The organism is Bacteroides sp. 519, assembly GCF_010500955.1.
Taxonomy (GTDB): Bacteria; Bacteroidota; Bacteroidia; order Bacteroidales; family Bacteroidaceae; genus Bacteroides.
Map to the genome: position 1 here is coordinate 346029 of NZ_QVMJ01000001.1, position 57671 is coordinate 403699.

General features: G+C 38.6%; 56 protein-coding genes and 5 pseudogenes (2 of these 61 cut by a window edge). 16 read left to right on the top strand and 45 right to left on the bottom strand.

Going from position 1 to position 57671, the window contains the following annotated elements:
• Positions 1 to 428, bottom strand: the 5' portion of a protein-coding gene (locus tag D0T85_RS01560) for a ParA family protein (protein ID WP_163209510.1). Its footprint begins 328 nt before the window's first position; only the first 428 of its 756 coding nucleotides appear in the window; it begins with the start codon at positions 426 to 428; its stop codon lies off the left edge, out of view.
• A 785-nt stretch (positions 429 to 1213) separates the two neighbouring features.
• Here D0T85_RS01560 and mobA (D0T85_RS01565) point away from each other — a divergent pair.
• Genes mobA (D0T85_RS01565) through mobC (D0T85_RS01575) form a run of 3 tightly spaced genes read left to right on the top strand, consistent with a single transcriptional unit; the run spans position 1214 to position 4964 of the window.
• Positions 1214 to 1645 carry a conjugal transfer protein MobA gene (gene mobA / locus D0T85_RS01565; RefSeq protein ID WP_163209512.1) on the top strand — a complete coding sequence of 144 codons (432 nt, stop codon included), beginning with the start codon at positions 1214 to 1216 and terminating at the stop codon, positions 1643 to 1645.
• 3 nt (positions 1646 to 1648) lie between these two features.
• On the top strand, positions 1649 to 2917 hold the full coding sequence (gene mobB, locus D0T85_RS01570) for a conjugal transfer protein MobB (protein WP_163209514.1): 1269 nt from the start codon (positions 1649 to 1651) through the stop codon (positions 2915 to 2917).
• Positions 2918 to 2951: 34 nt separating this feature from the next.
• A complete protein-coding gene (mobC, locus tag D0T85_RS01575) occupies positions 2952 to 4964 on the top strand; it encodes a conjugal transfer protein MobC (protein ID WP_163209516.1) in 2013 nt (670 codons plus the stop codon).
• 44 nt (positions 4965 to 5008) lie between these two features.
• On the opposite strand, the gene D0T85_RS01580 is transcribed toward mobC (D0T85_RS01575), so the two are convergent.
• Both D0T85_RS01580 and D0T85_RS01585 read right to left on the bottom strand, forming a co-directional pair.
• Positions 5009 to 6082, bottom strand: coding sequence for a helix-turn-helix domain-containing protein (locus D0T85_RS01580; protein ID WP_163209518.1), 1074 nt, complete (start codon positions 6080 to 6082; stop codon positions 5009 to 5011).
• Positions 6083 to 9244, bottom strand: a complete 3162-nt coding sequence (locus D0T85_RS01585; RefSeq protein ID WP_163209520.1) for a sacsin N-terminal ATP-binding-like domain-containing protein — start codon at positions 9242 to 9244, stop codon at positions 6083 to 6085. It abuts the gene before it with no gap.
• A gap of 318 nt (positions 9245 to 9562) precedes the next feature.
• Between D0T85_RS01585 and D0T85_RS01590 the strand changes: the two genes are divergently transcribed.
• Entirely contained in the window at positions 9563 to 11128 is a 1566-nt protein-coding gene (locus tag D0T85_RS01590) for a DUF3945 domain-containing protein (protein ID WP_163209522.1), read from the top strand.
• 35 nt (positions 11129 to 11163) lie between these two features.
• Complete coding sequence (locus tag D0T85_RS01595; RefSeq protein ID WP_163209524.1) at positions 11164 to 13272, top strand: type IA DNA topoisomerase; 2109 nt, start codon at positions 11164 to 11166, stop codon at positions 13270 to 13272.
• A 149-nt stretch (positions 13273 to 13421) separates the two neighbouring features.
• Here the strand turns inward: D0T85_RS01595 and D0T85_RS01600 are convergent, their stop codons facing one another.
• Both D0T85_RS01600 and D0T85_RS01605 read right to left on the bottom strand, forming a co-directional pair.
• Positions 13422 to 13808 (bottom strand): nuclear transport factor 2 family protein, encoded by a 387-nt coding sequence (locus D0T85_RS01600; protein WP_203558395.1) that lies wholly within the window; start codon positions 13806 to 13808, stop codon positions 13422 to 13424.
• A gap of 141 nt (positions 13809 to 13949) precedes the next feature.
• Complete coding sequence (locus D0T85_RS01605; RefSeq protein WP_163209528.1) at positions 13950 to 14129, bottom strand: hypothetical protein; 180 nt, start codon at positions 14127 to 14129, stop codon at positions 13950 to 13952.
• A 182-nt stretch (positions 14130 to 14311) separates the two neighbouring features.
• Here D0T85_RS01605 and D0T85_RS01610 point away from each other — a divergent pair, with 182 nt between their 5' ends.
• Positions 14312 to 14839 (top strand): antirestriction protein ArdA, encoded by a 528-nt coding sequence (locus D0T85_RS01610; RefSeq protein ID WP_163209530.1) that lies wholly within the window; start codon positions 14312 to 14314, stop codon positions 14837 to 14839.
• A gap of 119 nt (positions 14840 to 14958) precedes the next feature.
• Here D0T85_RS01610 and D0T85_RS01615 read toward each other — a convergent pair whose 3' ends face one another.
• The 13 genes from D0T85_RS01615 to D0T85_RS01675 form a co-directional block, all read right to left on the bottom strand.
• Positions 14959 to 15297, bottom strand: a complete 339-nt coding sequence (locus tag D0T85_RS01615) for a helix-turn-helix domain-containing protein (RefSeq protein WP_163209532.1) — start codon at positions 15295 to 15297, stop codon at positions 14959 to 14961.
• Entirely contained in the window at positions 15294 to 15608 is a 315-nt protein-coding gene (locus D0T85_RS01620; RefSeq protein WP_163209534.1) for a helix-turn-helix domain-containing protein, read from the bottom strand. The genes D0T85_RS01615 and D0T85_RS01620 overlap by 4 nt, the downstream gene beginning before the upstream one ends.
• Positions 15609 to 15966: 358 nt before the next feature.
• Positions 15967 to 16377 carry a hypothetical protein gene (locus tag D0T85_RS01625; RefSeq protein WP_163209536.1) on the bottom strand — a complete coding sequence of 137 codons (411 nt, stop codon included), beginning with the start codon at positions 16375 to 16377 and terminating at the stop codon, positions 15967 to 15969.
• Positions 16378 to 16424: 47 nt separating this feature from the next.
• Positions 16425 to 16913, bottom strand: coding sequence for a cysteine hydrolase family protein (locus D0T85_RS01630; RefSeq protein WP_163209538.1), 489 nt, complete (start codon positions 16911 to 16913; stop codon positions 16425 to 16427).
• A 164-nt stretch (positions 16914 to 17077) separates the two neighbouring features.
• Complete coding sequence (locus D0T85_RS01635) at positions 17078 to 17518, bottom strand: NUDIX domain-containing protein (RefSeq protein ID WP_163209540.1); 441 nt, start codon at positions 17516 to 17518, stop codon at positions 17078 to 17080.
• Between the two features lie 23 nt (positions 17519 to 17541).
• Entirely contained in the window at positions 17542 to 18015 is a 474-nt protein-coding gene (locus D0T85_RS01640) for an N-acetyltransferase (RefSeq protein ID WP_163209542.1), read from the bottom strand.
• Between the two features lie 37 nt (positions 18016 to 18052).
• On the bottom strand, positions 18053 to 18580 hold the full coding sequence (locus tag D0T85_RS01645; RefSeq protein WP_163209544.1) for a dihydrofolate reductase family protein: 528 nt from the start codon (positions 18578 to 18580) through the stop codon (positions 18053 to 18055).
• 271 nt (positions 18581 to 18851) lie between these two features.
• Positions 18852 to 19697: an RteC domain-containing protein gene (locus D0T85_RS01650; RefSeq protein ID WP_163209546.1), complete on the bottom strand. Its 846-nt coding sequence runs from the start codon at positions 19695 to 19697 to the stop codon at positions 18852 to 18854.
• Positions 19698 to 19731: 34 nt separating this feature from the next.
• Entirely contained in the window at positions 19732 to 20262 is a 531-nt protein-coding gene (locus D0T85_RS01655; RefSeq protein ID WP_163209548.1) for a hypothetical protein, read from the bottom strand.
• 1 nt (position 20263) lies between these two features.
• Positions 20264 to 20989, bottom strand: coding sequence for a hypothetical protein (locus D0T85_RS01660; protein ID WP_163209550.1), 726 nt, complete (start codon positions 20987 to 20989; stop codon positions 20264 to 20266).
• 60 nt (positions 20990 to 21049) lie between these two features.
• The gene (locus D0T85_RS01665) at positions 21050 to 22051 is read right to left on the bottom strand and encodes an FAD:protein FMN transferase (protein WP_163209552.1); all 1002 of its coding nucleotides are present in this window, start codon (positions 22049 to 22051) and stop codon (positions 21050 to 21052) included.
• A complete protein-coding gene (locus tag D0T85_RS01670) occupies positions 22038 to 22766 on the bottom strand; it encodes a hypothetical protein (RefSeq protein WP_370459907.1) in 729 nt (242 codons plus the stop codon). Before D0T85_RS01670 ends, D0T85_RS01665 begins: the two co-directional genes overlap by 14 nt.
• 6 nt (positions 22767 to 22772) lie before the next feature.
• Positions 22773 to 23366, bottom strand: a complete 594-nt coding sequence (locus D0T85_RS01675; RefSeq protein ID WP_163209554.1) for a TetR/AcrR family transcriptional regulator — start codon at positions 23364 to 23366, stop codon at positions 22773 to 22775.
• A 149-nt stretch (positions 23367 to 23515) separates the two neighbouring features.
• Between D0T85_RS01675 and D0T85_RS01680 the strand changes: the two are divergent.
• Positions 23516 to 23723 (top strand): annotated as a pseudogene (locus D0T85_RS01680) (ATP-binding domain-containing protein); the annotation flags it as partial.
• A 146-nt stretch (positions 23724 to 23869) separates the two neighbouring features.
• On the opposite strand, the gene D0T85_RS01685 reads toward D0T85_RS01680, so the two are convergent.
• From D0T85_RS01685 to D0T85_RS01705, 5 genes are all read right to left on the bottom strand, one after another.
• Positions 23870 to 24967, bottom strand: coding sequence for a site-specific integrase (locus D0T85_RS01685; protein ID WP_239060612.1), 1098 nt, complete (start codon positions 24965 to 24967; stop codon positions 23870 to 23872).
• A 181-nt stretch (positions 24968 to 25148) separates the two neighbouring features.
• A complete protein-coding gene (locus D0T85_RS23140) occupies positions 25149 to 25766 on the bottom strand; it encodes a group II intron reverse transcriptase/maturase (protein ID WP_163209558.1) in 618 nt (205 codons plus the stop codon).
• A complete protein-coding gene (locus tag D0T85_RS01695; protein ID WP_163209560.1) occupies positions 25657 to 26010 on the bottom strand; it encodes a hypothetical protein in 354 nt (117 codons plus the stop codon). The genes D0T85_RS23140 and D0T85_RS01695 overlap by 110 nt, the downstream gene beginning before the upstream one ends.
• A gap of 18 nt (positions 26011 to 26028) precedes the next feature.
• Entirely contained in the window at positions 26029 to 26493 is a 465-nt protein-coding gene (locus D0T85_RS01700; RefSeq protein ID WP_163209562.1) for a DUF3408 domain-containing protein, read from the bottom strand.
• Between the two features lie 7 nt (positions 26494 to 26500).
• Entirely contained in the window at positions 26501 to 27253 is a 753-nt protein-coding gene (locus tag D0T85_RS01705) for a ParA family protein (protein WP_163178338.1), read from the bottom strand.
• 713 nt (positions 27254 to 27966) lie between these two features.
• Between D0T85_RS01705 and mobA (D0T85_RS22450) the strand changes: the two genes are divergently transcribed.
• A complete protein-coding gene (mobA, locus tag D0T85_RS22450) occupies positions 27967 to 28404 on the top strand; it encodes a conjugal transfer protein MobA (RefSeq protein WP_203558396.1) in 438 nt (145 codons plus the stop codon).
• On the top strand, positions 28389 to 29639 hold the full coding sequence (gene mobB, locus D0T85_RS01715; RefSeq protein ID WP_163209564.1) for a conjugal transfer protein MobB: 1251 nt from the start codon (positions 28389 to 28391) through the stop codon (positions 29637 to 29639). The genes mobA (D0T85_RS22450) and mobB (D0T85_RS01715) overlap by 16 nt, the downstream gene beginning before the upstream one ends.
• An 11-nt stretch (positions 29640 to 29650) precedes the next feature.
• Here the strand turns inward: mobB (D0T85_RS01715) and D0T85_RS01720 are convergent, their stop codons facing one another.
• The 3 genes from D0T85_RS01720 to D0T85_RS01730 all read right to left on the bottom strand — a co-directional run bounded on the left by D0T85_RS01720 (position 29651) and on the right by D0T85_RS01730 (position 31900).
• Positions 29651 to 30229, bottom strand: a complete 579-nt coding sequence (locus D0T85_RS01720; protein WP_163209566.1) for a DUF2971 domain-containing protein — start codon at positions 30227 to 30229, stop codon at positions 29651 to 29653.
• Positions 30230 to 30235: 6 nt separating this feature from the next.
• Positions 30236 to 31360: an HNH endonuclease family protein gene (locus D0T85_RS01725; RefSeq protein WP_163209568.1), complete on the bottom strand. Its 1125-nt coding sequence runs from the start codon at positions 31358 to 31360 to the stop codon at positions 30236 to 30238.
• A 63-nt stretch (positions 31361 to 31423) separates the two neighbouring features.
• Entirely contained in the window at positions 31424 to 31900 is a 477-nt protein-coding gene (locus D0T85_RS01730; RefSeq protein WP_163209901.1) for a DUF262 domain-containing protein, read from the bottom strand.
• A gap of 321 nt (positions 31901 to 32221) precedes the next feature.
• On the opposite strand from D0T85_RS01730, the pseudogene mobC (D0T85_RS01735) reads away from it, so the two are divergent.
• A pseudogene (gene mobC / locus D0T85_RS01735) lies at positions 32222 to 34230 on the top strand (conjugal transfer protein MobC).
• A 286-nt stretch (positions 34231 to 34516) separates the two neighbouring features.
• On the opposite strand, the gene D0T85_RS01740 reads toward mobC (D0T85_RS01735), so the two are convergent.
• The 5 genes from D0T85_RS01740 to D0T85_RS01760 form a co-directional block, all read right to left on the bottom strand.
• Entirely contained in the window at positions 34517 to 34936 is a 420-nt protein-coding gene (locus D0T85_RS01740; RefSeq protein WP_163209570.1) for a DUF6527 family protein, read from the bottom strand.
• A complete protein-coding gene (locus tag D0T85_RS01745) occupies positions 34920 to 36092 on the bottom strand; it encodes a ThiF family adenylyltransferase (RefSeq protein ID WP_163209572.1) in 1173 nt (390 codons plus the stop codon). The genes D0T85_RS01740 and D0T85_RS01745 overlap by 17 nt, the downstream gene beginning before the upstream one ends.
• A complete protein-coding gene (locus D0T85_RS01750) occupies positions 36067 to 36762 on the bottom strand; it encodes a multiubiquitin domain-containing protein (protein ID WP_163209574.1) in 696 nt (231 codons plus the stop codon). The genes D0T85_RS01745 and D0T85_RS01750 overlap by 26 nt, the downstream gene beginning before the upstream one ends.
• 304 nt (positions 36763 to 37066) lie before the next feature.
• Positions 37067 to 39409, bottom strand: coding sequence for a S8 family peptidase (locus tag D0T85_RS01755; RefSeq protein ID WP_163209576.1), 2343 nt, complete (start codon positions 39407 to 39409; stop codon positions 37067 to 37069).
• A 4-nt stretch (positions 39410 to 39413) separates the two neighbouring features.
• A complete protein-coding gene (locus tag D0T85_RS01760; RefSeq protein ID WP_163209578.1) occupies positions 39414 to 40502 on the bottom strand; it encodes an AAA family ATPase in 1089 nt (362 codons plus the stop codon).
• A 322-nt stretch (positions 40503 to 40824) separates the two neighbouring features.
• Here D0T85_RS01760 and D0T85_RS01765 point away from each other — a divergent pair, with 322 nt between their 5' ends.
• Both D0T85_RS01765 and D0T85_RS01770 read left to right on the top strand, forming a co-directional pair.
• Positions 40825 to 42318: a DUF3945 domain-containing protein gene (locus D0T85_RS01765; protein WP_163209580.1), complete on the top strand. Its 1494-nt coding sequence runs from the start codon at positions 40825 to 40827 to the stop codon at positions 42316 to 42318.
• A 29-nt stretch (positions 42319 to 42347) separates the two neighbouring features.
• A pseudogene (locus D0T85_RS01770) lies at positions 42348 to 43193 on the top strand (DNA topoisomerase); the annotation flags it as partial.
• 92 nt (positions 43194 to 43285) lie between these two features.
• Here D0T85_RS01770 and D0T85_RS01775 read toward each other — a convergent pair.
• Positions 43286 to 44092: a hypothetical protein gene (locus D0T85_RS01775; RefSeq protein WP_163209582.1), complete on the bottom strand. Its 807-nt coding sequence runs from the start codon at positions 44090 to 44092 to the stop codon at positions 43286 to 43288.
• 254 nt (positions 44093 to 44346) lie between these two features.
• Positions 44347 to 45177 (bottom strand): hypothetical protein, encoded by an 831-nt coding sequence (locus D0T85_RS01780; RefSeq protein WP_163209584.1) that lies wholly within the window; start codon positions 45175 to 45177, stop codon positions 44347 to 44349.
• 1090 nt (positions 45178 to 46267) lie between these two features.
• Here D0T85_RS01780 and D0T85_RS01785 point away from each other — a divergent pair.
• From D0T85_RS01785 to D0T85_RS01795, 3 genes and pseudogenes are all read left to right on the top strand, one after another.
• The gene (locus D0T85_RS01785) at positions 46268 to 47185 is read left to right on the top strand and encodes a hypothetical protein (protein WP_163209586.1); all 918 of its coding nucleotides are present in this window, start codon (positions 46268 to 46270) and stop codon (positions 47183 to 47185) included.
• A gap of 241 nt (positions 47186 to 47426) precedes the next feature.
• Positions 47427 to 48443, top strand: coding sequence for a DUF3871 family protein (locus D0T85_RS01790; protein ID WP_163209588.1), 1017 nt, complete (start codon positions 47427 to 47429; stop codon positions 48441 to 48443).
• A 304-nt stretch (positions 48444 to 48747) separates the two neighbouring features.
• Positions 48748 to 49095: pseudogene (locus tag D0T85_RS01795) on the top strand (tyrosine-type recombinase/integrase); the annotation flags it as partial.
• Here D0T85_RS01795 and D0T85_RS01800 read toward each other — a convergent pair.
• Positions 49041 to 49445, bottom strand: a pseudogene (locus D0T85_RS01800) (zinc ribbon domain-containing protein); the annotation flags it as partial. The pseudogenes D0T85_RS01795 and D0T85_RS01800 sit on opposite strands and share 55 nt — an antisense overlap.
• Before the next feature lie 252 nt (positions 49446 to 49697).
• On the opposite strand from D0T85_RS01800, the gene D0T85_RS01805 reads away from it, so the two are divergent.
• A complete protein-coding gene (locus D0T85_RS01805; RefSeq protein WP_163209590.1) occupies positions 49698 to 50324 on the top strand; it encodes a CatB-related O-acetyltransferase in 627 nt (208 codons plus the stop codon).
• Between the two features lie 60 nt (positions 50325 to 50384).
• On the opposite strand, the gene D0T85_RS01810 is transcribed toward D0T85_RS01805, so the two are convergent.
• The 11 genes from D0T85_RS01810 to D0T85_RS01865 all read right to left on the bottom strand — a co-directional run.
• Positions 50385 to 51332 (bottom strand): GyrI-like domain-containing protein, encoded by a 948-nt coding sequence (locus tag D0T85_RS01810; RefSeq protein ID WP_163209592.1) that lies wholly within the window; start codon positions 51330 to 51332, stop codon positions 50385 to 50387.
• 48 nt (positions 51333 to 51380) lie between these two features.
• Positions 51381 to 52130: an N-acetyltransferase gene (locus tag D0T85_RS01815; RefSeq protein WP_163209595.1), complete on the bottom strand. Its 750-nt coding sequence runs from the start codon at positions 52128 to 52130 to the stop codon at positions 51381 to 51383.
• 26 nt (positions 52131 to 52156) lie between these two features.
• Positions 52157 to 52543 carry a DUF4440 domain-containing protein gene (locus D0T85_RS01820; protein WP_163209597.1) on the bottom strand — a complete coding sequence of 129 codons (387 nt, stop codon included), beginning with the start codon at positions 52541 to 52543 and terminating at the stop codon, positions 52157 to 52159.
• Between the two features lie 117 nt (positions 52544 to 52660).
• The gene (locus D0T85_RS01825; protein WP_163209599.1) at positions 52661 to 53275 is read right to left on the bottom strand and encodes a hypothetical protein; all 615 of its coding nucleotides are present in this window, start codon (positions 53273 to 53275) and stop codon (positions 52661 to 52663) included.
• Positions 53272 to 53973 (bottom strand): zinc ribbon domain-containing protein, encoded by a 702-nt coding sequence (locus tag D0T85_RS23145; RefSeq protein ID WP_370459908.1) that lies wholly within the window; start codon positions 53971 to 53973, stop codon positions 53272 to 53274. The genes D0T85_RS01825 and D0T85_RS23145 overlap by 4 nt, the downstream gene beginning before the upstream one ends.
• Positions 53970 to 54374 carry a VOC family protein gene (locus tag D0T85_RS01840; RefSeq protein WP_163209601.1) on the bottom strand — a complete coding sequence of 135 codons (405 nt, stop codon included), beginning with the start codon at positions 54372 to 54374 and terminating at the stop codon, positions 53970 to 53972. The genes D0T85_RS23145 and D0T85_RS01840 overlap by 4 nt, the downstream gene beginning before the upstream one ends.
• Before the next feature lie 39 nt (positions 54375 to 54413).
• On the bottom strand, positions 54414 to 55013 hold the full coding sequence (locus tag D0T85_RS01845; RefSeq protein ID WP_163209603.1) for a type 1 glutamine amidotransferase family protein: 600 nt from the start codon (positions 55011 to 55013) through the stop codon (positions 54414 to 54416).
• Positions 55014 to 55020: 7 nt separating this feature from the next.
• Positions 55021 to 55728 (bottom strand): carboxylesterase, encoded by a 708-nt coding sequence (locus D0T85_RS01850; protein ID WP_163209605.1) that lies wholly within the window; start codon positions 55726 to 55728, stop codon positions 55021 to 55023.
• 10 nt (positions 55729 to 55738) lie between these two features.
• Entirely contained in the window at positions 55739 to 56551 is an 813-nt protein-coding gene (locus tag D0T85_RS01855; RefSeq protein ID WP_239060616.1) for a bifunctional 2-polyprenyl-6-hydroxyphenol methylase/3-demethylubiquinol 3-O-methyltransferase UbiG, read from the bottom strand.
• Entirely contained in the window at positions 56539 to 57249 is a 711-nt protein-coding gene (locus D0T85_RS01860) for an epoxyqueuosine reductase (RefSeq protein WP_163209607.1), read from the bottom strand. Before D0T85_RS01860 ends, D0T85_RS01855 begins: the two co-directional genes overlap by 13 nt.
• Positions 57250 to 57280: 31 nt before the next feature.
• On the bottom strand, positions 57281 to 57671 hold the final stretch of the coding sequence (locus D0T85_RS01865) for a GyrI-like domain-containing protein (RefSeq protein ID WP_163209609.1). 470 nt of this gene lie beyond the right edge of the window; the window shows 391 of its 861 coding nt (coding positions 471-861); the start codon falls outside the window, past its right edge; the stop codon is at positions 57281 to 57283.

Below are 57671 nucleotides of genomic sequence, written 5' to 3' on the forward strand. Positions count from 1 at the left end.
ACAACCCGGTCGGCGGCAATCGGAGCAATGATATAATCCATATTGGCAAGGGCTATGATTAAGTCCTTGTTATTGAGTGTTCCGGGCAAATCGAAGAAGATATAATCGAAATCCTCTTTTTCGCATAGTTCGTCCGCATCGTTCAAAGCCTCCTGTGGGTTGCTTTCCACGATGGGATAGAATTTCTTGCCCTCTAACCGGGTAATTTGCTCATACGCCATACCCTTATAAAATTCATCCTCATCCACCATCTTAAAATCACGCTCGCGCATTTCAAAAATGGAGTGCTGCGGGTAGTCGCAGTCGATTACCGCTACATTCTTTCCTTTCACATAGTGCAGATAGGAAGCTATCAGCACAGTAAGGGTTGTTTTTCCGGCTCCGCCCTTCTGGGTCGAGAATGCCACATAAATCGGTTCTTTTTTCATGTTCTTAATTTTTTAATTATACAATCAGTTGATTTTATGTTATTGCAAATGCGCTTATGCTTGCGTAGCTGTTTGCACATTCTGTTATTTATTTGCTCACACTCTCAATCAATTATTTATTCAGTTTTACATGATTGAGCATTTATGTGTTTAAGCGTTTAAGCACTCATGCATTTATGCGTTTGAGCATTTATATGCTTGCATTCATAATCATTTATGCAGGACTGAATTTTGTTGTTTAAGAATATGTATGACCTGTCATTCGTGCGTTCATTTCTATTCTTATTCATGTGTCTGTTTTTATACATCTCCATGACTAAACACGACACTGAAAAATCAAAGTTTCAACTACTCAATTATTCAAATCCGAGGGCAAATAAACGCCTTCTTTTTCATACTTGAACTATATTTTCGAGGGGTGGTAGCTTCTGTCCGGGGTTGTCTACACCTATTGATATACAGCGTGTTATTTAATCACCGTAACTTTGCAGCATGAAACGTTACGGGGTATTCATGCCGATTTTTAAGACAGGCTCGGCACTCAAAAATTGCCCGGCGAAGGGCAATCTTACATCCCGAAAAGTTCGGGACGAAAAGATGCCCCTTGCGGGCAAAACGTATTTGCATTTTGGCAAATAGCAAGATGTGTTGATTGCAGCAAACTTCGTTTTTTGCAGCACCAACCTCTTGCTCTTCCAGAGGGGATTTTCCTCTCCGAAGTCGGGAAAAATTAAGCCGGCATGAGCCGTCCGTAGCGTTCATATAACCACTAAAAGATTAATGTTATGAACGAAGAAAGAAGAGAACCCCGCAAACGGGGAAAGGGGGGCAGACCCCCGAAGAACGACCCGGCAAAACATCGGCTGACGGTAAACCTGACGGACACCCAGCATGCCGGATTTCTTGCCATGTTCGAGCAGTCAGGCGTAAACTCACTGTCTGCTTTTATCTCCGCCCGCATCTTTGGCGATGAGTTCCGGATAGTAAAAACGGACGCATCGGCTGTCGAATTTACCGCAAAGCTGACCGCATTGCACAGCCAGTTTCGGAGCGTGGGCGTGAATTACAACCAAATTGTGAAGGAACTCCACAGCAATTTCGGAGAGAAAAAAGCGTTGGCGTTGCTCTATAAATTGGAGAAAGCGACCGTAGAACTGGCGGGAATCGGGCGCGAAGTAATGCTGCTATGCGAGCAGTTTAAGGCGAAATACCTCTAAAAAATGGTGGCGAAAATCTCTCACGGGAGCAATTTGTACGGCGCACTTTCCTACAATCAGGAGAAAGTGGACGAGGGTTTGGGTAAGGTTTTAAGTACAAATTTAATACTGGAACCTGCCGACGGAGTGTTCAGTATCGGAGCAAGTATGACTGATTTTGAACGTATGATGCCCGCACACATCACTACCAAAAATCCCGCAATCCATATTTCACTGAATCCACATCCTGACGATAAGCTGACCGATCAGCAACTATCGGACATCGGGCATGAATACATGGAACGCCTCGGTTACGGCAATCAGCCTTATATAATTTTTAAGCATGAGGACATCGACCGACAGCATATTCACATTGTCGGCTCACGGGTGCAGCCTAACGGCAGACCCGTTTCTGACAAAATGGAGAAACGGCGCAGTGCGGCTATTGTAGAAGATTTGGAACGGAAATACAATCTGATTCCCGCCAAAGGTCAGAAGCAAGGCGAGGCTTGGCAGCTTGCTCCGGTAAACGTTAGCCAGGGAAACTTAAAAAAACAGGTGGCAAACGTTATCAAGCCGCTTTCCGAAATGTACCGCTTCCAAACGCTCGGCGAGTATCGCGCCCTGCTCTCATTATATAATATAGGCGTGGAGGAAATCAAAGGGGAGAATAAGGGCAATCCTTACCGGGGATTGGTTTACTCGGCATTGGATAGCGAGGGCAACCGTGTCGGTAAGCCTTTGAAATCTTCCCTGTTCGGCACGGCTTTGGGCTTTGATGGCTTGGAAACGAAGTTTGGCACATCGAAAGAAACAATCAAGGCGGACGGTGTTACAGCCCGCACCCGCGCGGTGGTTTCCGAAGCCTTGAATAGTACCCGCACCGAAAGTGAGTTCCGGGCGGCATTACAGAAGAAAGGTATCGACTTGGTATTTCGTCGCAATGATGAAGGGCGCATATTCGGGGCTACATTTATCGATCATAACGAGCGGGCGGTATTGAACGGTTCGCGTCTGGGTAAGGAGTTTTCGGCAAATGTCCTTAACGAACGGTTCGCAGATGATTCGCCCCGCGAGGATCTGCAAACCCAACAGCCGAAGCAGTCCGATAATCTACGTCAGACTGATAAACTCGCCACAGACAAGCAACCGCAAGCCGGACATTTTACGGTCGATGATGCAGCGGGCAGCCTGTTATCTGTCCTTACCCCCGAAACACAGGGGCAGGACAACAACCAGCCGACTATCAAGCGTAAGAAAAAGAAGAAGCGCAGATACGGCAGGCAGCTATAAAATTTGAAGTAATAACAATTTAATTTTTACAATTATGCAAAATGAAGATGATTTGAGGGGCTTGGCTAAAGTGATGGACTTTATGCGTGCGCTCTCTATTTTATTTGTAGTGATAAATGTGTATTGGTTCTGTTACGAGGCAATGCACGAGTGGGGAATCAATATCGGGGTAGTTGATAAAATTCTGATGAATTTTAACCGTACCGCCGGATTGTTTACCTCAATCCTGTGGACGAAAATCTTTGCCGTAGTGTTTCTTGCTTTGTCCTGTCTGGGAACAAAGGGCGTGAAAGAGGAAAAAATTACATGGACGAAAATCTATGTGTGCCTCGGTATCGGTTTCGTCCTGTTCTTTTTGAACTGGTGGCTATTGGCATTACCGTTACCCAAAGTAGCCAATGCCGGATTTTATATCTTTACCATTTCGGTAGGCTACATATTGCTCCTTATGGCGGGTACATGGATAAGCCGCCTGCTCAAAAACAATATGTTTGACGATGTTTTCAACACGGAAAACGAATCGTTCATGCAGGAAACGCGCCTTATGACTAATGAATTTTCGGTCAATCTGCCTACGAAGTTTTGGTATAAAAAGAAAATGTGGAACGGATGGGCGAATGTACTTCTCCCGCAACGTGCCTGCATTTGTTTAGGAAGTCCGGGGTCAGGAAAATCATACGCAGTCATTAATCAATTTATAAAACAACAAATCGAAAAGGGGTTTGCAATGTATGTGTATGACTTCAAGTTTCCTGACCTCTCCACCATTGCTTATAACCACCTGTTAAACAACCGCGAAGGTTACGAGAAAGTACCGACTTTCTATGTGATTAACTTCGATGATCCTTCCCGTTCGCACCGTTGTAATCCGATTAACCCTTCATTCATGAATGATATTTCGGATGCCTACGAATCGGCGTACACGATAATGCTCAACTTGAACCGGACGTGGGTACAGAAGCAGGGCGACTTCTTCGTGGAATCGCCGATTATTCTTTTCGCTGCTATTATATGGTACTTGCGGATTTACGAGGATGGAAAGTATTGTACTTTTCCCCATGCCATCGAGTTTCTGAATAAAAGTTACGAAGATATTTTCCCGATTCTGACCTCTTATCCCGACCTTGAAAACTACCTTTCTCCCTTTATGGATGCGTGGAAATCTGGTGCTGCCGACCAGCTTCAGGGACAGATTGCGAGTGCGAAAATACCGCTCTCCCGAATGATTTCTCCACAGCTTTATTGGGTAATGTCGGGCGATGAATTTACGCTGGATATTAATAACCCGGACGACCCTAAAATGTTGGTGGTGGGTAATAATCCTGACCGCCAGAATATCTACGGGGCGGCATTGGGATTGTATAATTCCCGTATCGTGAAGCTGATTAATAAAAAAGGGCAACTTAAAAGTTCGGTTATCATTGACGAGTTGCCGACTATTTACTTTAAGGGATTAGATAACCTGATTGCTACCGCCCGGAGCAATAAGGTATGTGTGATGCTCGGTTTTCAGGACTTTTCGCAGCTAAAGCGTGACTACGGCGATAAGGAAGCCGCCGTAGTGATGAATACCGTAGGTAATATCTTTTCCGGTCAGGTGGTCGGTGATACGGCAAAACTACTGTCCGACCGCTTCGGGAAAGTGTTACAGAAACGCCAGTCCATGACGATAAACCGCAACGATAAATCAACCTCCATTTCTACGCAAATGGATAGCCTTATACCAGCGTCTAAAATCTCCAATCTTACGCAGGGTATGTTTGTCGGGTCGGTAGCTGATAGCTACGACCAACAGATAAAACAAAAGATTTTTCATGCCGAAATAGTAGTAGATAACGAACGGGTTGCCGCTGAAACAAAGGCTTACAAGAAAATTCCTGTTATCACCAATTTTGTAGATGAAAACGGCGTGGATCGCATGAAGGAAATGATTAAGGAGAATTACGACCGCATCAAAGCCGAAGCCAAACAGATTGTGGCTGATGAGTTGGAGCGCATTCGTAATGATGAGAATCTGCGGCATTTGTTACCGAAAGAGGAAGAATAAAAGCAGTTAGAGCCACCCATTATCCAATAGGGTGGCTTTTACTATTAAATTATTGTGGATAAACTATATTTAGCAACTGCTGCTTTATCAATTTCATCAATAATCTGTGTTAGATATTCAATTTTATCTAAAATCTCATCAATAGAAATTTGGTGTTCCGAACCCGAAGAGAATGTTGGAAAGTACTTCAAAAATTTATCATCAACTATCCCATTTCGGTGAGAATATAAATGTCTTATTTGTAAAATCCGTTCTATCTCGTCTTGCTTCGTGTTATCAATAACCTTTAAGTCTTTAATTTGCTTATTTTCTGCTATGAAGCCTTTCACACTTCCTTTTTGTAGTTTTCCTATTTTTTGCTTAGCCCAATACATGATGAAGTCTTGTAAATCTGAACAATTGAGTACCTCTTCAACTTTTACTGTTTGTTCAGATTTCAAGGTTTCGGGTTTTGCTAAGTATATTTCAAGCAAAATGTCTGACAAATAAGTCTCAAAATTATCGACAATAGAAGAATATAAAATACGAGATAAAACTTTCCCTTCTTTACTATTTGTTGGCTTATTGGGATTTTCCGGATACAATAGAGGTTTCAAATCGTCAATAATTTTCAATACACTTTGATAATGTTCTAACAATTTGGTTTTAGAATCTGTACTCGAAGTTTTAAGTGTATTAAAAGTTGTATCTATTGTCGAAATTCTGTTATAACCACCCGGTTGAAATATATTTGTAGTGGGGTTAGATAAAACGATATTCGTATTTACCCTTTTAAATATTTTTCCTTCAACCGATACTGTAACATCTGATTTCTCAACCCTAATAGCAAAGAGATTTTTTCCGTTATGTTCTACATAGCTATAATCTACAATTGGTTTAGGTGATAATAGATCAATTGCTTTATGCGTTATGGGTGTCGCTTTAAAATCCCCACTCAGACCTGATACTTTTATTCCTCCAATTTCGGAAACACCTAAAACAAGCATCCCCCCTTCGGCATTTGCAAAAGAACAGAGAATTTGTGCAATTGACTTAGAAGGCGGTAATACAGCTTTATATTCTAATGTCAAACTTTTAGGTTGACCTATAATTTTTGATACTTCTTCTTGTAGTGTCATTTAGTCAAATTTTATAGGAATTCGGTTTATCCCTGTCGATTTTAATATTCTACCCAATGTAAGTATATGAGGGGCAGTTATTCCATTATCTACCCATAATTCGGAATCATCATTGTCTAAAGTGTCTTTCTCGGATGAATAATAAAATATAACTTCTGAATTATCCGAAGGACGAGCAACTATTTGTATGGGTATATTTTTTTTCTTTATACCAACTATTATAGTTCCTGTATCTGTCGTATCATCTTCCAAATCTTCACAGTCATAATCGTCGTGCTGTTGCAAATGGGCTATAATATTTGTCTTCGCTCTTTGAATTAATCCTTGAACATAGTCATACATTTCAATAGATGGAGTTGATGTATGGAAAAATCTGGAAGAAATGGCAGGATCTTTAAATGCCTCATCAAATTCTTCTTGAGAGCTAATACCGAGACTTGCTAATATTTCTTTTGTAATAAAAACCTTTTCAGATTCGGAATCTCTATCGTCTTCGGTAGGGGTGTCTGCTTGAAGTTTAGATAAATGAGTTCTAAGCTCATCCATATTTTCAATATTATACTCTTTCATTATTTTATCTAACTCTGTCGCTTTCTTTATATTAGATGAAATGTCCTCGTCTTCTAAAAACAGAAATTTTGTTTCATATAAATCCGAAAAATACGTTGATGCCTTAATTTTATTTTCATCCATCCACAAATAGAATTTTCTGAGAGTATCTTTAAATTCTTTTCGTTTGTCTACATTTCGAATAATTGGTTTAATTAAAGATGATATTTCTTTTGCAACAGATTCTATGTTATAAACACGATTTTCGGGAAGCACTAAATATATAGAAGCATCTAACAGTTCTTCTCGAAAATCATAACCAAGTTCATCTGAAATATCTTTTAGTTCTTCATCAATATCTCCTGCATCCAAAAACAAATCGTCCTTGACGCAAAAAGAACCATTTTGATTCGGTAAAATTGGATTCTTTTCTCGACTTAAATTATTAGCAAAATTTTCTTTTATTAAAAATGAAACGAACTCATTTAGCCATGCCATAAAAGATTGCTGCCCTTCAAAACCTAACCCATTATAGGCAGTTTCGACATTCTTGTAGTCAGCAATCGTCGAAACGATATAAAATATTGATTTTTTGTCTGATTCCTCCCAAATTTTATCATCATAATTTGTTATCAATCTTTTTTCTGAAAAATCGTCAGGATATACCTTTTGAGAAAAATCAAAGATGGATAGGCGTTTTTGAGAAATATTTTTCGCGGGGAATAATGATGCTAAGTAATCACATACTTGTATTATATTCGTATGTTCTCCATCCTTGATAATATCATTAATCCTGTTAATTATATCTATCTGATTTTTTACGTAGTATTTTAACTTTGTTTCGATAGTATCATATTGGCTGTTTGTATGAGCCTGTTTATTAAGCAGATATTCTCTTGGGTCTGTATCAATTAGAGCACAGGCATTTTTTAATTCCTCATCAACTTCCCGATCAATATACAATTCCGATCTCTTTTTAAATTCTCCAAACTGATTAGGAATAACACTGTAATCGTCTGAATAAACCTCTGCGATGTGATTTTTCTCTAAATTTAAAAGGTCATAGTAGTCATTCATATAATGAATAGCGCCATCCTCACCCGTATTAATATGACTTGCAAGATTTGTCAAACTCCCATTTTTCTCTATTTCTTTTGATAGTTCAGATATAGTAAATTTGTAACAGGATTTCCATATGATAGCGCTCCATTCATTAAAATGTTCCTTTATAGGAATATATTGAGGATATAAGGTTTTTGATAAGTCCCAAATTTTCTGGCGAACATCGTCTTTATCCGCAAAAGGAAAGAATACCTGATGTTCGTCAAATTCATCTAAGATAGAAATTCTACTACCGTCAACAACATCAACGATAGGAGTATAAAGCAATTTCGAACGAATCGGTGAAACAACATTTTCTTTAAACCAGTCCTCATCAATCCAGTTATGTTTTTTGGGTAGTTTAATTCTTGCAAGGTTATAAAGGTTGTTCCAATTTGCAGCACTTCCAACATACGATAGAAATAGCTGGTATAACTCAACGGCACGGAGCAATATGTCGCAATTAATTTTAGAAGTTTCATTGTCATCACCCATCAAGCTAACTCCATCTCTTGGTTCTGTGGGTTCAAATAATGGGCTATTTACAACAAATGGCAAATTCAACTCCTCTGTTCCTATCATGGGAAAGTCTAAATGTAGGCGAGGAATATCTTTTTCCAATGGCATCGCATAATATTTGCCATTTTGATGAGAAACAGGTATTATTATACGAAGATCGGCTTCTTGGATAGTGATAAAATAAAACTTAGTACTTCGCTCGTTTTTTATTAGGTTATACACAGCAAAGCTATTCTCGTCATAATTTAGATGTTCAAAGGTGTTTATTTTATAAATGTCAATTCCTATAATGTCTTGGTCTATGCTTACACTATTAATTTCTGGTACATTAATCAGAGTGTAAGCTATTCCTATTTCGACTTCGTTTAGGGCAGTTTCTGCTAAAGATTTCTTTCGTTCTGTCAAAGGGTAGATAAAGGATGTTTTGAAATCTTCACTTAGGGATAAATCTTGTGAGCGTCCAATGCTTTCCTCGGCTTCATCAAAAGCATTATTTATCCCTTGTATAATCTCTTTTTCATTTTTCCCACTTCGGTCTAAGCCAAAATCAAACTGATTAAAAGTTCCCCTCTCATTTTTATAAAAACTACTTACTTTCACTTTTTCAGAAAGTAGATGAGTGGTCATAAATCCAGTACCAAATCGTCCGGTTGTTTTGTAGATGTTCCCTTTTTCTTCTGTGTCCCTGTCCTTATCACTGGATGAATACTTTCTTATTAATCCTCGTATATGCTCATTTGTGAAATAACCTTTGTTGTGAGAAAATACAAATTGATCTTCTTCAAGAAGAATAGAGACATCTACTTTTTCATCATTATTATTACAGAGATTCGCATTATCCTTAGCGTTTTGCATCAATTCCCAAATCAATCTACGCGCTGTAAATTCCACATTTATGCTTTGTCGAATATTCATAAGTTTCTCCAAAATCGACTTTGCAGTGATCTTGTTTAATTCATCTCTTTCAAATTTAGAAAAAATACCATCAGCCATATATATTATTTGAATTATTGATTTTGAATTGATTCCAAGCTGCGTCAACATTTGTTTTCCAAATGGTTAGGCAGTGCAAAATTACTGCTTTTTGTTTGATGTGTAAAATTTATCTAATAGAAATTCAGTTCGGCAAGGTATAAGTCTGGTTAGATGAAATTTTCTTGATAACGGTAACTTCAATACCCCGATTTTCAAAAACACATTAGACAACCCCGGACACAAGCATCCACCGCCTTAAAACCTTGCAGTCAATCCATTACTTAGGCTTACTTTCGTTCTGCATTACTATTAATGCAGAATAAAAACATATTTATTATGGACGAAAGTAAAGTAAAAAATGAAGAGCCTAAAGTCTTTCTGACACAGGGCGAAGATGGCAAACTCAAAGTCATCGCAGGAGAACAGGACGGCAAGTTGAAAACGGTCGATCCCAAGAAAGAGAGCGCCGACCAGTTTATGAAGATTGATACCAACGGTAATGCGTTGGAGAATTTCTTCAAGAAGTTTTCAGCACAGTTCAGTCACCCATCGCATACGGGTGTGTATGCTGTTACCGCATCGGCAGTAGATAAAGTCGCTGCTTTTTTCGACAAACTTATTCGTATCGATCACAAAGACAAGGCACTCGACCCGTACCGCGTCAAATTTGACGGTAAGATACGCATAGAGGTAGAGTTTACAGGCAAGTACCAACCTTTAGACCTGAATAAGCTCAACTGGAAAGAAGTCGAAAAGTTAGGCGTTTCCGGTGAGAATTTACAAGATGCTCTCAAAGCAATGGTTTACGGGCATAAATCGCCCGGTCTGGTCGATATTAAGCCTGCCGTTAACGGACAGGAGTTTCCCATGCAAGCCCGCTTATCGCTGGAACAGCAGCCGGACGGCAGCATCAAAATCGCTACCCATCCCAAGCAGGAGCAGCCCGATTTTGAAAAGCCGTTCATGGGAGTTGTCTTTACCGATCAAGATAAAGAACAGTTCCAAAAAACAGGGCATGGCGGACGGGTGTTTGACCTCGAACCCGTAGCCGGAGGCGAGAAAGTTCCTTCGCTCGTTTCCCTTGACAAACTTACCAACCGCTTTGAGGCTATGGCGTTGAAGGATATTTATATTCCGCAGACCTTAAAAAACGCCCCGCTTTCCGATGAACAACAGCAAGGGCTGAAAGAAGGTAAAGCCGTTTGGATTGAGGGTATGGATAAGAAAACGAAGCAAGGCGAACAGCCCTCAAAGATTGACCGCTTCGTTCAGTATAACGCCGCAAGCAAGAACTTCGATTTTAAGTTCAGCGATGAACAACGCCAGCAGTTCAACCAAGAGCGGCGAGCCAAACAGGGCGAGGGGCAGGCAGAAGGTCAGGAACAGAAAATGCCTAAAGCCCGCAAACTCGGTGAGATTTGGGTTTACTCCAAACAGGGCGGCGTACAACTTTCCCGCGAGGATTTCGACAAGCTGTGCAATAAAGAACCTGTTTTTGTTAAAGACATGGAATCACAAAAGCCCAAACAACAGGCGGATGCTTCGGGAGCGCAGAAAGTCGAAGCTACCGACCAGAAAGGGCAGAAGTACAATGCGTGGGTATGGATTGATGAAGATAAAGGCAAGGTTCGCCACAGTACCAAACATCCCGATCAGGTACGGGCTATCGAGGCAAAGCAGGCGGCGCAAAATACACAGAACGTCAAACCTGCTGCCGAGAGCAAAACGCAGGTCGCCGTCAATAACGAAGGTAAGACTAACGAAGCGACCAAACATTCCAACGAGCCGCTAAAGAAAGGTCAGTCGCAGCCCACCGAGAAACAGGCAGAGAAAAAGGAGCAGAAACAGGAACAAAAGAAATCTCCTGATGCTCCGAAGAAAGGCAAGGGGCGCAAGATGTAATCCATTATTTCAACCACTAAAAAATCAATGTTAAAATGAAAATTATAATTGCAGAAAAACCGTCTGTGGCTAAGAGTATAGCAGCCATAGTCGGCGCAAACAATAAAAAAGATGGCTATATAGAGGGTAACGGATATGCCGTTACGTGGGCTTTCGGGCATTTAGTCGGACTTGCCATGCCGGAGCATTACGGTATCGAAGGCTTTAAGCGTGAGAACCTGCCGATACTCCCGAAAGAATTTAAGCTGTTGCCCCGTCAGGTAAAAGAGGGCAAAGAGTACAAGAATGATCCCGGCGTAATGAAACAGCTTAAAGTAATCAAAGAGTTGTTTAATAGCGGGGATGAAATAATTGTAGCCACCGATGCCGGACGTGAAGGAGAACTCATATTCCGCTATATATTTGAATATATAGGCAGTTCACTTCCGTTTCGCCGCTTGTGGATTAGTTCATTGACTGACCGCGCCATTCGTGACGGTTTCCAAACCTTACGTCCGGGCAGTGATTATGACAACCTCTATGCTTCGGCGAAAGCCCGCAGTACCGCAGACTGGTTAGTAGGGTTGAATGCAAGTCAGTCCCTTTCAGTTTCAGCAGGATATGGCGTTTGGTCGCTCGGCAGGGTGCAGACCCCGACACTGGCGATTATTTGCAGCCGATACCTTGAAAACAAGGACTTCAAGCCGCAAACTTATTTCCGCCTGAAACTGCATACAGCGAAAGATGCTGTAGCTTTTCCTGCCCTTTCGGTGGATAAATTCGTTACACGAACCATTGCCGAAGAAGTAACGGCACAGGTCAAAGCTGCCGGAGCGGTTAAGGTTACAGGCGTGGAACGCAAGGAAGTCAAACAGGAACCGCCTTTGCTTTACGACCTTACCACACTTCAAAAGGAAGCTAACAGCAAACACGGCTTTTCGGCAGATAAGACCCTGACGATAGCGCAGGCATTATACGAAGCGAAGAAAATTTCATACTCCCGCACAGGCAGCCGTTATATCTCCGAAGACGTACTGGAGGAAATACCGCACCTGATTGCTACACTTCGTTCGCATCCTCTTTTCGGGGCGTATATCGACAGCAGGTTTGACACTACGCTTAATACTCGTTCGGTGGACGATAGTAAAGTTACCGACCACCATGCGCTGATTATTACGGAAGATCCCGCTTCCGGTTTATCCAAAGATGAACAGCTTATCTACGATATGGTTGCCGGGCGTATGCTTGAAGCCTTCGGCGAACGTTGCATCAAAGAGAACACCACCGTTTCGCTTGATGCGGGCGGCGTACACTTTTCATGCAAAGGAAGCGTTACGCTCGTCCCCGGTTGGAGGTCAGTATTTAACTCTAAAGACGAGCCAAACGATGAGGACGATACGGCTGTTTTACCCGTCCTCATTGAAGGCGACAGCCTGATTATCCGCGATTGCGAGATACAGGAGAAACAAACCAAACCCCGACCGCTTCACACGGAAAGTTCATTGTTGGCGGCGATGGAGAGTGCAGGTAAAGAGGTAGAGAACGAAGAAGAACGCGAAGCAATGAAAGACTGCGGTATCGGAACACCCGCCACCCGTGCGGCGATTATTGAAACCTTGTTTTCCCGCGAGTATATCACCCGTGAAAAGAAATCCCTTGTCCCGACAAACAAAGGGCTGGTGGTCTATCTGGCAATAAAGGACAAGAAGATAGCGGACGTTGCTATGACCGGGCAATGGGAACAAGCCCTGAATAAGATTGCATCGGGCGATATGGATGCCGCTACGTTCCATAAAGCGATAGAGGTTTACGCTTCACAAATAACGTCCGAATTGCTGGATATGACATTTGAACGGCAGGATAACCGCCAGTCATGCCCTTGCCCGAAGTGCAAGAGCGGGAATGTGGTTATCTATAATAAAGTTGCCAAGTGTCAGAATGAAAGCTGCGGGCTTACCGTGTGGCGTTCCATTGCTAAAAAGGAACTGACGGACGGGCAACTGACAGACCTTTTAATGAACGGCAAGACCGCCTTTATCAAAGGTTTCGTGAGCAGTAAGACCGGAAGCACTTTCGAGGCAGCAATCAAATTCGATGCGGACTATAAAACAGTCTTTGAGTTCCCGCAGAATAAAGGAGGTAGCAAAAAACGACGTTCTAAGTAAAATCTTCATTATCTTTGCCACTGAAAGACTTTGTTTTACGATTCGGAATAGTCGTTTAACATTGATCTTTTAGTGGTGGGCATCCGGGGCAAGGCTTCGGATGCCTTTTTTATTTTAGTCAATATAATCGGACTATTTTATATAGAGGATTACAGATTAAGTATTTCTCTATTTTCTTTTGTGTCAGGATATATGTGCCATAAAGCAACTTTATCGTCTATAATCTCTGTAACCCAGATAGCATGAACATTATTGAGTATCTCATCAGAACAAATCGAGTAGCCTTGCATAATAACGGTAGAACCTCTTACTACGATATTTTCAAATATATTGCGATAGCCGGGATAGAGATTGAAGAATGGCTCCCATGCCTGAATCTTATTGTTATCTTTTCCCCTAATTCGATTATTTGCAGTATCAATAAACAAATGGTCTTCTGTCATTAAATTCACCAAGCCATTCAGGTCTGCATTTGTAATACAATCATTGAATTGTAGGGCAATACTTTTAGGGTCTTTACTTGATATAGTACTCATTTCTATCTTTTCAATATTTATCATTGGTTCACTGTTTTATATTGCAAATATATGTCTTTTCACCCATACTGTGGGCTCGCATTTACATATAAAGCGACATTGTTTTCCCCAACAAGTCGGGTATTCCCCAATCTTATACGATTAAGGGTTCTTCTTCCTATTAAAGCGACAGCCTCTTTTATCTTCCTTATCGGTTAAGGCAGGAAACCACATCATTAAATAAGAACCTCCATTCATAGGCGTAAGCATTAAAAATCCGGCTTCTTTCATTTTCCACCTTAACACATACGGCATCTGCCCCGATGGGTTATTTTCTATCATGGCGCAAAGGTGTTTACGGAATTTTAACGGGCAGTAAAGTACAAGCCTTGCAGGTTCCCGAAAAAATCTCCACGCTTGCAGGTTGTATTTTATCCGTGAATACTTGACATCCCTAATCCCTACACCGGAAATGCACCTGAATAAAAAATCAACCCGGCAGATGCCGATTAAAAATTAAGGTTATGGAAAATATATCAGATGCACGGATTTATGTAGGAACTTACGCTAAGTATAATGAAGGTTCAATAGAAGGTAAGTGGTTAGACCTTTCGGATTATTCCGATAAAGAAGAATTTTACGAGGCTTGTCGCGAGTTACACAAGGACGAACACGACCCGGAACTGATGTTTCAGGATTGGGAATATATACCCTCCGGATTAATAGGTGAAAGCTGGCTGTCCGATAACCTGTTTGAAATTATCGAAGCCATAGACGATATGGACGATACGAAAAAAGAGGCATTCGAGGTCTGGCTGAACCACGAAAGCTACGATCTTAGCTCTAAAGATATAAACGACCTTATTTCCTCTTTCGAGGATGACTTTCAGGGCGCATATAAAGATGAAGAAGATTACGCCTACGAAGTCGTTGAAGAATGCTACGACCTGCCGGAATTTGCGAAATCTTACTTCGACTATGAAAAGTTCGCCCGCGATTTATTTATGACCGACTACTGGTTCGATAACGGTTATGTATTCCGGCACTCATAACTTAACCGGAAACGGCTTTAAGGCAATCCGCCTTTTTTATTGTCTGTTCAGCCATAAATAAGAAACCCCGCTCTATCTCTCGACAGTACGGGGTCTTAACAATGGATAAATCAGAAAAGCTAACCGGATGGTTCAGGTTCAAGTTCTGTTTCGCTGTTATTATCGCCTTCGGAAAAATGGTCGCGGATAAATTTCTCTACGTTTTTCTCCGTATAAAATATCTTGTGGTGAATGGTTATATAAGTCAATTCGCCTGCGGATCGGTAACGCTGCAACGTTCGTTTGCTCACGTTCAGCAGTTGACACAAGTCCTGATTATCCAATAGCCGTTCGCCGTTCAATACGTTATGCCGTCCGCTCATTATATCCATAAACTTATCCAATCGGTCGAAACGCCCCATGAATTGCTCGAACCATTCCCGCATCCATTCCCTTAATCCTTCATCCTCCTCACTCATGGCTTGCCTCCTTCCTGTTTATCGTTTCTTACTACACGACCGGAGAGCAGGCGTTTAACCTCTGCCAGCGTATACCACACTTTATTTCCCCTGATTGAATAGGTTATTTCTCCGTTACTGCGTAGCCGTTGCATAGTTCGTTTACTTACCCGCAGGATGGCGGCGGCATCTTGGTCGTTCAGCCAAACCTCCGAGGGGTTGGCTTGCAGGGTTGCATTTTCTTTTTCTCTCTTTTTTATATAGGAATAAATCCATTCGATTTTTTGCACTATCTTTTTATAGGCTTCCGATTCTATGACTATTACTTTCATACTCGTAACTTATTGATTTGATGCAAAGGTCGGAAGTAATGAAATGTCGATTTCACAAGTTTACCCAAGTTGGGTACGAATTTTCTTTGATTTAACAGTAATATGCTATTGTATAAATAATTACTCTTTTTATTGTCATTTTTAGCCATCATTGCCAGTAAGACAATCAAGCGAAAAATAGTGTAAATACCCCTAAAAAGACAAACACCCAAGTTAGGTGAACTTGGATGTTTGATATATTTATGACGTGATCAATAAAACTTGGGAATATCTATACAGAATCAATTCTTGCTTGCTATTAGAAAATAATGATCTATCTTAACTCCCGTTGTGTTCTCTATTTCATCAAAAGTCAACTTCATCGTTTATCTTGTTTATATGCTTTTTCCAGTATTAGTTCAACAACTAATTCCAAATCTTTGTGATACTTAGGAAGTTCCATTGCCAAAGCCTTCAATAATAATAATTTTTCTAAAGAAATCGCAATATAGTTCTGCTCAACTACACCGTTTTCTTTCAGATAATCATAATCAAACGTGCATATTTGGTTCCACATTTCAAAACTATATTCGCATATTCCGATATCACCACACAGATCCTTGATGTTATTTGGATATTTATTTTTTAGTGCTTCATGGTCTTCACTATGTACTACAAAATCAATATCTAACCCGGATTTACGCAAGCCATAATATTCCATTGCTTTTCCGCCGATCAACAAAGGTTTATGAGTGAATTTATATCCCAAAATGTTTAAGTCTATTTCCATACTTATTCATATACAGTTTCTGCGTCTCGTTACTGTGGCTTTTGTTGTCATAACAACAGGTCTTTCAAGCTAATTATTTTGCAGCCTTTACTCTCGTAATAATGAAGCATCTCATCAATTTTCCTTTTGTCGTAACTCGTAATACAATCAGACAAGACATTAACCGTATAACCAGCCTTACTCATGTTATAGCAGGTTGATTTAACACAAGCAATAGCATCTGCTCCTGTTATGTAGAACTCATCTATTCCGTTTTTACTAATAAAGCCTGCGAACTCTTCACTGGTCAATGCATTTCCTTTGTATTTAGTGAAAATATTCTCCGATACTATTTTCATATCCGGAACTAATTCAGCCCCACGTGTATTTGGTTTGAAAGTCCTTGTACCGTCTGATAAATTTTCGTGCCTTATATAAACAACGTGAATACCATTACTGGTCGCCCAGTCGATGACTGTATTTATATTGCCGATTACTTCCTTGTAATTCTTTGTTATATCATTTTGAATATCTATTATTACCAATGCTTTACTCATTTTCTTATGTTTTGCGTCCTTATTGGGCGGTTTATACTTAGTTCATCCATTTCTTTTCAGGCACAAAGATATTGGTTTTATTCGACAGAAGCCTTTATCTCTGTTCCTGATTTCTCTGATATTGCCTATTAACATATTAGAAAATTTCTTTTGCATAGCTTCGTTTACCTTATAAAGGGAACAATGCTTTTACTAAGGGCATCATGAAGCCAGTTTTCGTTTAACTGTCCCATGTTATCAGGCAACCTATCATACTGAAAGAATCTAAGTTCTTCCGTTTCTTCATTTGAAAAATTTGACTGAATCTTTTCTGTCAACTTGGCTTCAAAATAAGACGTGATATACTGTACATTTCTTTCAGGATAGTAATAGGCTTGAGATTTTGGGCTTGAATAAATCCCAATAAGACGCTTGATAATAGCATCACAAGCAGTTTCTTCTTTAATTTCTCTTATTACGGTATTTTCAATCGTTTCTCCGTATTCTACGTGTCCGCTGATAATACACCATTTTCCTGTGTCTCTTCTCTTTTGCAAGAGAATCTCTCCTTTGTCATTGAATATAATTACTGCAATAGCAGGTAATATATAATTATTTTGTTGCATAGTTATTTTTCAGTGATAACTTCTTATATCTGTGGACGGAACAAGCTCTTTTTTAACATTACCATATCCTTTAGTTGAACGCCGTTTTCATAGATAGGAGTGTCATAAATATCCGTAAAGTAATTCTTTTTTATGTCATATTTAACAAATCCGTTCTTTTCATAAAAACGGATTTGCTTTATTCCGCAATCGGCTGTCCCGAGAATAATTTCTTTATATCCTTGTGCTTTGGCAATCTTAAATGATTCCATCAATAATTGGCTACCTATTCCTGTATTTTGATATTGTTCGGCAACAGCAATATTCATTATTTCTATCGTATCAGTATTTATATGACGCAAGCAAAACACACCGATAGAAATACTACTGTCAATCTGTTTCGCCACATATACCTCCGAATCGAAAAGATATTTGTTAATCCCTTCTATTGTTTCGTCCGCCAATAAAAGCAGGTCATATGGATAGTTCTCTGTTACTTTGCTTATTTTTAGATTCATACCTCGTTTTTTTGTTTTAAAAGTGTTGAAATAGACTTTATGGCTTTTTATATGCCATTTGTACAACTCCATTTTTATAACTCTCACTACTTTGCAACTCCCATTTTAATTCTTTGGACTGTCCCGGAAATAAGCGAATGCCGTTTCCGAGAACAATAGGAATGACGGTTATTATCATCTCATCAACCAGATCCGCAGCAAGTAGCATTGAGAGCAATTCTCCGCCACCAAACAGCCAAATATCTTTTCCCGGTTCGTTACGCAGAGCAACAATACGTTCAATTACATTTCCCGTAATGAATTTTATATTGTTCTTTTCTCCCCAATCATGGCGAGAAACCACATAGACTGTTTTATCAGCATATGTACCCATTGCATCCATGTTTGATAATTCACGCCAAGAACGACCACCCATGATAATAGTGTCAATCGAAGCCATAAATTCTTTATGACCATAATTCATTTCTTCGGTAATAGGAAATTCCGAAAGCCATTCGATACCACCGTTCGATTCTGCAATGTACCCGTCAATGGAAGTCGCTATGTACAATTTTATTTTTTTCATGATTTTCAATGTTATACAAAATACGAAAAAAGCGTGGAACTCACACTGCTCAATGTAGAGGTACTGGCATACCCGACTATCGAAACAGGCAAGCCCACGCCATACTTTCGTATAGCATGAACATTGCAACTGTTGTCTCGATAGTCTTTGAAAAGTGCCAGTTTTCTACATTGAGACGTTCAGTGAACGTTATGTTTTATATTTATGAAGTATCTGATATACTTCTAATTCTCTTTATTTTACGCATACAAAGATAATATATTTAATCGGTTTATCTGCTGTCTGCATCATCCATTCTCCGGGTTAACGCCTTAATCAAGCGATTGAGGTATTCCGTCCGATTGCTTTTGCGGCTTCGGATTTCTAAAAATATATGGTAAATATCGCTCAAATCGACCTTGAAAATTCTTCCGAAAATGGTTGCCAATGCTTTAATCTCTATCATTCCTGCATTGATGCTCTTTTCCTCGTGGATTCCGTAAATTATTTCGCCAAGTGCCGTTTTTTTATCAGTCCATTTTGCAGATGGGAGTTCATCATCTATTTGATAGCCGTTTTCTTCCTGATACTTCAATTTAGACAACTCGCAATTCAGATAAGCCGCCAACATATCGTTGGCAAGTAATTTAGCGACCTTGAAATCGAAGTTGGTAGAAAATTTGGGGTCTCGTTCGAAATAGAAACTTTCCAGATTCAAATCTATTTCGTGGCGACCTCTTAAAAAATAAACTTCGTCAAAACAACTCTGTCCTGAACGGTAATACTGAATAAATTCAGTATTCTTATTACAGAAATCGTTTATTTGGTTATGCTCTTTTTCCAGATATGTTCTTATGGTGGTATAGTTTGAAACAGGGCGATTGACCTCAAGGTAATATATCTTACGAAGATATATCAACTTACTGAACGCTTTGGGCTTGGTTTCTTTGAAGAATGTTATTTCCTCCTGCCGGGTTGGAAACTCGTACTCCGAAACCGTTGCTTTCAGTTCTTCAAAAGTATTTTCCATCGTCAATATCATGGACGGAGTGTTTTGAACTATATCATACAATTCCAATTCTCCTACTTGAATTGAAGCACTCAACTCGCTGACTATTTTTTCTATTTTATCTTTCATAAAAGTATCTGAATAATGAGAGCTACCTGAATATTTAGAATTTCAAACCTATCTTAAAAGAAATAGAATGATGACTTAGCTTCTCCTCAAACTCTTTCAGGAAGAAGCTATCAGTATGTTTTTTCAGCCGTTCTAATTCCTGTAACTCATAACCGACAGCCAGTTGCAGTTTCATTTTGTTCTTTAGCGGATATTGAATCCCCACAGACTGATTCATGAAAAATCCGCCGTTGGTATTACCGGACGGGGCAAAAGAATACCCGGCAGCAGATTCGACATAAGGTGTAAACTTTCTTTCCCTGCCGATTTGAAACCTTATATCTCCATATACGGGAATAAGCATTTTCTCATAAAAGGATAGTCCTGTTCCTGCTCCGACAGACCATCTTTCGGTCAGGTTGTAATAACCCAATACCTGCCATGTGAAAGGAGTGGAGGACGGTGTACTCATGGATAATCCCGTTCCGATAGTTGTTGCGAAAGATATTTTACTTTCGCCATTGGTTTGCGCTTTCACGCTACTAACTGCAATGCACAGAAGTATAATAAAGATAAATCGTTTCATATCATTGAATATTAATGGTTATTTCTTTTGCGATGTTTAATGCGGATGTCAAAGAAGATGTGTCAGAATAAATATTCCCATTGCTTCCGTCAGGACTGCTATGCCCAATGATTGTTGCCGAATATTGCTTCTTGTTGGAATCGAGGTCTATTTCCGCCGAATAAACTACGGCGGGTTGTCCGCTACCTTCTTTACCACCTGAATAATTTGTATCCCCTTCTTTTGCATTTTTGGGGTAATTATCGTTCCAGTCCGTAGAATGGTTCAGTTCTATTTTCACAACGAATTGTTTCAAATCACCAACAGGACGCATTTTTACGTCAAAACTTCCATGTGGTGTTGCACCGGATATACCGTCAACCAAAGGTTCTGATTTTGTCGGTAAGTATAACCCGTCCGAATACTGAACCCCACGAGCGTAACACCATACCGGCAATGATTCTTTCCGTCTGTTACCCCCATTGGATTGCCACGACTCGGTTGCTATCTTGTGGCTTGCATAAATGGTTGTAAGGTAATTACCTGCCAAATCCTCCACCCATATAGCAATTTGTGGTGGATTTTTCTTGTTAATGCCCAGAAATGCGGGGAAGTCATGTAACCATTCATCGCCTTTTGTTACCAAGACTTTAATATCGTCCTCCTTGTAGGTAACTAAATCCTTGTCGCACGAAATCAGCACTCCCAGTGCTGTAATTCCTGCTACTACTAAATTTCTTGCTTTCATTTTTACTTTATTTATTTGTTAATAATGTGTCCGAGTGGGTACATTGTGGATAAAAAAATATCACACGTACCTATCCATGCTTTCCGACTGTTTTATAAGGTAGTTATCCTGTTCGTCCAGATAAATGATATAATACTCCATTGCTTCGTTTATTCGTAGCAATTCGTCCAGTTTGTCTGTTTCTACTGCCATAATTGCGGTAGCATATGCATCGGCGGTGGTACAATCGGAAGCAATAACCGTAGCACTTAAAATACAGTTATTCGCCGGATAACCTGTCTGCGGATTAATCGTGTGCCCATATCGCTTGCCATTTTGGGAGCGGTAGTTATTATAGTTTCCCGAAGTCGCAACCGCTGTTTTTCCCGTCAAGTGAAGGATTATTTCAAATTCGGACGATTTATCAATTCCCAAATACTTGGGCGGTTTAATTATCCCGACAGACCAATCCGAGCCTGCACCATTTTTACCCTTTGTTACAATCTCACCGCCAATATCAACCATGTAGTCATTTACGCCTTTGCTGTCGAGATAACGGGCGATAATGTCACATGCAAGTCCGTCCCCGATAGCGGAAAAGTTTAGTTGAATACGGGAATCTTCCTTTTCAATGGAACCATTTCTTAGAGTAACTTTGTTGTAGCCGACATACTCCATTATTTCATTTATCAAACTATCAGATGGTTCTTCCATATTCTTAAATCCAAATCCCCAAAGATTGATTAACGGAGAACAGGTAGGGTCAAATACTCCTTTTGTCTTTCCCGCAAGTTCCATCGAGCGGTTAAAGGCTTCTGTGAAAATGGCATCCAAAGCTACTTCCTCGTTATTATTTACTTTCGATAAGGTTGATTGCGGGTCGAAAGGATTGAGAGATTCGTAAAAGACATCATAAATAAACAGGATATCTTCGCTCAAATCATAAGGATAGTTGTAAGTTATCCTGTAATAAGTATGCCTTTCTCCCGTCAATACATGATATTTGCTCTTATCATCGCATCCGGTAGAACCATATAATATAAATGGGAACATAGCTAATGTAAATTGCTTATTGATTAACATATACAGCAACTCTTTTTACAATATTCAGAGCCGTAGTCAGTTTAGAGGTGTCGGAATAAATGTTGCCATCGGAACCGTCGGGGCTGCTATGTCCGATAAGCTCTGCCTTAAATTCCCGTTGCTCATTAGTTAAATCAACCACAACCTGAAAAACGATTGCAGGTTGTCCGCTTCCCATTTTTCCACCGGAATAATTAGCATCTCCCTCTTTCGCGTCTTTAGGATAATGCTCATTGAAATCCGTTGAGTGATTAAATTCGCACTTAACAACGAACTGCTTAATATCTCCGCTCATTTGAAGGTTAGTAGCAAAACTGCCTTTGGGTGTCGCCCCGGTTACGGCATCCGGTAGCGGTTCGTTTTTAGTCGGAAGATAAAGCCCGTCAGCATACTGCTTACCTTGTGAATAACTCCAACAGGGGAGCGACTCTTTACGCCTGTTTCCTCCGGCAGCAGTCCATGACTGCTTTGCCAACTTCTCGCTAACATAGATTGTGGAAAGGAAATTTCCTTCCAAATCCTCTGTCCATATAGCTATCTGTGGGGCATTCTTCTTTTTGATAAACCAGAAGATAGGAAAGTCATGTAACCACTCGTTCCCTTGTTCTATGGCGACTTTAATATTACCGTTGCCAAATTCCGAATGAATAGTATTCTGTCCGTTGCAACCCAATGTCGTTATTGCTAAAGCCATACTTAAAATTGCTTTTTTCATTGTTGGTTATTTTATCATTATATCTATCAATACATCAATTCCTTTAGCTATCTGATCCCAACCTTTATCGCTTTGAATATCAATGCCGTTATACATCTTACAGTTTTCTGCGAACATGGCTAAATAGACAATTCCTGCATCCATAAGAGCAGATATAGCTTGTAATTGCTCCTTATCTACCTTTGCGAATCCGGACATCATTTCCATAAATTGAACTCCGTTTTTTTCTCTTTGGGCGCGGATTTCTACTACGAAATCTTTATCGGAAGAAAGTTCCCACCTTTTTAATCTTTTAAGCGCAATATTATCCCTGTATTCAGCTATTTCCCTGCGATAAAACGTTTTCAAATAGACTTTAATATCCGAAACATCCGGTCGCTCCAATGGTGTATTAAGCCAAAAATCATGCTTCTTCATGTAAGCATAGATTAAACCATCAAGAGATTCAAAATAGCGATAAATGAGAGTTTTGTTTACTCTCGCTTGCTCTGCCACTTTCCTGACTCCAAGCGATTCAAAGCCTTCCCCTACAATAAGTTCTCCGACCGCATTAATCAGTTTTTCTTCGGTCATATCCCGGTCTCGTTCTATTTTCGTCATTTCGATTCAATTTTGTATCCAACTGGATACAAAATTAAGTAACCATTTGGACACAGCCAAATTTTTCGACAATTATTTTTAAAAATAACTTGTATTTTATTGAAAGGAGTGCTTTATGGCTGATAAGCTAAAAGCATACAAATAATGTTTACTTCCTTTCAAATCAGAGTTCCGCTTTTGTTCAAGGTATTATTGTGTATGACAAAAGGATTGGAGTTTGACCAAGTAATCATCCCACAAGTAACTGACAGGAAATGCAATTCGGATATTGACCGGAGTATGTTTTATGTTTCAGCAACAAGGGCGATGCACAAGTTGACATTGACTTTTGTTGGAATGAAAAGTAAACAGTTTTAATGGCTTTAAATATATTTGAGAATATTGGCAATATGGGGATAATTTCGTACTTTTGTATTCATTAAGCGTTCTTAATGTATTGTTGAAAACGAAGCTAATCAGCGAATAATGATAGCTGGTTTCTAAATCGTTACCTGTTTGTAATATCAATCTTGCAACACGCTGAAATACATTTGATTGGAAGACTTTACATGTCTTCCGCAATGATAGGTCAGCGCACCCGTCATTCCGATTAGCTGGCGTATGCTTTGGAGATTCCATTTCAGAGCGTTATATTCCATTTTAGGGAATAAGGTTTCTCTTGATAGATTCTTATACTTTTCGATTAACTCGATGGCTTCGGGAAGCAGCTTCACCCGGCACAGCTTGCCATTCTTGCCGCGTTGGTATTTGAGCCATAAGTCGCCCGCATCGTCTTTAGACAGGTTATCGTTGGTTATGGATATTACATCGACGTAGGCAGTCCCGGTATAGCACGCAAAAAGAAACATATCACGGGTGGTAATATGCGACCATCGGTGTTCTTCAAACTGTAAATCCCGTATCTTTTCAAATTCTTCACGGCTTAAGGTGCGCGGTGGATTAACTTTTTGCTTTAGCAAAGGATAGTTTACAAAGTAATGTCTATCGGAATGCCCCTCTTTGAACGCAATCCGGCAAATCTTCTTTAATATCGCCAAATAGTGGCGCACAGTTTCTACGCCTAAATTTCTTTCAAGAATGAGATAATCCTGAAATTCCCGGATAAACTGTTCATTTAGCTGGCTGAATGCAAGGTCTTTGACATTGTGATTTTTGCTGACAAACTCGCCTAATCTTCTCCGAGTGTAGAGATAATTCGGGATTGTACGGTGGGAAACATCTATTCCGACACGTGCCCTTACCTCTTCAATATGGCGGTCGAAGAGCCGGAACAGCGTCATCTGTGTAGCTATACCACCTTGAAACTGGTTCTTTACAGCTGTGGCATCGAACGGTATATTTCGTTCGGTTAGAATGCTGTAAGCCTCGTTGATACTAAGCAGTAGTTTATCTATCTTCTCGTTAATTTCGACTGCTTCTTGGCTTTTCCCGTTCAAACGGCTGGCTCGCGGATTCCAAAGCGAGAGAGTGCAGGAGAGTTTACTACTGAACTGTGCAACAGTATCGTCGACAGTTATTCTTCCCATAATCGGGGTCTTTCTTGACTTGTCAAGAACACTCTTTTTCAGGTAGAGTAATACCTTAAATTTCTCATCTTTCATACGCTTATATTTTGTGGGTAAAGTTACCCGTTTTATAAGCGCTCTTAATCATGTAAAATGCAGCATATCAGCGCAAAAGAATAATTCTAATTACCTGTTTTCAACTGGAAACAGACAGGCTAACGATTTGGTAACTGAAATGTAGCGCAAATCTGCTTCGGGATAAACATTTCAAATAGCTTTAGAATAATGCAAACCTATTTTCATACCTCACAGTGAAAATACCGTTCTGTACATATCGTTTGGCAATCTTTCCGACAGTAGTCTTATATTTGCCAGCGAATGTCTTGTACATACTGTATTGCATGATATATCTGTAGTGGCTCAAAATAGAACAGTTGTTCGCAATTGAGTAGTAATTGTAGAACCCTCGAATCATTGAGTTATACTTCTCAAGAATCTCTAAATCATCGTTATTTATCGACTGGCTAAAACACTTAGGTTTCCATTGCTCTTTTCCATTATGATATCTAAGTTCCATCATGTTGGAGTCAATCAATTTCTTTTTTATCGTGTCCATTGGCAGTTTTAGATATACCTTTTTGTTAAAGGCTCTAACCATACGACCTAAAGAATCCCTTTTAGTAAGGTTGGATTTACGCACATAAATTTCATACCCAAGAAACTTGGCTGATTTTTCTGTATGGGTAATCAAAGTCTTTTCATCTGACAGTTCAAGTTTAAGGTTCTCAGAAAGGAATCTTGTTATATCCTCTTTGACCTTTTGACTTTGAAATCCGGCTATGGTATTTTTTGCGGATACCGACCTGTTTCCCGTTTCTTGTCGGGATGTTTGCATTTACAAGAAACCGTTTTTTATAGTCAATCATAGATTGTTCAAGAACTGTTTCTTTGTTTGGAACAACGATCATTTGTACTTCCTGTTCTTCTTCCTGAACAGTTTCTTCACACTTGCTTTCTCTTATTCGTTTTCTGTGGCGCATTGCTTTGGGTATCATTACCACTGCAAGCACGACAAGGCAGCATACGATAAGACCTATCATTATCGTATTGTCATTGAAAAAAATCGGATTGGGTATCATACTCTTGTTTTTTATGGGTTAAAAAATACTACCGTTATTCTTATTGTATAGTTCGGTTATCTCATCCTGATAAGTGGCAAAATGTTGGGTAAGCACATTGTCGATGTAGCTGAACAAAGACACCTGATTTTTACCGATAACCTGAACAATCTTCATTATCTTTTCATGATGTTCTTTGCGGATGTAAACAGATTTTCCGGTACGTGCCGTAATTCCGACCTCCTGAATGAACAGGCTTTCGTAATCAGGCGATTTACCCCGCTTGCGCTTCGTCTCTTCACGGGGAGTTTCTTCCTGAACAGTCGCAACGGGTTGTATCGTTTCTTCGGGTTCTGTATTCTGTTCCTGTTTCTTTTCATACTCAGGAACTAATGCTCTGGGTATGGAACTCGGATTGTTCCGCCGTTCCTTGTTTTTGAATGAGGATATGACAAAACTTGCATCAATCTCATTCAGGTTCACGTCTTCTTTCTTTTTAGCCATGACTTGATTATTTTAGGGTTTCCAACATTTCATCTATCAGGGTATCGAGGTTACTGCCCCTTACCAGTGCTTTATCCGCAGGGAACAGCGTAGATCGGAACAGGGCTTTGTGATTTACCGATTGTTCACGACGGAATCGCTTACTGTCGGGAAGGAATGTTTTGAAAAGCGGGAACCCCAGTTTGTCAATCACATCCTCATACACTTCGTAGAGTTCGGTTTTCTCCCGTCCATCGACGAGATTCCAAAGTAGAAACAGCCCCTTGATTTTCGCTTTGCCGGGCGTAATCAGGGCATCATTGACGGTAATTACATATTGCAGGGTACTTTCCAGTACCAGTCGGTCGGCACTTATCGGAGCAATTATGTAGTCCATAAGAGAAAGCGTGTGTACTACTGCCGGATTGTTGATAGTTCCCGGCAGGTCGAAGAATACGAAGTCAGGCTTCAATTCTTCTATTACATCCTGCGCATCTTCCATTGCGTTTTCAGGACTGCTTTCGATAACTTCATAAGCCTTTTTCCCCAGTGCGGAAAATTGCTCGTAAGCCATGAGCTTGTAATGATCGTCTTCCATCGACATTTTTATATCACGCTCTCGCATTTCCGCAATCGAGTGTTGCGGAAAGTCGCAGTCAATCACGGCCACATTATAGCCTTTCACATAATGCAGATAAGAAGCTACCAACACAGTCAGGGTTGTTTTTCCGGCTCCACCCTTTTGGGTGCTAAAAGCCACGTTCAAAGTTTTCTTTTTCATTGTCTGAATTTTTTAATTATTGTACATCGTTTGTATTTCTGTCCGGCTAAACAACTATCTGTCTGTTTAGCCATTCGTTTGATTATTTGTCTATCCGTCTATCTGTCCGCACATCCGTTTGTTTGACCGTTTGGCTATTTGGCTGTTTGTCCGTCCGTCTGTTTAGTCATTGGAACGTTTAGCCGTTTAGCCAGTCATTTGTTTATTCAGTCATTCGTTTGGCTGTATCTCCATATAGCCAACTGTATATTTTTATATCCGTACAGCTATCCTTTTAACTGTCCGTCTGTCTGTACATACAGCCGTTTTCCTCTGCAAATAAAAACCTAAAATTTATCCTGCACACTACTTTTTCACGAGGTGGCAGCAAGTGGCTTCGGTATGGCAGCAAGTGGCTTCGATGCTTATAATACAGCACGTTACTTTAGCCTGTAACTTTGCAGCATGAAACGTCGGGAGGTGTCCGACCGCCATTTTTGCTCGCTGCCCTCGCTTTCATATCTGTCCCTGTTCAGGACAGATTTTATTTGCGACATGGCAAATAGCAAGCTGTATTTTTTGCTGCACGGAAACCGTTTTGCTGCAAAAAATGCTTGCCCCGCAAGGGGGACGCAAACCCTCCGAAGTCGGGTTGCTTATGGAATCATTTCGGGCAATGATTGATTGGCGGCGGATGCCGGAACGACGGATTGTACCACTAAAAAATCCGACGTATGAATGAAAATGCTAAGAACTCCCCGAAACGGGGAAAAGGGGGACGCTCCCCAAAGAATGATCCGGCTGCTTACCGTTATTCGGTAAACTTCACGGCTGTCGAACACGCCCGGTTCCTTACCATGTTTGAGCAATCAGGGCTTCAATCTATGGCACGTTTTATCGCTGCCCGTGTATTCGGGGATGAGTTTCGTGTGGTAAAAATCGACCGTTCCGCTATGGAATACGTTACCAAACTCACTTCTTTTTACGCACAATTCCGTTCCGTTGGAACGAATTACAACCAAGTTGTAAAGGAATTGCACAGCAATTTTTCGGAGAAAAAAGCACTCGCTTTACTCTACAAATTGGAGAAAGCCACTATTGAACTGGTTGAAATCGGGAAGAATATTCTGGAATTATCGGAAGAATTTAAGGAACAATGGTTGCAAAAATAAACATAGGAAGCAACTTGTACGGTGCATTGGCATACAATCAGGAGAAGGTGGACGAGGGTTTGGGAAAGATATTGGGGAGCAATCTTGTCTTTGAACCGACCAACGGACAGTTCAATGTTTCTGATTGTATGGAGGATTTTATGCAGTTTGTCCCGGCTCACTTCCGTACCGAAAAGCCTGTTTTCCATGTATCGTTAAACCCGCATCCTGATGACCGCCTGACAGACGATCAACTGGCGGACATCGGGCGGGAATACATGGAAAAACTGGGATATGGCAATCAGCCTTATCTTATTTTCAAACATGAGGACATTGGTCGGGAGCACCTGCATGTCGTATCGCTCCGGGTGGATAGCGAGGGAAAGAAAATCGACAGTTACAAAGAGCATGAACGAAGCAAGGAGATAACCGAACACTTGGAGCGCAAATACAACCTGAACCCAGCGGAAGGGCAAAAACGTTCCGAACAATGGGAACTTACCCCTGTCGATGTTTCTAAAGGCGATTTGAAGAAACAGATTGCTGCCGTTATCAAACCGTTGGCATCCATGTACCACTTTCAGTCAATGGGAGAATACAAAGCGGTTCTCTCCTTATATAATATAAATGTAGAGGAACTGAAAGGCGAAGTAAAAGGTAAGCCTTATCGGGGATTGCTGTATTCGGCAATGGACAGCGAGGGAAACAAGGTCGGCAATCCGCTAAAGTCTTCCATATTCGGGAAGTCGGTCGGATATGACGGACTTGAAAAACGTATGGAGAAATCAGCCGAACGTATCAAAACTAAAAACCTGAAAGCACATACGCTGAAAGCTGTTTCCGAAGCCAAGCAGGGCAGCCAAAGTGAGAGCGAGTTCCGAGCGAAACTAAGGCAGCAGGGTATAGATATTCTGTTTAGGCGGAATGATGAAGGGCGGATTTACGGTGCAACCTTTATCGACCACACAACCCGTACCGTTCTGAATGGCTCACGATTGGGCAAGGAGTATTCAGCCAATGTATTCAACGACTTGTACGGAGAAAAGCAGGAACAAATACAAGAGCCGATACAAACCACCAACCTTTCCGATGTTTACAAAGCAAATACACAACAAGAGAATAACCACAGTGCCGACAATGGTCTGGGTGGAATATTCTCAATTCTTTCTCCCGAACCGGAGAACCATCCTAAAGATGAAATGCCATTACCACGCCGTAAGAAAAAGAAAAAACGCAGGTATGGCAGACAGATGTAGAACTGTATGCATTAATTTATAAATGTATCAGCTTTTATTATTCTTATAGCCGGATTTATTTTGTCAATTAATTCTCTTACGAAACTAAAATCAGAATTACTCATGGCGACTCCGGTAATAACTTCTTCTATTTCCGCATCTATAAAGTGCTTATCTTTTACGAAAACTCTTACCTCTTCTTCATAGTTCCAAACTTCAAGTTTATGACTTAATATTTCTATGGCAGTTTGATCATTAAAGTCCTGATTGCGAATGTATGCTAATCCATTATAATGTGTTGGTCTGACTGTATATCGGGTATCATCTATTCGTAAACCAATGGCAACACCTCGTTGTCCATTAGCATAGTGAGACCACATCAATTGATTGTCTTTTACTTTAGAAAGAGAGCATAATCTTAATTCTCCTTTTTCTTCTAAAAGTTTATCCCGAATATTTCTATTTAACTCTCCTGTTTGATAGTAGTATTGCCCTTCCATCGGATCATTAAGGTCTTTGTATTTAGCCGCAAACAATCTGTTTTTCAAAAGGATGTCAACGAAATTCTTGAAATTATCCAAACTTCGATATTTATATAGTATTTCAGTCATATCCGATTATTTGATGTTATAATATGTTTTCAGAGCGTCAATGACATACGTCTGATTTTCATTTAACTCCGCTTTTGTCCATTGAGTTCGGTATTTGTTGAATACCCTTAACGAGTTGGGAAATGTATTAATGTTTTTAGCAAAATATTTTTGATGTTTCAAGGAGTAATCTAATCGACCTTGTGAAGCATTTTTGCCTCGTCCCAACAAAATTAAATTCCCAAGTTTATTTGTTAAATCAGCTCTGTCCGCATCTGAAAAATCTTTTTTCCATTGACTACCATCTTTAGGGGTTTGAGGTAGAATATGCTCAATTGTAATTTGACCAATCCCGCTCCATTTATTTGCTTTATTGTCACTATGTAGAAAATCCAATTTCAATAATATGTTTTTAACAAACTGTCTTCCATAGACTTTTTTGTCTATGTTTTTCAGGAAATTAACTTTGTCAAAATTAAACAAATTCGTTTTAAACAAGTCTTCTGGCGATTTATGAACTTCAATACCTTTCAGGATTGCATTCATATTTTCTATTCTTTCTGTTGGGGTCAACTGTCCGATCCAGTCTCCTGTGAACTTTTTATCAAGCAATAGCAGGAACTCATATATGCTTTTTGAATTGAATTTATTATAAAAAGAGAGCAACGGAGGAATCCAATCAGTAGAAGGTAGAGTCGTCTTCATTACTACAAGCATATTGTTGAATTCAAATCCATTAGTAAAACTATGATTATCATTTTCGAATAGTTGGTCGTAATGCTCATAGTATTTGTTTAATAGGTCGAAAGTGTCTTTTCCTTTCTTTAACAAAGCCGGTTTTAACGTGCCTGTTGTTTTATCTTTCTCTTTAGGATTGTATATCTTGTCTTCAAATTCTTGCAATAAATTTAAACGTGCTTTTTCTTTAACAACAATAGTACGAATAAATGAAAGGAAACGGTCAAATTCTTCACCTAACTCACTTTCTAATTCTTCCCATTGAAGTCCATATTTAACCCGTTCAGCGTCTGGAACATGTTGTAGATTTTGTGCTTTTAATATATCTGAGTTTCGGAGTTTAACACCTCTGTCATTTAAAATAGTGAATAAGCGAAAAGCATCTTCTAATTGCTCGGAATAGACATAAATCATTAACACATATTGCAATAGATAGGGGAAGAAGGTATCAATGTTTTTGTTTTCGTCAAAATAATTTCAAATACATACGATTGAATTTGCCATATTTTTGATAGACACATCCTTGTCTTCATTTGCAATACGCTTGATCTCTTCCCATTTGTCTATAATACTATTTTCAGGTTTTATATATTCGTCAATAAATTTTTCTACTTCTGGGCGTATCTTATATAGCAGGCGAATCCGCTCAGGTGTATTTGTATCTTTATCTTCTTCCTGAAAAATATACTTTTGACAATTTTCTTTTCTTTTTTTATTTGTCTCAATGTCGCGAATAACAGCAAATAGTAAAAATATAGTAGTAATGCGCTGTTGCCCATCTAATAAATCGTTTTCTACAAATTCTTGTTCTCCTCCAGCTTTTTTATGTTGATAAACAAACGAACCAAGAAAATAGTCATTTGCAGGTGTGTTTATGGCAGCGTAGCTAATATCATCCAACAAATCTATAACCTCGTCTTTACTCCATACATAAGGGCGTTGATATTCAGGTATACGATACCATTACTCGAATACATCTTTAATGTATATTTTATCTGTTTTAATTTCATTACGAGGTGTTACTGCCATTTTCTTATATATTTTACTTGTTTTCTTATTATGAATTATTTTTGTGCCTGCAAAGTTAGCAAATATTTGAAAACCAGAAAGGTTGTGTTCCCTATATCCTTTGAAATCACTTGTTTTTACAGATTTTTTCAATCAACGCCACACACTGCCAAACCGAAGCCACATGCTGCCATCTGTCTAAAAACCTCTGAGACTTAGGAAATACCTCTCTAATTTCGCTTCTCAAACATTAAAAAAATTATAGAAATGCAACAAGAAGACGATTTGAGAGGACTTGCCAAAGTCATGGAATTTATGCGAGCAATCAGCATAATTTTCGTAGTGATAAACATTTATTGGTTTTGCCATTACGCTTTGCGGGAATGGGGAATCAATATCGGAGTAGTTGATAAGATACTACTGAACTTTGATCGCACTGCCGGACTATTCGGCAGTATTCTCTACACGAAATTATTTGCCGTTGTTTTCCTTGCCCTTTCCTGTTTGGGAACTAAGGGCGTGAAAGAGGAAAAAATCACTTGGCCGAAAATCTATGTTTTTCTGGCAATCGGTTTTATCCTGTTCTTTATGAACTGGTGGATACTTGATTTACCGTTACCCACAGCGGCGACAACTGGTTTTTATATCCTCACAATGGCAGCAGGCTATCTGTTTTTGTTGGTCGGTGGATTATGGATGAGCCGTTTGCTCAAAAACAATATGTTCGACGATGTTTTCAACACAGAGAACGAAAGTTTCATGCAAGAAACACGGCTACTGCAAAGCGAATATTCCGTGAACCTACCAACTAAATTTTGGTATAAAAAGAAGCAATGGAAAGGTTGGATAAATGTCGTCAATCCTTTTCGTGCCAGTATCGTACTCGGAACTCCCGGTAGTGGAAAATCATACGCTGTTGTTAATCAGTACATAAAGCAGCAGATAGAGAAAGGATTTTCGATGTATGTGTATGACTTCAAGTTTCCAGACCTTTCTACAATCGCTTATAACCATTTATTGAACAATCAATTAGGATACAAAAAAGTACCGACTTTCTATGTGATTAACTTCGATGATCCGAGCCGTTCACACCGATGCAATCCTATCAATCCATCTTTCATGGAAGATATCAGCGACGCATACGAATCGAGTTATACAATTATGCTCAACCTCAATAAAACGTGGGTGCAAAAGCAGGGCGACTTCTTTGTAGAATCTCCGATTATTTTGTTTGCTTCAATCATTTGGTATCTTAGAATATATAAGGATGGAAAGTATTGTACATTTCCTCATGCGATAGAGTTCCTAAATAAACGCTACGAAGATATTTTCCCTATTCTCACTTCATATCCCGAACTCGAAAACTACCTGAGTCCTTTTATGGATGCGTGGCTCGGCGGTGCTGCCGACCAGTTAATGGGACAGATCGCAAGTGCGAAAATCCCACTATCCCGTATGATTTCGCCCCAGTTGTACTGGGTTATGAGTGGCGATGAATTTACGCTTGATATAAATAATCCTGATGATCCGAAGGTGTTGGTTGTCGGCAACAATCCCGACAGACAAAATATTTACGGGGCGGCACTGGGGCTTTATAACTCCCGTATCGTGAAATTAATCAACAAAAGGGGCAACTGAAAAGTTCGGTAGTCATTGACGAGCTGCCAACAATTTACTTTAAAGGATTGGATAATCTGATAGCAACCGCCCGAAGTAATAAAGTTGCAGTACTTTTAGGGTTTCAAGATTTCAGCCAATTAACAAGGGATTACGGCGACAAAGAAGCAAAAGTTGTGATGAACACCGTCGGTAATATATTCTCCGGTCAGGTTGTGGGAGATACGGCAAAAACGCTTTCCGACCGCTTTGGTAAAGTATTACAGAAACGTCAGTCCATGACTATTAATCGCAACGATAAATCAACCTCTATCAGCACCCAAATGGATAGTTTGATACCGCCGTCAAAAATTTCTAACCTTACACAAGGAATGTTCGTCGGTGCGATTGCCGACAATTTCGATGAACGTATCGAGCAGAAGATATTCCATTGTGAAATAGTGGTGGATAATGCGAAGGTAGCTGCCGAAACAAAGGCTTATCAATCCATTCCTGTTATTACCGATTTTACGGACGAAAACGGAGTGAATCGTATGAAAGATATGATTAAAAAAAATTACGACCGCATCAAAGAGGAAACTAAACAGATTGTTGCCGATGAATTGCAGCGTATTAAAGATGACCCTGCGTTGGCCCATTTGTTGCAGCAAGGGGAATAAATGTAAAAAGAGCGTAGTTTTTTAATCTTCTACGCTCTTTCAAATGATGCTGCTCATTTTCGTTTCCCGCTTTTTTCTCTTTGAGAGAGAGCACTTCCTGCAGCAGTCTTGCTTGTAGCACTTGTTCGCCCATCTCTCAAAACTTTAGAAGCGGCCGTGGCAGCGGATTTACTGGTAACTTTTTTAGCCATACCTGTAAAATTTAGCTTTCAATCCGAACAGTGCAGGTGGATTGATTCCTGCTTAAAGTTATTTTTTCTGTCGTACTCAACCTTATAAAATTACTTCAAAAAGAAAAGATTGATTTTAAGAATTTCTTCCATCTCTTTTTCTTTTTAGGTCTTTTTGTAACAGAACTAACGCTTTCATTTTCTTTATTGTAATACTTTGCTTTTCGCTTTTTATCATTTGTCCTGCCGAATTGAATTTCTTCTTTATCCCATTCTCTAGCATAAACGATTTCGTTCCTTTTAATCCAGTAATGAGATTGACAATTAAAGCTCCAATTGCCTATAGAAGGAGATAAAGAAACCGTTTTTCCATCGAATATCAACTTCCAATCCGTAGGAGAAATAGGCGTAACCACTTCATTGCCACAGCCACACGCACACTTGTGTATGGCTGTGCAGTATTTCAGAGAAATATACAACACATCATCTTCGACAGCATCGGGAATAATCTCGACAAACCTATGTTGCATCATCATTGATTATTTTTGAAGTCCCTATTGTGAAAATACTATTGTGTTCACTTTCTTGGTCAACATAAAAGCCGCTTAATTTTTTCCACTTGATTACAGCGAAACAAGCATTTAACGAATTGAGTTCGGCTATTTGAATGTTTGTTACATAATCGTTATTCTCACTGTCTTCTGCAAATACTCTTGTGGAAAAATGGTCGTTTTTTGCTTTAGTTACAGTCGTTACCCTTGTAGCTCCACGCAACTTGTCATCTACGGTTTCTACACCCAAACCAACGTCAATACAAGGTATGCCTATGCGAATTAAGTACTTAACTATCATGTTACGAACACTGTTTTTATCAACGCAAATAAAAACAAAAGACATTTGGTCGAGCTCTTGGATATTGTCTTTCAGCACATAATAACTGTGAGGGATTATATGCTTGTGCATATTAGCGTAAATACCGGAAAGATATTCAGCCTTCCTTTGATTCTTATTTAAATCATCAATTGAAGCAGCTCCCGGAGAGCGAAACGCATTATGTTGATCGAAGTCATCTCCATCGAAAATATGAATTTCGGAAACAGGAGTTTTGGCTATCAAATCTAATACATAAGCACCAGTTCCGCCCAGCCCGATAATAGCGATCTTTTGCCCATTAAATTTTGAATTAATCAAGTCTATATTTGCTCTACTTGAGTTAGTGTCAATGTACTGAAAAACCGTTTCATTTGCATTGTCAGGTATGACTTTGAACGTTTTTTCAGTTACTGTACTATCCAAGTACTTAGCGGGAGCTGAAATAATATCTGCATACCGTTTCACCTTTTCGTAGTAATTAGGATAGCCTTGCTGAGGCTTATTCGAGAAAGAGCGATTTATTGCTATGCCTCCAAAATTCTTGGCTGAATTATCGTGTTGTATTGCAGTTATTATCGTCCCGTCGTCATTACAAGGGTTGTCTCCAATAAAATAAATAACATGATTATCAGGAGTGGCAGTCGTGGCTCCATTCTTCAAAGTAAGCGTGCTCACTAGTATTCCGTACTGTATAGTCTTATCGCTTCTTACATAAGGAATATGGTGGACAAGTAAATGTCCACCACGAACCTCTATTTCGTAACCTTCGTCTCTAAGACGCTTCAGGTCTTGACTATGATTTATCAGTTGCTGTGACATCGAATATCATGTTATTTTTAACATCAACAACTGATCCCTTCACCATAGAACCTTCCCTGTTAGACTTAGGCCCCTTACTATAAGTAACGGTATAACCCTTATTCGGATTATTGTCGTAGGAACCGAATGCCAATACAATGACTTGTTCAAAAGATATGGTAGCCTGCGACCAAGCCTTTTCACGAGCATTTACTATGATTTTAAACTCCTTTTGTTTGGGTTTAGAAATGAAGTGTTCTACACCCGGACGAGCTAAATCAACAATTTCATCGTCTTCAATGAAATCATCGTTCCAACCATCAGGAATATCAAGGTATAGTTCATCGCTAGGCGAAATCCCTCCTAACTCTCGAATTTGTACGCCACGGATATATTGCTTGTACCAAACAAAAGGAACTCCATTGATTGTGAAGTGCAATTTCTTTTTCACAAAAAAATACTCCGTTTCCGGTCTTGCCAGATTTACTCGCGTATCGTTTTCTATCAGTTCGTCATTATACGGCTTACTGATAGATAGAAACAATTCGGTATCCAAAGGAATGCCCGCTAATTGCTTCAACTCTGCACCTGTTAGGTATTGCTCACAGGTTTCATACTCTTTTCCCTCTATAACAAACTTCAAGGGTACTTTTGGAGAGTGTACTTGCCCTCCATTTTTTTCAATTTCCATATGAAATTAATTTTAAATTTTACAAATTGATAAGTGACCGCCTATCATTTCAGCAGTCGGAGGATTGCAATCCTCCTCGTTTGTCCGAACGTTTTTGCTTATTAATTATTTAATTAACATTCAGGCCTAAACGACACATCCGTTTGCGTCAATTTAGTTTAAAACCACATGGAAACTTGTTTATTCCAAATAAAAGAGGTAGTTTTGAAGCGCAATTTAAGAACTACCAAAAGCTTTGCAAGAGCTTTGGTTACCTTTTAAAGGAATCAAGCCAGGTGGTCTCCGCCTGGTTTTTTTATTGATATTATTTTATTATAACCCTTTCATCGACCTTGATATTTTCGTGTATAAAGTTGTATTGAGTTAACAGGTTTGTAACTTCATCGTAAACTGTCCCCTTCTTTTTGGGGTCTTTAATTGTTATAATCATTACAAATTCCTGACTGATATTTTTACTGTCTTTCATCCTCAAATCATAATCGTTTCTGTATGATGCTTCCAGTTGGAGAAACCAAAGACGATCTTCATAGAGGTTTGCTTTCTTCGGAGCTTCTCTCAACTCCTCCAAATCAATGCACCACTTTTTTACAGGCATAAATAATTCTGTATGCCCCGAGCTATAACTATGCAAAAAACGCTCGCTCTTAAATGTGGCTGTAGCCGACTTTTGCTTCCTGGTACTGTATAAAGATGGGACAAGCAAATTTTGTTTATCTTCCATGTCAATAGGATTTCTCTTGACTTTACTATCTTTAATCTCAACTTTCTTCTCATAAGTACCAAAGGAGGCATCAACATCACTTTGGACATATTCAGCCCCATGATAAGAGTTAATTTCGGGTGAAGACACCAATGTGATCTTTACCTGCCCATAAAAATACCCGTCTTCGACAAGGCTTTTTGGAAAAGGGAAATCCATTATTTTGATATTTGAACCTTTATCAACTGCATCCATTAAAATTAAAGTAACTTCATCAGGGTCATTATAAAGAATATCTGCAACCTTGGATGGTAAGCCAAATCCAATCTGATTTATTCTGTCCATTAAGTCGGCATCAAACTCTTCAGGATGTTTTGCAGAGTGTATTAGTAAAGCCTTTATAAAATCCGAATTAAACTCTTCTTTCATTGATCCTGCCAATTCTGCTGCCAAAGCAGCAACTCGAGGAGTACTATAACTTGTGCCGACAGAACTGCAAATTTTTCCATCAGCAGAAAAAGATTTCACTCCATTTAAATCTAATCTCCCTTCTTTAAATCCCACATTGCCGCCATAATGAACTAAATCAGGCTTTATTACATCTCCACAGCCGGGTCCAACCATTGAGAATGGAGAGGGGTAATTCTTTGGGGTCAGATCATGGTCTCTTTTATCATGTGCTAAGGAACCTACTACTAAAGTTTTCACACTTTCTGATGCCTCTGTAATTCTTCCTCTGGGAGCAGATTTCATAAAGTTAGAGCAGTTGCCCGCAGCTTTTACTATCAATATGTTATATTCTTCCTGTAACTCATCTAAATAGCAGGCAAAATCAGAGTATTTGCTATCCTGAACAGGTGTATCATTCCCAATTGAGAAGTTCCAAACCTTTACCTCGGGATGTCTCTTGACAGCTTCCCGCATAAAATCCACCATCATTGGTTCGTCTATATATCCAAATTTATCATTCGGATATATTACTGCTTCTGTTATTTTGAATGGCTTTGTTCCAGTCCAATCTTTGCCCTCTAATTGGTCTCCATAATTTATTATACCTGCGACAAATGTTCCATGATCATTATTGTATTCGTCCTTCCCAAAAGCAATATAGCTACCATCTTTCCACTCTTTCAAATGACTTATATCGCTTATTCCTTCATCAAATACGCCTATTTTGAAATAATCAACCCCCTCTTCTGGCGATTTTACTTTTATTTCATCTTCTTCAATTAAGCTGCTTTTGGTTAGTCTAACAACAGGTACTTTTGTGATTGAGAATATACTTTCGCTTTCATTGGCATTGATTAAAGACTGAGGTTTGACGGATGAAACTCTATACAAAATAAGATCCTTTGTATAGTTGAGTTTGGTGTATTTTAACCCCATACTATTACACAAGTTTTCAAAACTTCGTTGAGCAATTTCATTCAGTTTGTAGTCCCCATAGTTGATAAGTTTTACCTTCAAGTCTTCTTCTTCATTGTTTTCAAGATCAATTACAGGAGAAAAATCCAAAGCTTCTTCGACAACAGAAATACCAACAATATTTTTGTCTGTATCTTTTATTCGTTTTTCAATTTCATTCAAATCGTTTATATCATCAATTTTAACTAATAATTCATCCTCTGAAACCATTCCGATGAGATTAATCTTCTTTCCTCTATTGAAAATTTTACCTATTTCTCCACGATATGTTTTAGAAAGAGCATTGTTGTTCAATTTTAATTTAATAATTGTAGGTAGATAGTTGTTGCTGTCAACTTTATGTTGCACCCTACCTCTTAAGCCACCGAAATATCCATTGAAATGACTTAGTCTTGCATTTAGCTCTTCTCCTTCTAATCGAAAACGTACTCCGATTTCATCTTTTTTAATCACGGGTAGGTTATTGAGAGCTTTGTCGTTATTTCTTTTTTTGAATAACTTTATTGGCAAATTCTTCTTCATAATGTTAATCTTTTAAGTTATTCCTTATTTGTCTAATTGATACATTTAATATGTCTGCAATTTGAAGTTTCGGAATGCCATTATCATTCAGATATTTAATTAATTCATCTGCCGTGAAGTTCCCGTGTTTTTCAAATTGAAAATTCTCAATCAATAAATCTTCAACATTGATTTCTTCTTTTTCTTGTATTACAGCTTGTGTGATAGCATTCGTGACAATTGTCTTTATATCAGCAGGTGTCTTTTTTGACAGCAAATAAACAATCCGATCCATTTTTTTGTCCGAAGAGAAATCATGTTTATAATTTTCCGCATACAGCTCTATTAGTTTTCGGACACCATCAGCACCAAGCTGACTTACCTCAATGACAGTATTAAACCGTCTCCAAATTGCCTTATCAAGCAATTCTGGATGGTTTGTTGCTGCGATAAGAATATTGTTCTGTGAGAAAATATCAATATTTTGCAACAGACTGTTTATTACCCTTTTAAGCTCACCCATTTCATGCTCATCATCTCGTGCTTTTGCTATAGCGTCAAATTCGTCCAAAAAAAGTATACAAGGCTTACTATCAGCATATTCAAATATTTTTCTAATATTTTTGGATGTATTGCCAAGTAAAGAAGATATTAATGCATCTAATCTAGCAGTCACTAAGGGTAGTTTTGTTTGTATAGATATATACTTTGCTATCGTTGTTTTTCCTACGCCAGGGATGCCATATAGCAGCAAAGAACTTTGCATAGGTAACCCTAATGATTTAATCTTATCCTTATTTTCCACAATTTTAATGAAGTCCATCACTTTACGCTCTATGATTTCGGGCAGTATTATTGTGAAATCATTCTCAGATGGATTAAAGATGTCGACAATGCTCATTCTCGTTTCGGAGTCTACTGGAGCCGTCGTAGTAAGTTGCTCCATCGTTAATGTGTTAGAAGCTCCACTATCAATAACCTTTCTGATTCCTTTAGCCAAGCGTGCATTTCCCTCTTCATCGAAAATGTCTGCTAGTTTTTTGGCAAACTGGACAACCTTTGCAGGTTCTCTTCTCATGCCGCCTTCTATTATTTTAATTATTTCAGTATACATACGACCACTCAATTAATTATTTATGGTGCAAATATACTACTTGTTGTTACAACTGCAAAGAAAATCGTGATATTTTTTTGCTTTATCGTTTCATTTGTATCAACTATCGTTATATTGCAACGATTTATCGTTTTATTCACAACAGCATTCGTCGCACAAAGAACGTTCTACTGCCATTATAGCATAATTGAACCTACAACGCCACACCTACCCAAATCGAAGCCACAAGCGTCCACCTGCCGACAAAGCCACTGCTAACCCTCTGATTAAGCCTACTTTTATTCTGCATTAATAGTGATGCAGAACAAAAAACAATTTAATCATGGATGAAAAATTGAATCCGAAAGACAAAGTTCTCCTGATGCGAGATGAAGGAGAAGGCAACAAACTCAAAGTAGTGAAAGGCATTGACAAGAAAGGAAAGATTGATGCCGTAGATCCCATGAAGGCGAAACAGACCGATTTTATCAAAATCGACAAACACGCCGACCCTCTCGAAAACTTTTTCAAAAACTTTTTTAATCAGGCAAAGAACCCCTCCCATACGGGATTCTATGCTGTAACAGTTGATATGCTTGATAAAGTTCTATCTCTTAGTGATAAGGAATTGGAAAAGTTTCGTATTGATCCGAGAGATTACCTGAATAAAGAACAGGAGCAATCAACCAAGAAAGACGAAAAAGAAGTAGTAACCGAAAAAAAAGAAGAAAAAATGGATGCAACAACCGAACAGAAAACGGAATTTAAGCAATTCGACACGAACCGTATCCCTGAAAACGAGTATCAGAAATACGGTATCAAGCCCGAAAATTTAGAGGGCGAACTCAAAGCCATGAGTTACGGGTACAAATCTCCGCACCTCGTGGATATTAATCCGAAAATTGAGGGCGTGGACTATCCGATGAAAGCCCGCCTGTCATTAGAGGAACAAGCTGACGGTAGCCTGAAATTCGTTCCGCACCCACAGCAACAACAGGTAGATTTGGATAAACCGTTTCAAGGTATCATGCTCCCGAACGATGTTAAGGAAAACCTATTGGCGACAGGTAACGGTGGTCGTGTGGTCGAACTGAAACCAAGACCAGGCGAAAAAGTACCGTCGCTTATTTCCATTGACAAACTGACCAACCGTTTGGAAGCCGTACCGCTTGATAAACTTACCGTTTCTCAAAACCTGAAAGGCACGGAACTAACTCCCGAACAGCAACAGGCACTCAAAGAGGGAAAGAAAGTATTGGTCGAGGGCATGACCTCTAAAAACACAATCGGTACAGACAATCCCCGAAAATTTGATGCTTACGTTCAGTTCAATGCTGCCAAAGGCGGTTACGATTTCTCCTACGAGGGATTAGACCGCAATAAGTACCAACAAAACGCCAAGCAGGAACAGAGCCAAAACGGGGAACAACAGAACCAAGTCCGTATTCCCAAAAAACTCTTAGGCGTTGATTTGGATGAAAAACAGCAGAACTCACTCCGTGAGGGTAAAGCGGTCTATGTTCAAGGAATGCTGAAAGATGCAAAGGGAGAGCCTTTCAATGCGTATGTAAAGGTAAACAATGAAAAAGGCAAACTCGACTTTTTCAAATGGAATCCTGATAAAGCCAAAAAGCAAGGTGCGGATGTGAAAGTTGCTGAAGGGAATAAGACACAGGTAGCGGTTAATTCCGAAGGCAAGACCAATGAAGCTACCAAGAATGTAAAGGAACCCCTGAAACAAGGTCAGCAAAAGCCTACCGAGAATCAGAATAAAGAACAGAAGCAACAGCAAGGAGTTAAAAAGCCTGTAAAAAAATCCACAGGACACAAAATGTAATATCAACCACTAAAAAAATCCAATAGTAAATGAAAGTAATAATTGCAGAAAAACCGTCGGTAGCCCGTGATATAGCGGCTATCGTTGGTGCGAGTAACCGCAAGGACGGTTATTTGGAAGGTAACGGATATGCCGTTACATGGGCGTTTGGACACCTTATAACATTGGCAATGCCACAGGATTATGGTATCACAGGCTTTCAAGCTGAAAACCTGCCGATACTTCCTGCCGAATTTAAGTTGTTACCCCGTCAGGTAAAGGACGGTAAGGAATATAAATCTGATCCGGGTGCGATGAAGCAACTTAAAGTTATCAAAGAGTTATTCAATAAATGTGAGCGAATCGTGGTTGCTACCGATGCCGGGCGTGAGGGAGAGTTAATTTTTAGATATATATTTGATTATCTTGAATGTTCCAAACCTTTCGACCGTCTTTGGATAAGCAGCCTTACGGATCAGGCTATCCGCAAAGGGTTGGAGAACCTACGTCCGGGAAAAGAGTACGACAACCTGTACACTTCAGCAAAAGCCCGGAGCCAAGCCGATTGGGTTGTCGGAATAAACGCTTCACAAGCCCTTTCGGTATCGGCAGGCTACGGGGTATGGTCGTTAGGTCGTGTACAAACACCCACACTCGCCATGATTTGCAGCCGATACCTCGAAAACAAAGAGTTCAAGCCGCAAACCTATTTTCAGGTAAAATTGCATACGGCAAAAGACGCAACCCAGTTCGCCGCTATTTCCACAGAACGGTACAATACGAAACAGGACGCAGACACAATCTTAGAGCGTATCCGCTCGTCAGAATCCGTCAGCGTCGTAAACGTAGAAACAAAGCAAGAAAGTCAGGAACCGCCATTGCTCTACGACCTGACAATTTAACATTTATAGGTATGTGTAATTAATGCTACAAAAAAAGCCAGCAACATTTCTGCGCTGGCTCTTCCTAATAGTTATTCAACGTGTACTTAGTTTAAAACTTGTTGTAATGCTGCTCTGATTATTCCTACCTTCTCATCAGATTTACTTTCGATAATTCTTTTAACAGTAGCATCACTTAATTTAGAGATTGCATCACAAACTGCTATATATCCAAGATTAGTTGCCAATTCAGATACTACAGATATTAAATACCTCTTTCCAACAAAATCGGCAGAAAATTTAGCTTCCGCAGATTTTATAAAATATTGTGCTCTTTCTAAGTTATATGCAGCTTTAGGCTCTTTTCCTGCCATGATAGCACAATAATCAGCTTTTCCCAATTTGCCAGAAGCAAAGCATAATATTTGACCAATCACAGAATTTGGCCAACCTTTATCTGCCATCTCTTTTGCAGATTTGGCCAGTTCATTTTTTGGATTGAGTAGTGAAGCTCCATTAATAAAGTCTGCTCCTTTCCAGCTTTCAGCCTCTCTATTGGCTTCTGCCAACAATTCTTTAACAGGAGCACCAACATAATTTTCAAACAAGTATATATTACTTGTATCCAATTTTGCTTCTATGGCAGCAATATAGCGATGCTGTCCATCTAAGATAACAATATATTTTTCTGCATTTCCAGCATCTATATCATTACCTTGAGTATCTACTAATTCGCATCCATCAGCAACAGCTTCACTTCCTGAAACATACATTAAAGGAACTAAGTTGCCTGAATACTTTTTTAATGATTCTTTTTTTGAAGAAACATTTTTGGAATTAATAGCTCTGTTACCTTTTACAAAGGCCACTTTATAACCCTTTTCTACTAAACTAGATAGATTTTCAATTTTCATATTAGTACTCATTTTTGTTTGCCACTGCCCTGTGGATTAATTTTGGTTTCTGGCACACCATTAATTAATTATGCCACAAAGGTAGTGTTAATTTCGGTCAAACAAGAGTTATTTATTTGATTATCAGTTTATTAGGTCTTTGTTTTAGGGGTGTAAATCTAAAGATTATCTGATATAATTTATACCCCTAAAATTGTTATAAGGCTTGTGAAGAGGGTGGTTTGTAAATTAATTGCATTTCATGTTATATACTATTAACAATGATAAACTGTATTGAAATACTTGTCAAGGTCTGAATTACCATATTTATTGATGTCTGATTTCAATTTATCACTTGACTTAATAGGATCATCATAGTTCTCTTTGATTTCAGTTATATAAAGTAACCTAGCTACAAAATTAGCTTTTCCCAATATTTTTGTTTTTTCTCCAATAGCATTCCCCCTAGGATATTTTTCTGGTAGGAACTTATAAAAGGTATCTTTAAACAGCCAAAGGATAGCAGGTGTAGCTACTTTTTGCTTATACTCTCTTATAAGAGGTGTGGTTATTGATATTTTTTCTTTTTCCTCTTGCATTTTCATCATTCCATTGTAAAGAGCAGTCCTCAAAAATCTGATAGAAGTAGGTCTACTAATTGTGTGTTGATGCTTTTTATCTATATATATTTTAATCTCTGCATTTTCTTCATTCTCATTTACTACATTCCAAAGCAACATCAATTCATCTAAAGAGCTAGTACCTGTCTTATATGATTTGTATTGCATAGTATATATGTAATCTTTCACAAATAAAAGCAAGTACCAGAACTTATTTCTATCATAATTCAATTTCTGGAGTGTATTTACAATCCACTCATCATTATCATATTTCAATCTAAAGTCACTACTTGTACTTATTAATCCTTTATGATACCTAATAGCAAAAGTCTTGGGAGCAAGAGATGTGGATAGATAAGGTTCTTCATTTTCATCAAGAAGCACAGTAGGCAAGATATTATCACATAGTTCTATTACATATTCCAATAATGGCTCTCTCAAATAATCCATAGGATTATCATGTTTTGATAATTCTTGTATATTCATTCTTATTAATATTAGTCTATTTTCCAAAGGTAAATCAAAAACAGATACTATAAAAACACTTCTCTAATTTTAGGCTCACTACCATTTTTTGACTTTAGATGCACCTGAGCTCTTATTTTCAAGTTTGTGCATGTCTAATTTTATTGTGTCCGAATAATTTATTAACTTTGCGGCAGTTGATTATTCAGATACTCCCGAATAAAAATCCACTATTAAATTTTCGCTTTTTAAGAATCTTCCCGCTTCTCGGCAACACTAAATATATTTCAGATTTAATAAAGAATACTTCTTATTCAGATTCGAGTAAGGAGTATTTTTTAGGCGTATAGTGGTTTCAAGTCAATGACAGAATATTTATTAACCTAAATCTTAATTACATGTTTACTTACAATGAAATTAGACAGCTGGCAATCCATAATGGTATTACAGATAATAAAGTATCAATCGGAATTTGGATTAAAATTCAAGGCTATAAAAAGGTCAGGAAACAGATTGATAAAAAAAGAAAGATATACTATGTTTTAGATAAAAAATAGAGAGTGAAATTAAAAGCAGTGCTATAAACAAAACCTACTCAATTTTCAAATTCTATATTTTTAATGTTTTTCGGCCTAGAGATTATTTTATAACCAGATGCAATAATTGAAGCCAGATTAGTATGAAATGAATAATGGTTTATTCTGTTAATTCATTTTATTTAATCAGAATACTAATATAGGTTTTTATGCTAGAAAGTCTTATTTATACTCTAAAACCAATTCTACTAAAGATCAATACAAAATATTTAATTTCAGATACACTTTTATTAATTGGATACATGTTTGGGGAAAAGTCTAGGTGGCTGTTTGGGGAAATATGCCGGAACTATACACTACTACAAAATCATACACTACTTAATATAGCTCGCCACCTTTCCTTTCAGGAAAACTGTCATCCAGTATATATTTTTCTATGATACTGCATAAACCAACAAAAAGACTTTTTAAGAATAGAAAAGAGGCAAAATCTTTCTTTGGAGCTTCTTACTACTACAAGATGGAAAAAGAAAAAGTAGATATAATTTTTATCAATAGTAATCACATAGCTACTAATGGATTTACAGAACTACACAGTAATAACAAAACAGATAAATGAATATAAGATAGGGAATAATAAGAATACAGATATTTATGTATATGCCTATATCAAATTATGCTCTGATTATCAAACAGGCAAATCTCATATAAGAGAATCTAAGATTAGTGAGAATATTGGTATTTCAGAAGATACAGTCAGTAGTATTGTATGCAGATTAAAGCAAGACCATTCTTTACTTTTAGTAGAGACAAAGAAGATTGAAGGAAATAAAAATATAAACATATATCATTTTAATCAGAATCCTGAAAACTATTTCTTTATTGATAATAAGTACTTTCATATAAAGCTGGATATAGATATTAAAACAGAACTTAAAGTAAAAGGATTCTTGCTACTTTTAAAAAGTATCTGTATTAATAATACAAATATGATTCTTACCAAAAATGGGAAAGATGAAGCTCCCAATATAAGCCAAATTGCAAAAGAATTAAATCAGGATAGGAAAACAGTTAAAGACTTACTGGATAAATGTATCAACCTGAATATAATTAAAGAAATACCTAATGGTTATTATATATTGAATGATTATTTTCCCCTAAATGTAAAAGGCACAATTAGTAATGGAATATATAATACTATATGTCAGTTTTGTGTGGAAAAAGGAGTTATACCACCTAAAAGAAATAAAAAAGCTATTGGTATAATTACACAAAGATTCCATATACCAGAAAAAGAATTAAATCTAATTCCAAAGGATATAAAAAATAGGGAGCAGTTTATTCAAACTCATTCATTGTTACATAACCTAAACCTTAGATGCAAGAATTTACCCACTAAAATTTCAATGGAGTATTTTGCTAAAATTCTTACTGGCAAGAATACAAAAGATAAGGTTAAGCCTAAATCTAAATTAGTATTTGGAATAGGTTAATTGGCCTAATGGTAAAAACATTATTGAATTATATACTCTTTATTTAAATACCCCCTCCCCATCCAAATAATCACTTAAAGCATATATAAAGGTAAATTTCTAATATTTTACTAAGATGAAATCTGTTTTAAGCTATACAAATTTGTGTGTACTTACTCTGCATGTCCCCTCCCGAAGTTTGAGATGAAAGAGAATAATTAAACCCTCTTTTTCTTCATTATTCACTAAAAGTAAATTCATTATGGAAGCATTACAAGTTATTACAAGCAATGGAACTAAAAGATTTGGTTACTTGCAAGAACATGCAGAAACTATTCAGGAACTACAAGAACCTGCTAGTAAGAAAGGGAAGCACTTTATTGAGGCAAACACCCAAGAAGCCACTTTACAACACTTAAAGGCTGATTGTGTTGTTCCTGTCTTTAGCAAAGACAATGAAGTAACAATTTCTCATCAAAACTTTATTGAAACAGTTTGGGAAGCTGCAAACACTTTCTTTTCTGGGGAACAAGTCGATTCTCCAGATATAAGAGTATCCCATATAGTAAAGGGAAGAATACCAGAGGCTTTACATAAACCTGTAAATCAATTATTGGAGAGTGATAAAACCATATACTATGAAAGAATGGCTTTTTGCTTTGAAGTGCCTACCATCTATGAAACAATAGAAGGAAACACATTAACTCTTTCTATAGGTGGTGTTAGGGCTTATAACCATGAAAACCTATACAGTAAGAAAGGAACTGAAAGATTTAAAGTATTTATAGGCTTTAAAAATCAGGTTTGTTGTAATCTCTGTGTATCTACAGATGGCTATCAATCTGAATTAAAAGTAATGAATATAAGAGATTTATATGCTGCTGTTCTGGAAATGTTTAATCACTATAATCCAGCAAAACATATTCATTTAATGCAAACTTTTAAAGATTCCTATCTAACAGAACATCAGTTTTGTCAGTTGTTAGGTAAAATGAGACTTTACCAGTGTTTACCACAAGGTTATCAGAAAAGACTACCTAGAATGTTAATGACTGATACACAGATTAACAATGTGGCCAAATCATATATCAATGATGAAAACTTTGGAGGTTTTGGTAATGAGTTAAGTATGTGGAAACTTTATAATTTACTCACTGGAGCAAATAAATCATCCTATATAGATAGTTTCCTGGACAGATCTTTAAATGCTACAGAAATAGCCAATGGAATAAACCTGGCTCTACATGGTAATGAAGAATATAGCTGGTTTATTGACTAATAGTAATTTCAAGTATTAACAATTTAAAAATATAAGATTATGGGATATAAAATTGGCATAGTGATTTTATACATGCTATACTATGTTTGTCTTCTTACTTTTTTTCCTCTTGCATATATTATTAGGTGTATTATCGCAGAAAGAAAACAAAGACATTGGGAAGATTATGTTTCAGGGAAAATAGATAAATTGTAATCACTTATATAGAAAGTGAATGCTATATTAGTAATCAGATAGTTAAGTATCCATTCTAAAATTAGCTACTAAAAAGCATTCACTTTTATCTATAAATATCTATAAATGAATGAGTTTAAAATATAGTAATACAACTGCTGATTTTCTGGAATGGAATGAAGCTATGAACTTAATAAGGAATCTCTTTAGAGATGGAAACTATAAAATGAGTTTATTAATATCTTTAGGTTGTTTCTGGGGATTGAGAATAAGTGATATACTTGCTTTACATTGGAATCAGATTCTTAATGTGGATGAATTTACCATACAAGAAAAGAAAACAGGTAAAAACAGAACAATTAGAATCAATCAGCAATTAAAGAAGCATATTGCAGACTGTTGTAAACATATTAATCCCATTGGAGAAAGTTCTTCTATTCTGGTTAGCCAAATGGGAAGGGTAAGAGCAGCGAAAAGATTCTTGTCAATATGCACTTTAATACGATTGACTGCCTTATAATGCAGGCTTTCGGTTTCTTCCTTTTGCCGCCAACGCTTTAGTGTCGGGAGCCGTTTATTTAGTAGAGTCCTTAATTCCTGCGGGGTATAGTTTGTATGGGAATACCAGTTGTATTTATCCGTATACTTCACCCAGATATCCACCATTTCGCTCATGGGAATATTCACCGTGTAATCCCCGTCTTTCAGGCAATAATAGCAATACTCATCGCTACGGGAATGATCGGAATTAGTTCCCATATATTCCTCCACATCGAAGCGAAGCGGCATTCCGCAACTCTGACAGTATTGTTTATCAGCTTGATTCATATTACAAAGATACAATGCCTATTTCGGATATGGTTGTCCAAAATAGGCATCTTTTGGTATCTGCCTTAAAAGCACTACTTTTGTAGTTCAAACCCAAAGAAGAATCAATTCACGAACCCTATGAAGTGGCAGCGTTGTATATGAGTTTTTTGTAAATAGATAAGGAATGGCAGTGTTGTCATTCCCAATTTACTGTGCCTTTATCCGGCGTAGTCAAAGCCATATTCTTATTAACAAATAAACTTATTTACAATGAATGCAAAAATATATCCGAGAGCAAACGACTCTCAAACCATCTATCTGAATACAGTAATCAAGAACCCTAATATTGTCATTGGCGACTATACAATCTATAACGATTTAGTTGACGATCCGACCCTGTTCGAGAAGAATAATGTATTATATCATTATCCGATTAATAAAGATCGGCTGATTATCGGGAAGTTCTGTTCTATTGCCTATGGTGCGAAGTTTATCTTCAATAGTGCAAATCATACATTGAAGTCGTTGTCTAATTATACCTTTCCTTTGTTTTATGAGGAGTGGGGATTGGAGAAGGCTAATGTGACGGATGCTTGGGATAATAAAGGCGATATCATTATCGGAAATGATGTGTGGATAGGTTATGAGGCTGTAATCATGGCCGGAGTTCATATTGGCAACGGAGCAGTTATCGGGGCACGGGCGGTGGTTACGAAAGACGTTCCACCCTATACAATAGTCGGTGGAGTACCGGCAAAAGAGATACGTAAACGCTTTGATGAGGAGATTATCGCAGAGTTGCAGAAGTTACAATGGTGGGATTGGAAAATTGATAAAATCAGGGAGGCGATACCTTATATTATGAATGTGGATATCAGGGCTTTAACCAAAATATAGGTTCATTTATAGAGAAGCGGCTGTTCATTAATCAGTCGCTTCTCTTTTTCAGTAAAAGATTTACAACGGTTTTACCGGAATACAGATATCGACGATATGCTTCTGCTCGGGATGCGTGGTGTAGTCGTTGTGATAGAGTTCGTAGGTACAGCCGTCTCCTTGCTGATAGCCGCTTTCCACAAACCAATTGCACATGGAATTCCATGCTTTCTCAAAGTCGGCAAAGCCCAGTTCAAAGTGTCCGACGGCATATTTTCCGCCGGGAATGGTAAGTTTGCCGATTTCTCCATCTACTTTCACATCTTCTTCGATGATAATACAGGCGCTTTGGCGGATTTTGTCCAGTTCGGTTACCGAAGGGTCATCGTGGGTGATGGATGCTGACTTCGATACATTTGGGGTGTACAATCCACGGGGGTATGCCCATTTGAATAGCTTTTCGTAGGCTTGCCCGATCTGATTGAACGCTCCGATGTGGCGTACATACACTGCCTTCATTTCAGGCATTTCCTTTACTTCAATGTTTGCTTTCATAAAATAAAATTGATTTGATTCGACGATACAAAGGTCGGTGTTATTGCCTGCATCGCTTTTCAAATTCTTGCGGAGTATTTGTCCATTCTTGCTAAACAGCTTCCCGTTTTGTGAATAGACGGGTTTATCGGCTTTGCTGAATTGACTGGGCGTCATACCGAAGTGTTTTTTGAAAGTCCGGCTGAATAAAGAAACGCTTCCAAAGCCACAACCGTAGGCGATTTCGGTAATGGTATCAGGAGTAGACTCCCGAAGTTTCCATGCGGCTTTCTCTACCCGCAAGCGTTGAATGTAGTCGATGGGTGTTTCACCAATCAGGAAAGAGAAAATCCGGTGAAAATGAAATGGGGAGAAGTTGGCAATGTCGGCGATGGCTTTCAACTCCAACGACTGATCGAGGTGCTGGTCGATGTAATCCATTACCCGGTTGATACGTGCCTGGTATTCTATGCGGCTGTTTTCTTGTATGTTCATAATCGGCAAAGGTAGTCAGAAGGGAGGAAATGGCGTGTTCTATTCTTGCTACTTTTTGAGTATTCTCTTTAAATTCTCAACACTCAACAGATTCACCGTCTCGAATTGTCCTTTATAAAATACTGCCCAGTTGTTGAAAACGCAAGGCAATTCTTTCGCTTTTTGCAGTGTATCCACTTGAATTAAGGAGGCGGGAATATCGTGCGCATCGCAATACTGCCTTAATACTTCAATGGTTTGATAGACAAACGGACACTGCATACTATAATAAATGGTCAGTTCTTTATTATCTATTTCTTGGGTCTTAACATTTTGTGCAAACTGCGGCGTTGTCCCGTCAAAAGAAAGTGCAAGTAATTCATAGCCATTATCTGTCGTATCCACTACTTCAAATCCAAACTTCTTGGCAAATGATTGGTCGGAAAGCCAAGCTTTTTGCTTTGTTGATCCGAGCATACAAATGCCTGATTTACCTTTCGCTTTGGCATCAGCCATGCAATACTCCAACAAGGATTTTGCATATCCTTTCCCTTTGTAATCGCCCAAGACCCACAAGCAATAGAGATAAATGTAGTTGTCGCCGAGGATGGGAACCCAAGCAGTTTCAAGCGGAGCGTATTCGATGAAAACTGTTGCCTTTGCATTCAACTTTCTAAAGACATGACCTTCGGTTAGTCGGTTTGTAAGCCATTGTCGCTTTGCTTCTATACCCGGATGAGTTACTTTGCTACGAATAATACAGCATAGATGTTCGTCGGCAAGGTTTTCGGGTGTTATGTTTATGAAATTGGTATTCATCTGTTTTCAATTCAAATTAAACATTCTCAATTGGGTTGTGCAAAAGACCAATGCGTATGTATGATTTTCCACTGATTAGAAATATCCAATTGATAGACTTCCGTACAATTCATTTTGAATGTTAGGCCATCTCTCTGAACTGCATAATTATATGTCAATACGGCAATGTCTGTCGATAGCTGTACTGTTGGATTTATCATTTCGTACTGGTCAATTTTAATCTTGCCTCTGACTGTGTTGTAGTATTCCGTCAAGGCCTTTTTACTTTCCAGTTTACGCTCGAATGCAGGGTCGATATAAACAATGTCCTCAGATGTCAGTTCTAAAAATCCATCAGGGTTTCCATTGTTCCAAAGTTCCAATGCCCGCCTTTCTGAGGCAATAATCAAATCCTTTATTTCATTTTCTGTCATATTTCTTTCAATTTCACATAAATCAATTCGTCCATATATTCGCCGTTGTTGAACAACGCTTTATCCAATCAGACTTTGAACTGAAGTCCTGCTTTTTTCGATACGTGTTTAATCGTGTTATATATAATATTCCTTTGAGACAAAAGAAGGATATTGGTCTTTATCTAATGTTTTGTCAAGAGTAACAGGATCGACATCATAGAGTTTCGGAATATATTCAAACCTCAATTTCCCGTCTTCCATATAGAATCTAACATCCGGATCAAAAGCAACGGAGCGATATTTTTCGTTGTCGGAAGGAAGGTCTCTGTAAAGTAGCTGTTGCTCTTTCCATGTTAATTGGTCATTTTGCAACGCTACATCATAGACCCCATACACCACAGCTTCCATCGTATGGTCGGTAACGGTGGAAGACTGGCAATACATATAACCGGTTATCTGTCTGCTGCTTTTACGAATCGCTAATTTATATTGGAATACGCTCGTACCGGTATAATCTTTCTTCATCCCGCTACGTTTTTTGTTTGCGTCGAGAATATAGATCTTTTCATTGGTAACAGTTGTCATGTTGAACTGTATTCCGTTTTCTGTCACGAGCAGATCGGAAAAGGTCATTATATCCGAATATACACCTTCCAATGTGTCGTTTTCTAATCGGTAAATGACATCATCAGTTTTTAATGGTTTGCCAATGACATTGTTCCTTATATATGTTACGATATCATTCTTCATTGCTTCCAACGTTTAAGGGTAGATAAAAACTCGTGGAGTATCGGCCGTGCCTCATCCGGAGTAAAGTTGTTTCCTGTTTCTTTGTTCCAATGATCGATGTATTTCAAATTGGTTTCCATCATCTCTTCCATTGTTACATCGTGGGTAAATGCTCCATTTTGATAACAATAGTGACAATACTCCCCGTTAGGAGTTCCATCTGCATTCGTGCCAAAATCTTCTGCGGTTCTCATGTTCATACCGCAGCTTTGACAGATTGGGTCATTCGCCGTCTCTTCTTTACCCACCACAAAACTTGTTGAGTTGAAGTTGCTGTAATAGCGACCGGATTCGGCAGTAAATCTTAATAGTATAAAATCTCCACCGTCTACTCCGCCTTGATAATAGATGGAAAAATCGTCCTTCCAAATAGCCTTTTTGGTATCCGGATCATCAACAACCTCCATTGTGCCTTTTAGCATCACTCCCTCGAAAGAATCTTTGTCGTAAAAGTAAATACAGGCTTTCGGATTGTTCCGGTATTGTTTGATTCTCACAGACAGGCTATTGGTATGCCAATAGAATGTTTTGACACCTTCTTGTTTAACAGGTGCCAACATTGCCTTTGTGTTTGGATAACCATCCTCATCAACAGAACTTATAAAGCTAACGTTCTGTTTGCGAATCATTTGTTCAATTGTTTCGGTAATATTTTTCATTGCTCTATTTGTTTAAGTGGAGTAAATAATTCTATCAGGTTCTCTTCCGGGTCGTACAGATGGACAACACGCATTCCCCAGCCGGGCATATCCATTGGTTGGTTAATGAATTTAATTCCTTTTGCCGAAAATGCCTGATAAGTCTCATCTACATTTTCTACCTCAAAAGATATCATCGACTTTTCGCGATAACCTGTGGGTTGCGTTTTGTCGGCGTTACCAACAGCGGGAGCCATCAGGTCCGACGTGAATATGGCAAGCCCTTCTATTCCGTCGGCTACTTTGAAGCTGCCATAACAGTCTTCAACATCCCATGCAGCTTCTAAACCAAGTTGCTTGGTATAAAAGTCGAAACACTTTCGATAGTCTTTGACCAATAGTCTTACGTTATTGAATTTCATATCTGTTCTATTTTTATTAGTTGTTAAATAATTAGAATGTTATTTCGGCGAAAGCCCATTGGTGTAATACTGGTAGCTCTCTTCTATAATTTCAGGAGTATCGGCATCTAACGCATACAAGATTTCACGGCAGAAATCTAATGGGGCTGTTCCGTTGGCTGTAACAATGTTGCCGTCTCTGACGGCTTGTTTGTTGACATAGTTGGCTTCGCCGGTGTATTTTTCTCCGGCATACTGTTTCAGATAATCCAATCCGTTGCTTGTATGCTTCACATTGTTGAGAATGCCATTTGCTCCGAGAAATACCGAAGCGTTGCATATTCCGGCAACTAACTTATTCTCCTTCACAGCTTTCTCTACGAGCGGAACAATTTGCGCCGCTTCGGGCGAAAACCAACGCATGCCGCCAATCAAAATCAGTCCGGCATAATCGGTTGGTAGGTCATTAATGTCGTAGTCGGGTAAGACTTTGAATCCGCCTATCGATAAGATAGGGTCTTTGGTTACTGACATTGTTTTTACGGTGTATTTGATCGGGCTTCCGGGCTTTACTCCTATATTCAAACAGGTGGAGATATAAGCACCTTCCCAATCAGCAAACTTATCTAAGAGTACAAAAATTACTTCTTTTTTATTCATTGTATTTTTATTTAATTACTGTTTCTAACCAATTCTCTAAGTATTCCAATTGCTCTTTTGTATGGAAATAATGCTCTCCACCCGGCATAACATCTACCGTACAGCTATTCTGTATTACAAATGAATCAAGAACGCATCTTTCTGTCAGATTATCGTTTTCTCCATACAAGATAAATGTAGGACTATTCCACTTGCCAACAGGATTGTTTCGGACATATTCGTAATAATTCCACGACAGTGTCTCCCCAAAAGAAGTTTCATGTTCTCCCTTCTCTTTTAACTCTTCTTCTGAGATACTTGACCACTTCATCATATTCTGTATCAACCGCTCCATATCGAGAATGGGAGAAAGGAAAAGGCATTTGTCAAACTTTATATCCCGATATGCTAATAGGCTGAAATAAGCCCCTAAACTGCAAGCATATAAAGATATGCTTTTGTATTTGTTTTTGACGAATGAATAAATCTCTTTCAAATCGTGTACGCCATTCTGTGCAGTACATGAGTATTGTTCAGATGCACGTTCTCCATGTTCAGGCAAGTCAAAACTTAGAACCTGATATCCTAATTTTACAGCAATATTTGCAAAGTGTTCAGCTTCTTCTTTTTTTGATTGTTTACCATGTACATACAAGTATAACCTATCCGAAGCAGAGCCATACAGGATTGCCGGAATATCATTGATTTTTATTTTCTCTTGTCTATCTATTGGCATTTAGTTCTCTTTATTTTTTAGCAACAACAAACATTTCGCTATTGGACGTGAAGTCGTTGCCGTCTAAAATATTCTTGTGTATAGTTACTTTTCGGAAGCCTATATTTCGCAAAACCAACGTGATTTCTTCTTCCGAATAATACCTGTCCCAAACAAGGAAATGTTTTGTTTCATCTTTAGTCAGCAGGTTATATTGATAGCCAAATGCTTTATTCTCGGGGTAATGGAAAGTTTGGCTCAATAGTAAATATTCATTTTGACTCCAAAAGCCTCCAGTTGGAGCATAATCCCAACTTCTACTTTCCTGCTTGTCATTTACTAATGCTTCTGTAAAGATGTCGAATATGAAAGTCCCGTCTTCGTCAAGAGATTGATAGATATTCTTTAATAGTTTATCCCTGTCGTTATCTGAGTGAGTACCCAAGTCACAATAAATCAGGATAACTGTATCGTATTTCCCATCGGGGTACTCATTAATGTAATCGCTGAAAATGTAATGAATATCTTTTCTTTCAGTGGTCGCATATTCAATGGATACCTTGTTGAAATCAACGCCTGTTACTTCATATCCTTTGTCTCTAAATAAAGACGTGTATAAGCCGGGGCCGCATCCTAAATCGAGTAGACGGCTTTTCAGCTTTGATTGACTAAGTACAAAGTCTATAATCTTCGATATGGATTCCTGTTTCCGGCTGGCTCCGTCAGACATTGGGTTCAAATGTTCTTTCAACATCTGTTGCTGAATATATGAGTCAGTCCATATATTACAATCCGTCCTTTCAAATAATTGGGGCTTAGTATCTTTTATTTTCATATTTTCCATACGCTTACTTCTTTATTCATATATCTCTGTGTCCACGGGCAATGAACCATGCATTTCAGGCAGGTAGTGCATTTATCCACATATATCATTTTTTCGCGCTCTATACCCGGCTGCCAAACAGTACCTTTCAGAGCATTAGGTTTGCAAATATCCAAACAAATCCGACAGTTGCCACACTGAACAGTGGACGGATTATTTAATACTGTGTTCAATGGCATATCGGTCAAAACTGCACCCCAAGTTTGACAACAACCAAATTCCTTATTTACCAATAAATTGTTTTTACCAATCCAACCCAATCCGGCATGAGTAGCAAGGGTTTTCAACGGGAGCATTGTTTTTCCAAACATCCCGTCAAAGTTACTCGTTGCTATCTGGTTGGCATCCGAAAGTGAATAGGCTTTGTAACCGTCCTTTTCAATGGACTCTGCAAGCAGGTCGGATATGCGGTACATGTCCATTTCATAAGCATAATGCTCGTCGTCATTGAAATAGTTGCGTGCAACCATATCTGGTACATAGTTAGGATTGTCGCTGACCCTTTTCAGGTATTCGGGGGAACACTTAACGCCAAACAGTATCGCAGACGAAAATCCCCGATTTTGCTTTTCAGCTAAACCGGAGATATCAACAAAGTGGATAAATTCTATTCCCTGTTGTTTTAACTCATTCGCGACTGATTCGTTAAGTGGGTTCATTTATTTGTTAATGAAATGCAAAGATACTATCTTATTCCACAGGAATATAGATTTCAGTTTTTAACTTTTCGGCTTCTGTTCTGTCAGGGTGATTCAGATACTTTTCGAAGCAATGGTAATCCCGAAGTTTCAAGTTGTTTTCGGGAAGCAGACGAGCATATATCGTATCATAAACGGCATCCAAGTTGCTGTATGAACCCTGATAATGAAACACAGCAAACTTTCCCGCTTTGATTTCTTTTACTCCAATATTGCCCTGTGCCTTTACGTCTTTTTTAACGACAAGGCAAATATCGGTGCGGAGTTTATCGCTTTCTGTCACTTTCGGGTCATCGTGATAAATGGCGATATGCTCCATTCCTGCCGTAAAGAGCTTGTGTTCTTTGACGAATTGCCACAAACGTTGCCATGAACCGGAGAAG

Coding starts and splice junctions, on each gene's coding strand:
- mobA (WP_163209512.1), top strand. CDS start 1,214: ATGAACGAAGAAAGAAGAGAACCCCGCAAACGGGGAAAGGGGGGCAGA.
- mobB (WP_163209514.1), top strand. CDS start 1,649: ATGGTGGCGAAAATCTCTCACGGGAGCAATTTGTACGGCGCACTTTCC.
- mobC (WP_163209516.1), top strand. CDS start 2,952: ATGCAAAATGAAGATGATTTGAGGGGCTTGGCTAAAGTGATGGACTTT.
- D0T85_RS01580 (WP_163209518.1), bottom strand. CDS start 6,082: ATGACACTACAAGAAGAAGTATCAAAAATTATAGGTCAACCTAAAAGT.
- D0T85_RS01585 (WP_163209520.1), bottom strand. CDS start 9,244: ATGGCTGATGGTATTTTTTCTAAATTTGAAAGAGATGAATTAAACAAG.
- D0T85_RS01590 (WP_163209522.1), top strand. CDS start 9,563: ATGGACGAAAGTAAAGTAAAAAATGAAGAGCCTAAAGTCTTTCTGACA.
- D0T85_RS01595 (WP_163209524.1), top strand. CDS start 11,164: ATGAAAATTATAATTGCAGAAAAACCGTCTGTGGCTAAGAGTATAGCA.
- D0T85_RS01600 (WP_203558395.1), bottom strand. CDS start 13,808: ATGAGTACTATATCAAGTAAAGACCCTAAAAGTATTGCCCTACAATTC.
- D0T85_RS01605 (WP_163209528.1), bottom strand. CDS start 14,129: ATGATAGAAAATAACCCATCGGGGCAGATGCCGTATGTGTTAAGGTGG.
- D0T85_RS01610 (WP_163209530.1), top strand. CDS start 14,312: ATGGAAAATATATCAGATGCACGGATTTATGTAGGAACTTACGCTAAG.
- D0T85_RS01615 (WP_163209532.1), bottom strand. CDS start 15,297: ATGAGTGAGGAGGATGAAGGATTAAGGGAATGGATGCGGGAATGGTTC.
- D0T85_RS01620 (WP_163209534.1), bottom strand. CDS start 15,608: ATGAAAGTAATAGTCATAGAATCGGAAGCCTATAAAAAGATAGTGCAA.
- D0T85_RS01625 (WP_163209536.1), bottom strand. CDS start 16,377: ATGGAAATAGACTTAAACATTTTGGGATATAAATTCACTCATAAACCT.
- D0T85_RS01630 (WP_163209538.1), bottom strand. CDS start 16,913: ATGAGTAAAGCATTGGTAATAATAGATATTCAAAATGATATAACAAAG.
- D0T85_RS01635 (WP_163209540.1), bottom strand. CDS start 17,518: ATGCAACAAAATAATTATATATTACCTGCTATTGCAGTAATTATATTC.
- D0T85_RS01640 (WP_163209542.1), bottom strand. CDS start 18,015: ATGAATCTAAAAATAAGCAAAGTAACAGAGAACTATCCATATGACCTG.
- D0T85_RS01645 (WP_163209544.1), bottom strand. CDS start 18,580: ATGAAAAAAATAAAATTGTACATAGCGACTTCCATTGACGGGTACATT.
- D0T85_RS01650 (WP_163209546.1), bottom strand. CDS start 19,697: ATGAAAGATAAAATAGAAAAAATAGTCAGCGAGTTGAGTGCTTCAATT.
- D0T85_RS01655 (WP_163209548.1), bottom strand. CDS start 20,262: ATGAAACGATTTATCTTTATTATACTTCTGTGCATTGCAGTTAGTAGC.
- D0T85_RS01660 (WP_163209550.1), bottom strand. CDS start 20,989: ATGAAAGCAAGAAATTTAGTAGTAGCAGGAATTACAGCACTGGGAGTG.
- D0T85_RS01665 (WP_163209552.1), bottom strand. CDS start 22,051: ATGTTAATCAATAAGCAATTTACATTAGCTATGTTCCCATTTATATTA.
- D0T85_RS01670 (WP_370459907.1), bottom strand. CDS start 22,766: ATGAAAAAAGCAATTTTAAGTATGGCTTTAGCAATAACGACATTGGGT.
- D0T85_RS01675 (WP_163209554.1), bottom strand. CDS start 23,366: ATGACGAAAATAGAACGAGACCGGGATATGACCGAAGAAAAACTGATT.
- D0T85_RS01685 (WP_239060612.1), bottom strand. CDS start 24,967: ATGAAAGATGAGAAATTTAAGGTATTACTCTACCTGAAAAAGAGTGTT.
- D0T85_RS23140 (WP_163209558.1), bottom strand. CDS start 25,766: ATGCAAACATCCCGACAAGAAACGGGAAACAGGTCGGTATCCGCAAAA.
- D0T85_RS01695 (WP_163209560.1), bottom strand. CDS start 26,010: ATGATACCCAATCCGATTTTTTTCAATGACAATACGATAATGATAGGT.
- D0T85_RS01700 (WP_163209562.1), bottom strand. CDS start 26,493: ATGGCTAAAAAGAAAGAAGACGTGAACCTGAATGAGATTGATGCAAGT.
- D0T85_RS01705 (WP_163178338.1), bottom strand. CDS start 27,253: ATGAAAAAGAAAACTTTGAACGTGGCTTTTAGCACCCAAAAGGGTGGA.
- mobA (WP_203558396.1), top strand. CDS start 27,967: ATGAATGAAAATGCTAAGAACTCCCCGAAACGGGGAAAAGGGGGACGC.
- mobB (WP_163209564.1), top strand. CDS start 28,389: ATGGTTGCAAAAATAAACATAGGAAGCAACTTGTACGGTGCATTGGCA.
- D0T85_RS01720 (WP_163209566.1), bottom strand. CDS start 30,229: ATGACTGAAATACTATATAAATATCGAAGTTTGGATAATTTCAAGAAT.
- D0T85_RS01725 (WP_163209568.1), bottom strand. CDS start 31,360: ATGATTTATGTCTATTCCGAGCAATTAGAAGATGCTTTTCGCTTATTC.
- D0T85_RS01740 (WP_163209570.1), bottom strand. CDS start 34,936: ATGATGATGCAACATAGGTTTGTCGAGATTATTCCCGATGCTGTCGAA.
- D0T85_RS01745 (WP_163209572.1), bottom strand. CDS start 36,092: ATGTCACAGCAACTGATAAATCATAGTCAAGACCTGAAGCGTCTTAGA.
- D0T85_RS01750 (WP_163209574.1), bottom strand. CDS start 36,762: ATGGAAATTGAAAAAAATGGAGGGCAAGTACACTCTCCAAAAGTACCC.
- D0T85_RS01755 (WP_163209576.1), bottom strand. CDS start 39,409: ATGAAGAAGAATTTGCCAATAAAGTTATTCAAAAAAAGAAATAACGAC.
- D0T85_RS01760 (WP_163209578.1), bottom strand. CDS start 40,502: ATGTATACTGAAATAATTAAAATAATAGAAGGCGGCATGAGAAGAGAA.
- D0T85_RS01765 (WP_163209580.1), top strand. CDS start 40,825: ATGGATGAAAAATTGAATCCGAAAGACAAAGTTCTCCTGATGCGAGAT.
- D0T85_RS01775 (WP_163209582.1), bottom strand. CDS start 44,092: ATGAAAATTGAAAATCTATCTAGTTTAGTAGAAAAGGGTTATAAAGTG.
- D0T85_RS01780 (WP_163209584.1), bottom strand. CDS start 45,177: ATGAATATACAAGAATTATCAAAACATGATAATCCTATGGATTATTTG.
- D0T85_RS01785 (WP_163209586.1), top strand. CDS start 46,268: ATGGATTTACAGAACTACACAGTAATAACAAAACAGATAAATGAATAT.
- D0T85_RS01790 (WP_163209588.1), top strand. CDS start 47,427: ATGGAAGCATTACAAGTTATTACAAGCAATGGAACTAAAAGATTTGGT.
- D0T85_RS01805 (WP_163209590.1), top strand. CDS start 49,698: ATGAATGCAAAAATATATCCGAGAGCAAACGACTCTCAAACCATCTAT.
- D0T85_RS01810 (WP_163209592.1), bottom strand. CDS start 51,332: ATGAACATACAAGAAAACAGCCGCATAGAATACCAGGCACGTATCAAC.
- D0T85_RS01815 (WP_163209595.1), bottom strand. CDS start 52,130: ATGAATACCAATTTCATAAACATAACACCCGAAAACCTTGCCGACGAA.
- D0T85_RS01820 (WP_163209597.1), bottom strand. CDS start 52,543: ATGACAGAAAATGAAATAAAGGATTTGATTATTGCCTCAGAAAGGCGG.
- D0T85_RS01825 (WP_163209599.1), bottom strand. CDS start 53,275: ATGAAGAATGATATCGTAACATATATAAGGAACAATGTCATTGGCAAA.
- D0T85_RS23145 (WP_370459908.1), bottom strand. CDS start 53,973: ATGAAAAATATTACCGAAACAATTGAACAAATGATTCGCAAACAGAAC.
- D0T85_RS01840 (WP_163209601.1), bottom strand. CDS start 54,374: ATGAAATTCAATAACGTAAGACTATTGGTCAAAGACTATCGAAAGTGT.
- D0T85_RS01845 (WP_163209603.1), bottom strand. CDS start 55,013: ATGAATAAAAAAGAAGTAATTTTTGTACTCTTAGATAAGTTTGCTGAT.
- D0T85_RS01850 (WP_163209605.1), bottom strand. CDS start 55,728: ATGCCAATAGATAGACAAGAGAAAATAAAAATCAATGATATTCCGGCA.
- D0T85_RS01855 (WP_239060616.1), bottom strand. CDS start 56,551: ATGGAAAATATGAAAATAAAAGATACTAAGCCCCAATTATTTGAAAGG.
- D0T85_RS01860 (WP_163209607.1), bottom strand. CDS start 57,249: ATGAACCCACTTAACGAATCAGTCGCGAATGAGTTAAAACAACAGGGA.